This window comes from Micromonospora sonneratiae, assembly GCF_042679305.1.
GTDB classification, from domain to species: Bacteria; Actinomycetota; Actinomycetes; order Mycobacteriales; family Micromonosporaceae; genus Micromonospora_H; species Micromonospora_H sonneratiae.
Genome location: NZ_JBHTMP010000010.1, coordinates 1 through 55364 on the forward strand (window position 1 = coordinate 1; position 55364 = coordinate 55364).

The following is a 55364-nucleotide window of genomic DNA, read 5'->3' on the forward strand; positions in this document are numbered from 1 at the left end:
CGCAAGCGGGCCGCGCCGCCCCGACCCCGGCCTGCTGGCGACCTCCGGCCGGCATCGGCCGGGCCGGCCGGCCACGGGGGCTCCGCCCCGAACCCCGACCCTCCTCAGAGATGCCGCCGCAGATCACCTCGCCGGGCACCACAAGGGCTACCAGCCTCCCCGGACAGGGTCCAGATCGTACGTCCGGTAGGGCGCTCCACCTGGACCCTGTCCGGGGAGGCTGGACGGTCTGGCAACTGCCCGGCGAGGAGATCCGCTCTCATCACATGGCCGCTTACATCCGCCCGACCGGCTAGCGCAAGAACACCACGCTGCATAGATCGGCTATCTGGCCTCGGCTTTGCCAGTCGTTGCGGACCGGGTACGGGATCTTGAGGACACGAGTAGCCCATGGCAGGCTCGTGCCGTATGAACGATGAATTCGCGAAAGCCAACCTGCACGGGAGACTGCGGCGGGACCGCAAGGCGCTGCTCTGGAAACTCGACGGCTTGTCCGAATACGACGCCCGCCGACCTTTGACAGCGACCGGGACCAACCTCCTCGGCCTGGTCAAACACGTGGCCACCGTCGAGGCCCGGTACTTCGGCGAGGTTTTCGACCGCCCTTCCCCGGAACCGCTGCCCCGGTGGCAGGACTCCAACGGCAACGATTTGTGGGCGACCGAGGACGAGACCCGCGATCAGATCATCGCGTTCTACCGGCGCACGTGGGAACACTCGGACGCGACGATCAACGAGCTTCCCCTCGACGCCCCCGGTCACGTGCCGTGGTGGCCGGAGCCTTATCCCAACACGAACCTGTTCGCCATCATGGTCCATGTCCTTGGCGAGTCCATCCGGCATGCCGGGCACGCCGATATCCTGCGCGAGGGCCTCGACGGCCGGACAGGGGTGCGCGCCGAAAACGAGCAGCAGATCGACGAGGAAGCCCGTGCAGCCTACTGCGCGAAGATCGAGCAGGTGGCCAGGTCGGCCGCAACAATCATGGCTTAGGGCCTGTCGCGCGCGGCCGGCAGCAGTCCTCATCTAGTCCTCAAGAGGTCGGACCACCGACGCTGAGAGATGCCGACAGGTATTTCCGCACGTCAGGCCAATCGAGGCCAGGTAGGCACAGGTCACCAACTTGATCTCGTAACGCGTAGGTCGCCGTGCCAACCACGTGCCAGTAGCCGGTACCCCCGGCGGTCGCCAACGGGCACGAACGGTCCCCACATCCTGCGGCTGGCCTGCCCCACCAGGGCCTTGTCGGCCGTGATCTTCGCCCTTCCAAACTGAGGTTCCCGACCAGGCCGGGTGGCCTGTCACTAGCGGTCATACTTACCGGGTGGCGACCACTGACCTGACGTATGGCGGCGTCGTGCCGACGCTGATCGAGGTCGTCCCAGAGTTGCGCGACGCCTTGGACGAGCACATCCGGGACAACGACGAGATCCTCCCGCATGTCTTCTTCGGCTGTGTCATGGTGCCTTTCGTCTTGAACGCGTGGAAGCACGGGAGAGCCGACGCTCTCGCGCGATGCCTCGCGTTCCTGGATGCTGCTATGGCCAGCCCGGACCCCAGCCTGCGGGAACTCGTGGCGGTGTCCTTCGTTGAAGCCGTCGGGCCCTGGGATCCGATGATGGCGGATTTCATCGCGATCTGGCCGCCGGCCCTCGCCGAGGAAGCCGCCGCACAGGTTGGATAGCGGCAGTGCAGCCATTCGTACAGCCAAGCCGGCTGAAGACGTACGGTGAAGATCGACGCTGCCGGACGCGGTGCGCAGGTCAGCGACGGTGGCCGACGCCAGCCGACAGCAGTCTTGATCTTTGCTAGGTAGGGCTGGCAACTCGTCAGGGGGCTAAGTCAGGCCTTTCAGGACAGGGGCGGCCAGCCAGTGCTTAAGCCATCAGTACGGATCTTTCACCTTGACCGCTCACGACGGTTCGCCGGCCGCTAGCCCCGCTTCGAATGCGGCCAGGAAGTCCAGCAACTGACGCCGTGCGGCATCGTCGTGCGTGCGGTGGTTCAGGAATCTCGACGTGACGATGTGCGAGCGGTCCTCGACCACCTCGACCAGTTCGGCGAGTTGAAGCCGCGCCTCGACCGCCGTGCCCGACCCCACCTGACGGCACCATGCCTCGATAAGGGCGGGATCGGTAGAGACGGCGTCGATCCCGCAGCACGCGCGGACACACTCGATCTCGCAGAAGATGATGCACTTGCTCAGCGGCGATGGTATTTCGACCGACACGTCCGCCATTGCCGCTCCCTACCGCTGAGCCCGCCGCAACGGTGACGGGTAGCCGATGCTAGCGCCGTCACCGGACCACACTCCTACGGATGTGATGGCCACCGGGCCGGATTGTCCGGGTACGGCGGACGCGGCCAGTTGCCAACCTGAGTGGTGCTCCCTGCGGTCGTGCCCGAAGGCGGCCAGCCAAAGTGCACCGCTCCTTGGGTGTTGCGCTGCCCGGGCAGGTGCTCAGCGATGTCTCAACCGCTCCGCTGACGCCGAGATCCACGAGCAGACGGAGCCGTCTCGCACCGACACAGTCCGACAGTCGACCCTTATGCTCGGGAATATGGCAATTCAGCGAATGGACCACGTCGGCATCGTCGTCGACGACCTGGCGGCCGCTACCGCGTTCTTTGTCGAACTTGGTATGGAACTGGAGGGTGAGGCACCAGTCGAGGGACGTTGGGTGGACCGTGTCGTCGGGCTCGACGACGTTCGGGTCGACATCGCAATGATGCGGACCCCGGACGGGCACGGGCGGCTTGAGCTGACAAAGTTCCGTACGCCGACGGCGGTCGGCGCTGAGCCGGAGATCGCGCCGGCGAACACGCTGGGCATACGTCGCATCATGTTCGCCGTCGACGACATCGAGGAAGTCCTTACCCGTCTGCGCACCCATGGCGCCGAACTCGTTGGCGAGCTGGCGCAGTACGAGGACCGTTACCGGCTCTGTTACGTCCGCGGCCCCGAGGGCATCATCGTCGCGCTGGCCGAGCAGCTCAGCTGAAGGCTGTCGAAGAGGCCGTTCAGCCAAGGAACCACCGCGGTAGGCCAGGCTCGGCTTTCGATTGCATGACACTCGACGCCAATGACCCCCGACCGGGGCAGCGCACCTCGGCGAAGGCTTATCGGGCAGTCACGTGGGTTCGCTGCCGGCGGAGCGGACTTCGATGGTGTCGTCAGCCAGGTGGTGTAGCCGGCCGGCGGCCATTGGCGGGTGTTCGGGCTTGTCGCCTAGGAGGGCTGCCCACTACGGGAAACGGGCTCGTCCGTGAAGATCCGGCGGCGTAGGGCGAGGCTGACGTAGACCAGGGCGACGAGCACCGGGACTTCGATGAGTGGTCCGACGACGCCAGCGAGGGCCTGTCCGCTGGTCACTCCGAAGGTGCCGATGGCCACGGCAATGGCCAGTTCGAAGTTGTTGCCGGCGGCGGTGAAGGCCAGGGTGGTGGTCCGCTCGTATCCGAGACCGATGACCCTACCCAGGGCGTAGGAGCCGGCCCACATGATGGCGAAGTAGGCCAGCAGCGGTGCCGCGATCAGGACGACGTCCCAGGGGCGACCGCTGATTGCCTTTCCCTGGAGGGCGAACAGGATCACGATCGTGAACAGCAGGCCGTACAGGGCGATGGGGCCGATCCTCGGCAGGAAGTGCTGTTCGTACCAGGCTCGGCCCCTGGAGCGCTCGCCGAGGCGGCGGGTCAGGAAACCGGCGATGAGCGGGATGCCAAGGAAGACGAGTACGTTGCGGGCGATGTCCCACCCGGAGACGTGCAGCGCAGCGCCGGAAAGACCGAGCCAGCCGGGCAGCACGGTGAGGTAGAACCAGCCGAGCAGGCCGAAGGTCAGCACCTGGAACACCGAGTTGAGGGCGACAAGTACGGCTGCCGCTTCCCGATCGCCGCAGGCGAGATCGTTCCAGATGATCACCATGGCGATGCAGCGCGCAAGTCCAACGATGATCAGCCCGGTTCGGTACTCCGCGTGGTCGGCCAGGAAGATCCACGCCAGGGCGAACATCACCGCAGGGCCGATGACCCAGTTCAGGATCAGCGAGGACAGCAGTAGTCGGCGGTCGCGGGTGACCGTGTCGAGCCGGTCGTAGCGGACCTTGGCCAGCACCGGATACATCATCACGAGCAGGCCCAGAGCGATCGGCAGGGAGATTCCGCCGAGCTTCACCGCCTCCAGGGCGCGGTTGAGGCCAGGGATCAGTCGGCCGAGGAGCAGCCCGACAGCCATGGCCAGACCGATCCACAGCGGTAGGAGTCGATCCAGGCGGGACAGCCGGCCGACGACGGCAGGCGCGATGCCACGTTCCACGACGGCCATCGGTTCAGGTCCCCGCCGGTACGGCGATCTCCAGGAGTGAGCCGAGCTGGCGGAACGCCTCCGGCTTGACCTGGTACCAGACCCAGGTGCCCCGACGTTCCGAGTCCACCAGTCCGGCCTCGCGTAGCACCTTCAGGTGGTGGGAGATGGTCGGCCCGGACAGGTCGAATGCCGAGGTCAGGTCGCAGACGCAGATCTCGGGAACCGAGGCGATCATCGACATCAACCGTAGCCGGACCGGGTCGCCGAGCGCCTTGAACATCGGCGCGACCACGGCCGCCTGGTCCGCATCCAGCGGGCGAACTGCCAGCGGTGAGCAGCAAGCCACCGCTTGAAGATCCACCACCGGAAGAGTCTGCTTCGACATGGGTCTACCTTGACAGATGTCGAAACAGGGTGCAACAGTGGCCCTGCTTCGAAAATCATCTAGACAGGGGCGATCGTGATCAGAATCTTCCGTCGCCGTTACGGCCCCGCTGCCCGGAACGTGACCGTGTGCGACTCCTGCGGGCAGGTCTGCACCCAGGCCTGCCGCGCCAACACCCGCTACGAGCACACCCGTACCGCCATGCTGACCAGCTTCTACGTTCGCTGAACCGCGTAACCACAGGAGGAAACCAGATGTCCCGTGTCCAACTCGCCCTACGCGTGTCCGACCTCGAAGGCTCCATCGCCTTCTACTCCAAGCTCTTCGACACCGAGCCGGCCAAACGACGTCCCGGCTACGCCAACTTCGCCATCGAGAATCCGCCCCTGAAGTTGGTTCTACTCGAAGGCGAGCCCAGCCAGCCCACCGTCATGGACCACCTCGGCGTCGAAGTGTTCAGCACGGACGAGGTCGACGCCGCCACCCGGCGACTGACCGACAGCGGCCTGATCACCCTTGAGGAGAACGACACCGAGTGCTGCTACGCCCTCCAGGACAAGGTCTGGGTCCACGGGCCGGGCAACGAACCCTGGGAGGTCTACACCGTCAAGGCCGACTCCCAGCAACTCCAGAAGCCGACCGAAAGTGCCTGCTGCACCTCGACCGACCAGAAGGAACCCGTGACCAGCGAAACCGCATCGAACTGTTGCTGACCGTCGCGGTGCGCGCCTGAGCGCAATCCGGCATCAGGCGCGCACCTGGCTCGTCACGGAAGCTTCACCGGTGTGCTCGGCCGGGCCGCTGCCGATACTTCGTCGCGCTGCTCCCCGTCCCTGGGCGAAGCAGATCGCCGGCGCGCAGCGACAACTATCGCGGCGGTCGTCACGAGGGTGAACACCACCAACCCCGCGTAGGCGATCAGTGTCTGCCGGTCGAGTCCGGTCACCGGCAGGCCTCGCTTCGCCTGCCAGGTGAGCACCGCGAAGACACCGGTGTAGCCGAGGCCGGCGACGCCGACCAGCCGGGCCCGGACCCGCTCGTCGCGGAGCCAACTGTGACTGGCCGCGAGTACGCCCAGGATCGCGGTGACGAGCAGCAACACCTGGATGGCGTGCATGCCGAAGAAGTGCGGTACGCGAAGGTCGCCGCCGGTCGTACTCCAGTTGGTGAGGAACATTCCGTTGCCGTCGGGGTCGCCGATCCCGTGGCCGCCGTTCATGGACACCGGGTGGCCGTTGGCGTCGGTAACCGTGCGGGGGGTTGCGCCTGCGGAGTTGCTGAGCCAGAGCGCCACGACCATGCTGGCGGCGGCAAGTCCGAGTCCGGCGCGTAGGGCGCGGGCCATGGCACGATCGCCGGTGCGTTGGATCAGGACCAGGACCGCGATGATCAGAGTGATCAGCAGGAGCGGCCCGACGCCGATGGAGAACACCGTCCGCACGGTCTGAGCGACCGGCTCGTCGTTGTTGTTGAAATGGCTGAAGGTGCCGTGAGCCGCAGCGTAGGCGACGGCACCGACGTCCAGCAGACCGGCGACGGCGAAGAAGGTGCCGAGCCACCAACCGAAACGTCTGCCCTTGCTCAGCTTGCTGAGCAGCCACGCCAGTGTCAGGCCGTACACGCCCATGGCGAAGCCGAACTTCATCGGCTTAACCCAGACCGATTCGTCCATGAGCAGGCGATCGTCGACGAACAGACCGACGGCGGAGACCAACGTCAGGGTGAACATGAGTGTCGCGTTCGCCACCAACGGGCGATGCCAGCCGCGCAGCGCGCTGAAACATGTTCCAAGGATGGTCAAGGGATGCTCCATACGAGGATCAGCCGGTCGTAGCTATCTGAACGGGCCGGCCTTGGACGTTGCCGATGTGCCCACCAGCCTCAGCGAATTCGTCCCGCCCAACCATCCGACATGCCCCCGCATGCGTGCGGGGGTTAACCCCCCGGCCGGGCCGGAGGTTAACCCCCGGACCTGTGGGGGTTGATTCGTCGGCGAAGGGCTGAGACATCGACGCGGATAGCCATCCGCCGGTCCGAGACGCGGACTACAGGAGGAGCGAAATGCAGGTGACCATTCGTAGGGCGACTACGGACGACGCTGCGGCCCTGGGTGGCCTCCGGTGGCGTCGGCTGACCGAGCGATCCGGCTGTACCGCTGCGGACCGTACCGCATTTCTGGAGCAGTTTTCGGCCTGGCTGACCGACCATCGCTCGACCCATGTGCCCTTCCTTGCTGAGGTGGGCGATGACGTGGTCGGAATGGCTTGGCTGATGGTCGCCGACCGGGTCCCCGCTCCCACCCGGCGACATCGGCGCAGCGGCGACGTCCAGTCGGTGTATGTGGTACCCGAGTTGCGTGACGGTGGAATCGGCGCGGCCCTGCTGGAGGCCGTACTCGCTGAGGCGCGTCAGCTGGGTCTGGAGCATGTGACCGTCCACTCCAGCGAACGAGCAGTGCGCTTCTACCAGCGGGTGGGCTTCCAGCACGACCAGCGCTGGCTCCGCTGGGAACCGGAGTGAAGCTACAGCCGGCGCCGCCGTACGAGATCATGCTTGGCCGGCAGATGACGGTGCGCTGACACGACCGGATCGGCTACCTGTCGGGGGCGAGCCCGCAGACGTGCCGCAGCCCGGGCCGGCCGTCGAGGACGACCTCACCGACCGGCGTGAACCCGGTACGCCGGAGAGCCGCCAACGAGCCGACGTTGTCCAGCGTGGTCGACGCGATCAGGTGCCGCAGCCCGTACTCGTCGCGGGCCAACCCGCAGACGCGGTGGCGTAATGGACATCGAGCCGCTGTAGTTCAGCCACCGTGCCACCCTAGCGACTCCCGTACGGACGGATCGGAGGAGTTGTGTCGTCGTTGTCGGCAGTTGGCGGGGACGGCCCCGATGAGTACGGTGGCCGTCCCCTCTCCGTCACGAGCCGAGGGCTACGAGGTGGCGTCGGCCTACCAGAGTTGGACCGGAGGATTGGGGACCTTGTGCCAGCCGAAGCCCTCCCAGGCGAGGACCTCGTCGAACCAGAACTTCGGGGTTACGGGCAGCGCGAAGGTCCAGTCGACTCCGTACGCCTCCAGCGCCCGGTAGGTGTGGTCGAGGCAGTTGTTGCCGGTCTTGGTCCAGACCCGGTTGTTGAGGACCTTCTCGGTCGCGGCGCGCGGTTTGGCGTTGGTGACGTCGCGACACTTCATGCTTTCGTAACCGCGGTCCTCGAAGAAGATCCGTACCACCTCGTCGACGGTGTAGCTGCGCATGATCCACACGCCGTTGCCAGGCTTGTCGTTGAACGTCCCGTTCGGGTACGTGACGCTGTCGTTGTCGCCGGAGCCGAGCAGCCACAGGCCGGTGGTGGACACCTGGAACGCGAACGCTACGTGGCCGATCGGTTGTGTGTTCCCGGTGGCGTCCAGGCCCGGAAGTGAACCCCAGTGGTTGTAGAACACGCAGGCCTTACCGGTGGCCAGGGCTTCCTCGGCCTGCCACGGCCTGGTCGGTTCGTCCTGCGGTGCTGGACGGCGTAGCGTCACGATTCCACTGTTCTCGCTGTTGTCGGTGGTCCCGTTGGTGGCGTCGGAGGTCGGCTGCTGGTCGCAGGTGTCGACCTGCGTGTTGATTTCGCCCCCGGTGTCCAGCCATACGTCGGCGATCCAGCCGACCTTGTTGCCGTTGCTGTCGGTGACCCTGTCCCAGTACCGGCTGGAACCACCCCAGCCCTCCACCAGACCGGGGCCTTCCGCGTAGCAGGCGACGGTGAGCCTGTCGCCGTACGCGGCGGTGCCGACCGTGTTCCCCTGCGGGCTGTCCCGCAGATTCGCAGTTGGCTGGGCCATGACCGTGCCGGTTACGGACCTCGACTGGTCGGCCGAGGCGGTGTGCATGCCGATGAGCCCCGCGGTGAAGCTCAGCAGGACCGCCGAAAATCCGATCGCCGTGTGTACGAGTCGCCGTCGGTGGGGCCGGGCTGGTTGCAGTTCGGGTGGAGCCTCCATGGAATTCATGGTCACCACGATCGAACCGCTTTCCGGCAACCAACAGACGTTGCAGGCCGCAAGCGCGGCAATCGCCGCAACCACCGGATCCCGCCGGGCAACAACATGGGCGAAACCGCGCAACAACGCCGGCGAACCCGGGCAACAACACGGACGAAACCGCGCAACAACGCCGGTTGAGCAGGGACGACGTACCTGGCGCTGGTGCTCCACAATGGATCCGTTTGGCCGCCGTCGGTATGGTTGCGGCGGCACCTCTCCCCGTTGTCCGGTGTGCTGAATGGAGGTCCTGGTGACATCCGACGAACCCACCCGGCCGCTACCGGACCCTGCTGCGATCACCAGCAAGGAGGAGCTTGCCAGGCAGTTGGCCCTACTGCCCGGATACCAACGGCACAAGGTGTCGTCGCTGGCCCGGTCCTCCGGCTACAGCGAAGGATCGGTACGCAACCTGTTGCAGGGCCGACGGGTTCCCGCCCGTAACTCCATGGCCGTTGTTGCCCGGCTGCTTCGCACCCTGGGCGCCGACGAGGCCACCGCCACCGGATTCCTCGATGCGATCCGCCGCCTCCAGGAGGAGCAGGAAAAGGCGCGGACCGCGCCCGCCCCGAGCACCAATCCCACCGCTGGTACGGCTCCGAGCGAGGGTACGGCTCCCACCGGGGACGGCACCCCTGCGGTCACGTCCACTCCGTCCGAGCCCGTCGTCGGCACGCGAGTGGACGATCCGGTCGAGGCCGCCCGGATCGACCAGCAGTTGCAGCGGATCGAGGATGCCCACGCCGGGGTTGCGGGTCCCAGCCAGCCACCGCCGGTGCCGCCCCGCCGAGCCGGCGGCGACCCCGATCATCTGTATCGTCCCGGCTGGTGGCGCAGCGTACTCGTTGTGGCCGCCGTCCTGGTCATGGTGTCGTGCGGCGGACTGACGGCGTACAAGATGGTCGAGAGCTACAACGACCCGGGTGAGCAGCCATCCGCCACGCTGCCGCGACCCACGACGACCTTCGACGACGCCCCGGCCCTGCCGGAGCCGGCCCCATCATCGTCGGCGTCCCCGAGCGCAGCGTCCGTACCCCCGACGAGCCCGGCGATCCGGACCCCGTCGGCCGGTGGCACGGCCAGGACCGAACCAGGGTCCCGACCGTCACCGACCCGAGCGTCGCAGCCGACGGCCGTGCAGCAACCGCAACCGATCACCTTCCGCATCACCGCCACCGACGGCGTGTTCGAACGTACCGAGCCCCGCACCGAGGCGTCCCGCGGCGCAGCGCACAACTATGGCGCGAGCGTCGGCATTCTGTGCCAGGTGAACAACGGCGGGTGGGACGGCCAGCACTACGCCTCTGACGGCAGTCAGTTCCGTACCTGGGCGAAGCTTTCCAACGGGAACTGGATCTACGACTACTGGCTCGACACCCCGCTCGTTGCTGCGGACGGCTACTCACCCGGCATTCCGCACTGTTGAACCGGAGCTGGTCAGGGACCGGTACTGGCCGACCCGCTGTCGCTTTCCCTGGTCCGTCCTCGGTAGCAGGCGGTACGGGCTGAGGCGACGACCTGCGGTTCTGCAGCCTGTGCCCGTACCACCCGGGCCTCGGCCAGCACACAGCTCTCGGTGCTGCGCAGGACGTTCCCGAACACCGAGGTTCCGGCGTACGGCATGGCGAAGTTGGCCCTGCGTCCGTCCGCCGGCCGGACGACGTCGACGTGCACGACCGTCTCGGCCGGCACCGGGCTGTTCCCGTACGGCGTGAACCTCGGCCAGGCCGCACCACATCGGGGCGAGTAGCGCAGTTCCAACGCTCCTATCGGACGCTGGTCATGGACCATCTCGACATGGTCCAGCGACAGGACATCGGGGAAGGCCGCGCAGCCACTGTCCTTGGGATCGGCTTCGTCCGCCACCACCAGCCCGGTGTCGGCCTCCGGCTGCGGCTCGGGCCCTGGTCCGTCCGCGACGGCAGCCGCGCCCAGCACGATTGCCAACAGTCCGGCCAGACCACCGGCCAGCAGCCAGAACGGTCGCCGGCCCGGGTTGGCGGACGAGGTGGTCGTGGCCGTACCGGTCACGGTGGCAGCTCCGCCCGCCAGGTCCGCTGCCCTGTTTGGCTGGTCCGCCTCGGCCAGGTCCGCTGCCCTGTTTGGCTGGTCCGCCTCGGCCAGGTCCGCTGCCCTGTTTGGCTGGTCCGCCTCGGCCAGGTCCGCTGCCGTGTCCGGCTGCTCCGCCTCGGCCAGGTCCGCTGCCGTGTCCGGCTGCTCCGCCTCGACCAGGTCCGGGGCTACCAGGCGTGAAACGTTCTCCCAACGTTGCCGCCAGTGGAGCGGATCGCCCTCGCAACCTTCCACGTACGCTGCGACGGTCTCCCAGGTCGGCAGCCGTCGACCCCCTGCCGCCTCGGTCAGTACGGTTTTCGACTTTCCGGTCCGATGCGCCAGGGTGGCGTACTTGGGCATGCCGGCTGATTCGCGTAGCGCCCGCAACTCGGCGGCGAAGGCCTGGACCGGGCCAGCCTGAGGATCAATGCGTCGTTCCGGTCGACCCATCGCAAACCAACCCCGCTCCGTTGTCCGCATTGATTGTCCTACCTGGACCAGGGGTGTCGGGACAACTACTGAACGGCTAGACAGGACCTGCCCGGCCGGGCTCCGGATCAGCAACCACGACCAAGAGGAGGCATCAGTGCGAAGGTTCTTCCCTGCCGTCCTGGTGGCGGCCCTGGTGACAGTCGGGGCGCTCGTCGGCGCATCGCCCGCCCAGGCCGCCACCTGTAATGGTGCCAGCTGCTACGGCAAGAACCCGTACACCGAGGGCTGTGCCGGTGACGCGTACACGCCCACGGGGGCGGCCTTCAGCTCAGCGGCCGGCTACGTCGAGTTGCGCTACAGCCCGAGCTGCAACGCCAACTGGGCCAAGGTCAGCAACTCGTACGCCGGGGCCTGGCTCTACGTACAGAACCAGTACGGCCACTCGCAGCAGACGTACGTGCCGAGCGGAGTGACCGGCACCTACACGCTGATGGTCACCGGCGAAACCGGCGCACGGGCCGGCAACTCGCACAGCTATACCGGCTGGTACTAGCCGCATCGGCCCGTCGTGGCACCACCCGTGCCGCGACGGGCCACCCGGCCGGCCCGGAACCCCACCTTGACTTGAACGGCGGTTGAGGTCGGAGAGTTGTGTGGTGTCGATCGGGTTGTTGTTGAGCCGGGTGATTGCCCGTGGGGTGGTACGGGGCGGACCTGACGGTCCAGCCGTACGAGTATTGGCTGCATCGGGCGTCGAACCGGCCCGTACCGTCGGGACCGCAGGGTGACGGCGACCGAGCCGGCAACGCTGGCCCCGGCGGCACCCAGCCTGTTCACCGGACGGTTCCGGGCGTTGACGGTGGGTACGGTCACCCTCGTTTCACTGCTGGCGTTCGAGTCACTGGCGGTCACCACCGCGATGCCGACGGTGGCCCGCTCCCTCGACGGGCTGGCGTTGTACGCCCTCGCCTTCGGTGGACCCTTTGCCTCCGGGGTGGTCGGCATGGTCGTCTCTGGCATCTGGAGCGACGCCCGTGGCCCGGGGACCCCGACGCGGCACGGTGTGCTGTGGTTCGTGGTCGGCCTGCTGATCGCCGGCAGCGCACAGAGCATGGGGTGGGTCGCGGCCGGCCGGATCGTGCAGGGCTTCGGCTCGGGTCTGCTCTCGGTGGCGCTGTACGTCACGGTCGGTCGGGCGTACCCCGAGGACCTGCACCGCCGGATCTTCGCGGCGTTCGCGGCGGCCTGGGTGGTTCCGTCGCTGGTCGGTCCGGCCATCGCCGGTCTGATCGTGCAGTACGTCGGCTGGCGCTGGGTCTTCCTCGCGGTGCCCGTGCTGACGGTGCCGGCGATGCTGCTGATCCAGCCCGGCCTACGGCGGATCGACGCCCCGGTCTCCGGCCCGAGGACGGCACCGGGAACGTTCCGACGCATCGCCTGGGCGTTCGGGGCGGCGGTGAGTGCCGCGCTGTTGCACTACGGGGGGCAGCAGCGTGGCGCTACGGCGGTGGTCCTGCTGGCCGTGGCCGTCGTCGGGCTCGGTCTCTGTGCTCCCCGGCTGTTGCCGGCCGGTTTTCTCCGGCTCCGGCGTGGGCTACCGACGGTGATCGCACTGCGCGGTCTCGCCTCGGCCGCATTCGCCGGAGCAGAGGTGTTCATTCCGTTGTTGCTGTCCCGGGAACGGGGGCTGTCCCCGGCTGCCGCCGGATTCGCCCTTGCCGCAGGGGCGCTGGCCTGGTCCGCAGGGTCGGCGTTGCAGAGTCGGTTGACGCAACCTAGGTTGCGGGCGGCCCTTCCCCGGGTCGGGATGCTCTGTGTCGCCGCCGGGATCGGGTTCGTCGCACTGACCGTGTCGGAGTCGGTTCCCGTACTGATCGGTATCGCCGGCTGGGGCGTCGCGGGGGCGGGGATGGGGATGGTCTATCCGACGCTGTCCGTACTCACCCTCGAACTGTCCGCACCGGGTGAGGAGGGATGTAACAGTTCGGCCCTGCAACTGGGCGACTCGCTTTTCGCCGCCACGGTTCTTGCCTTCGGGGGTGCGATGTTCGCCGCGACGACCGTGCCCGGGGCCGGGACCTACCTCGCCGGGTTCGCGGTCGCCGCCGGGTTGGCACTCCTCGGTGCCGTCATCTCGGGACGGGTCGACCCGCGTTCGACGACCTGACCGTCCCGGCGTACGCCGACGTGACCGTGTCCCGGGCGGTCGGTCTGCTGTCCCGGACCGGTGCCGGCGACCATCAGCCGATCTGCCGCTCGGGCGGCCACGAGGCGTACGCCTGGTCCAGGACGTCGATCAGTCGGTCGTACGACCGGTCGACGTCCTGCGGCAGTCCGAAGCCGCCGGCCATCTCCAGTGAGACGAATCCGTGCAACGCGCTACGCAGGCCGCGGGTGGCGTCCACCAGTTGATCGTCGGAGAGTCCGTAGCCGGCGAGGATGGCGTAGACGACCCGTACGCTCCGTTCACCTGCGGCGACATGGGCCGCGTCGGCGGCGTCGGGGGCGCGCAGCGTGGCCGCGTAGCTGCCCGGGTGTTCCCTGGCGTACGCCCGGTAGGCGTGGGCCAGCGAACACAGTGCGTCCCGGCCGGAGCGGCCCAGGGCGGCCTCGGTCAGCCGGTCCGTCAACTCCGTCAGGGCACGAACGGCGATCTGCCGCTGGAGTGCTTCGAGGCCCCGGATGTGCTTGTAGAGGCTGGGCAGTGCGACACCGAGCTGCTGGGCCACGGCGGCCAGGGTGAGTCGGTCGAGGCCGACCTGGTCGGCGATGCGGGCCGCCTCGGCCACGACCTTCTCCGGGGTCAGTCCGGCCCTAGCCACGGCCGTGCACCCGGTCGAGGAAGCGGACCAGCGCCGGGTTGACGATCTCGGGATATTCGGCCATCGGATAGTGCCCGGAGTTCGGCACCAACAGCAGTTCTCCCTTCAGACGGTCGGCGACGAACCGACCCTCGGCGGTGGCGTCCGGGAAGTCCGGGTCCTTTTCGCCCATCACCACGAGGGTAGGCGTGTCCACCTGACCCAGACGTTCCTCGGCCGGCCGGTGGCTGGTCCGGGTGGTCCGTACGAAGGATCGCCAGTGATCGCCTCGGCGCAGGCTCTGCTGGATGCGGGCCAGGTGTTCGGTCAGGTCCGCCGGGGGGCGACCGGGGTAGAGCGTGCGGTAGTAGGCCCGCCATGCGGCAGGTCCCCATGGCTTGGTCAACAGCAGTCTGAGCAGGAACGGCATGAGCGGATTGCCCTGTGGATCGCGGACGAACGGCCCCAGGAGCGCGAGGCCGGTGACCTTTGTCGGTTCCTCGGCGGCGGCCCAGACCGACGCACCGGCTCCCATGGAGGAGCCGACGATGGTTGCCGGCTGGCCCAGGTGGTCGATCAACGCCAGCACGTCGGTGCCGGCGGCGACATCGTCGTAGCTGGTGAAGCCGTCATCGCTGTCGCCGTGTCCGCGCAGGTCCATGACGGCGACCCGGTAGCCGGCGTCGACCAGGGCGGGCACGGTGAACCGGTAGGCCGAGCGCAGTTCACCCATGCCGGGCAGGGCCACGACGAGCGGTCCGTCGCCCCGCACCTCGTAGGCGATCCGACCCGTACCACGTTCCAAGTAGCTAACGTTCATAGCTTAAAAGCTAATGGCATTAGCTTTGCTCGTCAAGTCCAACACGTACGGGCGATCCCGGCCTGGCCGAGAGATTTTCTGATCCCCATGCGCCCTAAAGTTGCCGGTATGTTCGAAGTCTTTTTCGTGTTGGTTCTGTACGTTTTCGGATTCATTCTCCTTTACGGGGTGGTCCGCCTGGCCGTGAAGCACGGCATCGAGGACGCCACCCATGCGCGTCATCGGACGGTCACACCGGAAGAGGTGTTCTTCCCCGGGGGCTGAGCTGCCCGCCGAGGTGGGGTGGTCGGGATGGTCGGTGCTGCCGGTGCGAGGATCACCGTTGTGATGGGATCCCTGCGGACCGAGCCCGCCCGTACCCGCCCCGAGCTGCTGGCACCTTCGGTGGCTGCCGCCGTCGAAGGATGGCCGGCCGATGCTGCGGTGGCTGTCGATTCGGTGCTGGTTGCTGCCATCGACGCGGACCTCGCCGACACGGCCGCCTTCTGCGCGGCGTACGACGTGGGGCTCGACGCCTCGGCCAACTGCGTCGTGGTGGCCGGTAAGCGGGAGGGGGAGATCCGTTACGCGGCCTGCGTCATCCTGGCCACCACCAGAGCGGACGTCAACGGCGTGGTACGGCGACAGCTCAACGTACGCAAGGCGAGCTTTGCGCCGATGGCGGAGGCAGTGGAGCTGACCGGAATGGAGTACGGCGGGATCACGCCGATCGGGCTACCGGAACAGTGGCCGATTCTGGTCGACCCACGGGTGGTCGCCACGCCGTACGTGATCATTGGATCCGGGTTGCGGCGTAGCAAGATCGCGTTGCCCGGCCCGGCGCTGGCCGCGCTGCCGGGTGCTCAGGTCATCGAGGGCCTGGCCAGACCGGTCGACTGAAGGTCCAGGGACCGGTCCGGCCAGACGGCTGTCGATGTTGTTGCACGTGAAACCAGGTCGGCTGGGTGTCTGGAGCCAGGTCGGCTAGCTGCCCGACTGCTCGCGGGCGGCCACCTCGGTGAGGGCGGAACGCAGCACGTCCGGCTCCTGGGCGCCGGTGACGGCGTACTTTCCGGCCAGGACGAAGGTCGGCACGCTGGTCACGCCCAGCGCCCGCGCGTCGGCCAACCCGGCCCGTACCTCGGACTCGCCAGCCGTGGAGTCGAGGAACTGCCGTACCTCGGTCTCGTCGAGGCCGACCCCGGCGCCGACGGCGGCGAGCGCGTCCCGCGACCCGATGTCGACGCCGTCGGTGAAGTAGGCGCGGTAGAGCGCCTCGACGGTCCCGGCCGCGTGGCCGCGCGAGTCGGCGAACCGCACCAGCCGGTGGGCGTCGAAGGTGTTCGCCGTGACCGCCCGGTCGAACCGCAGTTCCAGGCCATCCCGGGCGGCGACGGCGGTGGTGTGCGCAAGCATCTGCTCGGCCTTCTCCGCCCCGCCGAACTTCTCGGCGAGCGACTCGACCAGCGGTCGCGGCTCGGGGACGGGTGACGGGTCGAGCTGGAACGGCCGGAACTGAACCGTCACGTCCCCTTCGAAGGACTCAAGGGCGCGCTCCAGGCGGTGCTTTCCGATGTAGCACCACGGGCAGACCACGTCGGCGTAGATCTCAATCTCCATGACCGGAGACAACATCGCAGGTCAGCTGATCTGTTCCCGGACCTGCCTCTTGAGGCGGGCGAGGATCGCCGTGCCCCCGCGTACCCGCAGTGGGCTGATCGCCTCCGCGAGCCCCATCCGCTGATAAAGATCATCCGGTACGGCCAGCACCTCGTCAGCGCTGGCGCCCGCCAGCCCTTCGGCGAGGATGCCGGCGAAGGCGCGGGTCGTCGGTGCCTCGGGTGGGCAGTCGAACCAGGTGGTGACCGTACGGTCGGCGGCCACCTCGGCGCGCAGGAAGAACACGGTCTGGCACTCCGGCACCTGTTCCATCCCGGTCCGGTCGGCCAGCGCAGCCGGCAGCGGCGGGACACTGTCGGCGAACTCCAACAGCATCTCCAGCACCACGTCCCGAGGTGCGGACGCGAACTCCTCGACTATCCCGGCGAGCTTCGGCGGCATGGATTGAGACGGCGTCGACCCAGGTGACATGGCCCCAGGCTACCGGCGCCCCGTTGCCGCATCCTCCCGGTGAGTGGCATCGGCACGGGCGTCCAAGGAACGACGAGTCGATCCCGACCGACCCTGACGCCACCCAGGGACATCGTCTTCCTGACGCGCGGGCGGGACCCGGGCGGACGGTATCGTGTGCGATTGCCGCATACGCGAGAGGTGAACAGGTGAAGGCCACTGAGCTGTCGATTTCCGGCGCATGGGAGTTTCTTCCGCAGCAGTTTCCCGACGACCGTGGCAATTTCGTCGTGTGGTACGACGCCAACGCGTTCGCCGATGCCCTCGGCTTCGAACTCACCGTCGCCCAGACCAACCACAGCGTCTCGCGGCGGGGGGTCGTCCGGGGCGTGCACTGGGCCGACGTGCCGATCGGGCAGGCGAAGTACGTCTACTGCCCGCAGGGCGCACTGCTGGACATCATCGTCGACCTGCGGGTCGGGTCACCGACCTTCGGGCAGCACGAGGTCGTACGCCTGGACACGATCGACTTCCGGGCGGTCTACCTGTCGGAGGGCCTCGGGCACGCGTTCGTCGCGCTGGAGGACGACACGGTGCTGAGCTACCTCTGCTCGGCCCGGTACGCGCCGGCCCGTGAGCGGATCGTGAACGTACGCGACGAAGAGTTGGCGCTGCCGCTGCCCACCGATGTCACGCCGATCCTCTCCGAGCGGGATGCCAACGGGCCGGGTCTGGCCGAACTCCGGGACGCCGGACTGCTGCCGTCGTACGACGAATGCCAGCGGTTCTACCAGTCCCTGCGGACGCAGGCGTAGACCTGCTACCGGAAGTGGTGGGGTCGTCCGGTCACCCTGCGGCGTCTGGGCAGGCCCACCGCACCGGCACCGGCCAGCAGCCCGAGGGCCAGTGACCCGATCATCCGTACCCCGGTGGTGTGTAGCAGGAACGCGCCCGGCAGTCGCGACGCGACCATCGTGCCAGCGATGGTGACACTGGCCGCGACCGTCCAGAACAGCGCCGGCTGGCTCGGGGCCTCGGGGGGAGCACCGTGCCATGTCCGCAGGAGCCCGCGACGCCCGATGTGTACGGCCAGCGCCAGCGCCGCCAGCGCACCGAGCACGGTCGAAGCCGCGTCGAATACGGGCATGCGCTCGGTCAGCCGGTCCCACACCTGGTGGGTTGCGGCGGCCAGCACGGCTGAGGCGGCACTGACCACGATCGCCGGGCGGGAGCGGCCCAGTACGCCGTAGTCGCGTAGGGCCAGCGAAGCGGGCCAGGGCGGCAGGTGCACGGCGATGGTCGGGGCGGCCCAGCGGATGAGCACCCCACACAGCAGGGCGACCGGCAGGCAGAACAGGATCAGCCCGGCTGGTTGGTGCGACAGGGGGAACACCGGTAGGCCGGAGCCGTCGAGGGCGTACGCCAGATCGGGTGCCGCCGCGCCGACGACGAGGGCGACCCCATCGAACCAACGTGGCCGCCAGAGCTTGAGCGGCAGCGGCAGCGCCGCGTGTGAGGGGAAGGTCAGCGGCATCGCCGTAGGTTAACGCCGATGATTCCGCTGGTGCCGCATCCGAAACCAGAGATCATCGATGTCGTGGCCCCGGGGGTCGAGTGGAATGTCGGTGCCGCCACTCGTTGGCAGCCCTGGGAGGACCGGAGCAAACTGGCTGGCACACTCCGACAGGAGGACGGTGGCGATCGGCAGGGAGGTACGGGTGCGCTGGCGCAGCTATGTGGCGGTCGGGGACAGCTTCACGGAGGGCATGAACGACGCGTATCCGGACGGCACCTATCGCGGCTGGGCGGATCTGGTCGCGGCCCGGCTGGCTGTCGAGGCAGGCCCGGAGTTCGGCTACGCGAACCTGGCGATCCGGGGGCGGCTCTTCCCCAACGTGGTGGCCGAGCAGGTGCCCGCCGCGCTGGCGATGCGCCCTGACCTGATCAGCTTTGCCGCCGGCGGCAACGACGTACTGCGCCGCAACTTCGACGCGCATGCCCTGGTCGAACGCTTCGACGAGGTGATCGGCCAACTGCGCGGTACCGGAGCCGACGTACTGATCTTCCGGTTCGCCGACGTGATGGCGCGCCTGCCCGGTCAGCGACTCGTGGCACCCCGGGTGTCGATACTCAACCAGGCACTGGGCGAGACGGCCGAACGGCATGGCGCGATCCTGGTCGACCTGTATGCCGACGACACGTTCCTGAACCCGGTGCTGTGGAGTGAAGATCGGCTCCACCTGTCGGCCGCCGGGCACCGGCGGGTTGCCGCCCGGGTGCTGAGCGCCCTCGGACTGCCCCCGGACGAGCAGTGGTTGGTCGTACCGCCACAGCCGGCACCGACGCCGTGGCTGGCGGCGCGCGGTGCCGACCTGCGTTGGGCCGGTCAGCACCTGGCGCCGTGGATCAAGCGCCGGTTGACCGGGCGCTCGTCCGGCGACACGGTCACCGCCAAACGCCCGGTGCTGGCGCCGTTCACGGACTGAGCCGGGCACGGCGGCGTACCGTGGGGTGATGGCAGTGCCCAGCGACCCCGCCCCCGCCCTTCAGGCGTACGCAGACCCGCAGCGGCTGGTCACCACCGAATGGTTGGCCGCCAATCTGCACACGGACGGTCTGGTCGTGGTCGAGTCCGATGAGGACGTGCTGCTCTACGACACCGGCCACATCCCCGGCGCGGTCAAGGTCGACTGGCATCTGGAACTCAACGACCAGGTGACCCGGGACTATCTCGACCCGGCGGGCTTCGCCGAGTTGTGTTCCGCCAAGGGCATCAGCCGGGACGACACCGTCGTCTTCTACGGCGACAACTTCAACTGGTGGGCGGCGTACGCGCTCTGGGTCTTCTCGCTGTTCGGCCACGCGGACCTGCGGCTACTCGACGGCGGCCGGCAGAAGTGGATCGCCGAGGGCCGTGAACTGACCCGGGAGCGGACCAGCCGGCCCCGGGCCGACTACCCGGTCCCCGAGCGCAACGATGCACCGCTGCGCGCCTTCCGGGACCAGGTGATGGCCCACATCGCGGCGGCCCGACCCCTGGTCGACGTACGCTCGCCCGCCGAGTACACCGGCGACATGCTGCACATGCCGGACTACCCGCAGGAGGGGGCACTGCGTGGTGGGCACGTCCCGGGTGCGGTGAACATGCCGTGGAAGTCGGCCGCCAACCCCGATGGCACGTTCAAGCCGGTCGACGAACTGCGGGCGATCTACGCCGACCAGTTGGGCCTGGCACCCACGGACGACGTCATCGCCTACTGCCGGATCGGTGAGCGGTCCAGCCACACCTGGTTCGTGCTCCGGCACCTGCTCGGCTACCCGCAGGTACGCAACTACGACGGTTCATGGACCGAGTGGGGCAACCTGGTCCGGGCCCCGGTGGTCCGGGGCGACCGGCCCGGCGGCCTGCCCCGACCCTGACGTCGGTTCCATAGTGGCTGGCCTCTGCCATATTGGCCAGATGCAGCCCCAGCCCCAACGCCCCCCGCGGATCTTCTACTGCACCGACATCCTCTCCGGTCGGGCTTCGCTCGACGGTTATCCGTTCCGCTACGTGCTTCTCCGGCCGCCGGTCTCCTCCGTGTTCATGGCCGGGCCGATCAGTGGCGATGCCCAGGTGACGGTCGACCAGATGCTGTCCGCCGTCGAGCTGCTGGAGACCCGGGGCTGGGAGCTGGTGAACTTCGAGCAGGGCGGTCTGCTGGCCTTCCTGCGGCGCGCCCGACCGCACTGATCGGTAGCCTGCGGAGATGGGGCAGGTGTGGCGGGACTGGGGTGGCGTGGTCGTGGTGTCGCTGGCCGGCCTGCCGGTGGCTGCCCTGATCGCCCTTCTGCTGGCCCGGCTGCGCCGGCGCAACGGGTTGCCCAACCGTGAGGCGTGGTGGCACAGCGTCGCCGAGGTGGGCATGGTGGTCGGCACGCTGCCCTGGGTGTGGATGATCCTCACCCCGCTGGCCGCACCCCGACAGGTGCATCTGATCCCGCTGCGGGACCTGTTCCTCCAGGTGACCACCACCTCGCCCACGTTCGTGACGGTGCAGGTCGGCGGCAACCTGTTGGTCTTCGCCGCGCTGGGCTTCTTCGGGCCGATCCGGTTCGCCGCCCTGGCCGGGGTGTGGCGACTCCTCGCCCTCGGCGCTGCCGGGTCGGCCCTGGTCGAGACCCTCCAGTTCGTGCTCGACATCGGACGTGTCTCCTCTGTGGACGACGTGCTGATCAACGCGGTCGGCGCGGCGCTCGCCGGTCTCGTGTCCCGGCCGTGGTGGGCATCCCGCGAGCCGGTTGCGGCGGACCGTCGGCCCACGCCCATCGAAGCGGGCTACCCAGGCTGATCGGGCAATTAGCTTGTAGGTGTTGAAGCCGACGAGTCGACCCGGCCCGGCTCCCCACCCCGGCTGAGCGTCCGCCACGCCACTGTGGTGGCGAGGGCCAGAATGACCGCCGCCGCGTAGACGACCACCGGCAGCCCGTACGCCTCGGCGACGAAGCCGCCCAGCGCGGCACCGATCGGGGCGGTCAGCATTCCGGCCATCCGCTGGGCGCTGCCCACCCGCCCGAGCAGTTCGGCCGGTACGTTGCGTTGCCCGTACGCGGCCCACAACGCGTTCCACACGGCCGTACCGGCGGAGAAGACGGCCAGCGTCAGCGCCCCCGGGACCGGGTGTCGGGACAGTGCGAGTCCGGCCAGCGCCACGGTCTGACCCAGCAGCACCCAACGCAGTCCGGAAAGAGCGCCGAACCGTCGTGCCAGGCGGCCCGCCCCGAGTGCGCCGATCAGCGCACCGACGACGGCTACCGCCATGAAGGCGCCGTACCCGGCTTCGCTGACCTTCAGCACGTCGAGCGCGTACAGCACGAGGGTGGCGATCATTGCGCTGATGGCGAGGTTGGTGACAGCGGCCAGGACGGTGATCCGACAGAGCGTGCCGTCCCGGCGGATCCACCGCAGCCCGTCGCCGGCCTCCCGCCACAGGCTCCGCCCACGGGGTACGGAACCTGCCCCGGCCCCGTTCCGTCGAGCCCCGTTCTGTCGAGCCCCGGTCGGCCGGGTCGGGCGCAGGGTCAGCGCGAGCAGTGCGGCGACCGCGAACGACATCGCGTCGACCGCGAAGGGCAGCGCCGCTGCGATCGCGAAGAGCACGCCGGCGGCAGGAGCACCGACGAATCCGCTGGCCAGGGCCGTACCGGCCTGTAGCCGCCCGTTCGCGGTGGCCAGTCGGTCAGCGGGCACCAGCCCGGGCAGGATCGCGAACGCGGAGGCGTCGAAGAGGGTACCGAGGGTGGCCAGCAGGAACGCGCATCCGGCGAGTACGGCGATGCTGGTCCGACCGGTGGCCACCAGCACCGCGAACGCGCCGACCAGGACCGCCCGCAGACCATCCACCACCGCCATCGTGCGGCGTCGGTCCCAACGGTCGGCGTACACCCCGCCGATCAGGCCGAACAGCAACGGGGGCAGTTGACCGGCGACGACCACCACGGCGATCGTCCGGGGATCACGGGTGAGTGACGCCGTCAGCAGCGCAAGCGCCGGAGTGCGTACGGCGTCACCGAGGCGGGAGAGGACCGCAGCCGACCAGAGCCGCCAGTACCCGCCACCGAGCCGCCGGTACGCACCACCGAGCCGCCGGTACGCACCTTTCGTCGGGTCCGACGTGTCGCCGGTCGCGTCGACCGCTGCCGCCGTATCTGTCATGGCTGATTGCCCCCTGTTGCCGACCCGTGGGTGACTTGCCTCGGCAGGTGACCCTTGGGGATGGAGTAGGTCGAGGGTCAAGCAGCAGCGCATTGCCAGTTGTCGGACTTGCGATCTTGCGCGGAATCAGGGCGGCGGACTGTCAGCGATCACCGGTACGGTAGGCGCCGGCATCGGACCGGAAGAAGTACCGGCGTCGGACCGGAGAAACCGGCATCGGACCGGGAGAGAAGATAGAACGTGGACCACACCTTTCAGGTCGACCTGCGTGGCGTTGTCGACCTGCTGAGCCATCACCTGTACGGAAGCCCCCGGGTCTACCTTCGCGAACTGCTACAGAATGCGGTCGACGCGATCACCGCCCGCCGGGCCACCGATCCCAAGGCCCCGGCGGTGGTGCGGATCCAGCCACCCTCGCTCACCGGCGACGGCACCCTACGCGTACACGACACCGGTATCGGGCTCACCGAGGCCCAGGTGCACGAGCTGCTGGCCACGATCGGTCGTAGCTCCAAACGCGACGAGCTGGGGTTCGCGCGGCACGAGTTCCTCGGTCAGTTCGGTATCGGGCTGCTTTCCTGTTTCCTGGTCGCCGACGAGATCCGGGTACAGACCCGGCATGCCGACGAACCGACCGTGTTGTGGACCGGTTACTCCGACGGCCGTTACGGCATCGAGTTGGCACCGGCCGGCAGCCAGCGGGCGGAGCCGGGCACGACGGTGACCCTCGTACCGCGTCGGGACGCCGACCAATGGTTCGCGACGCCGACCGTGGTCGAGCTGGCCCGGCTGTTCGGGTCGCTGCTGCCGGTCTCGGTCCACGTCGGTGACACCGAGACGACGACCGGACCACCGCCGTGGGCAGCGCCCGCCGGGACCTCCGCCGCCGAGACGCGCGGCGCCCTCTTCCAGTACGCCCGGGAGACGCTCGGCTTCACCCCGTTCGACGTGGTGCCCCTGTCGGTGCCGGAGGCCGGACTCACCGGCGCGGCGTTCGTGCTGCCGGTTCCGGTCAACCCGGCGGCCCGTACCGGGCACCGGGTCTACCTCAAGCACATGCTGCTCACCGAGGGGGCCGAAGGACTACTGCCGGACTGGGCGTTCTTCGCCCAGTGCGTGGTCGACGCCAGCGAGCTGCGCCCGACCGCCAGTCGCGAGGCGCTGTACGAGGACAGCCTCCTGGAGAGCACCCGGGAGGCGCTCGGCGAGCAACTGCGGGGTTGGCTGGTCCGGCTGGCCAGCCAGGATCCGTACCGGCTCGGCGAGTTCCTCCAGGTGCACCACCTCGGCGTGAAGGCGCTGGCGCTGCACGACGACGAGATGCTCCGGTTGGTCGAGCAGTGGTGGCCGATGGAGACCAACACCGGGCAGATGACCCTCGCGGAGTTCCGGGAGCGGCACGGCGTCGTCCGTTACGCGGCGACGATCGACGAGTTCCGGCAGTTGGCAGCGGTGGCAGCCGCCCAGGATCTGGCCGTGGTCAACGGTGGCTACACGTACGACACCGAGATCATCGAGCGGCTGCCGGGGGTGGACCGGTCGGCGCTCATCGAGCGGCTCGAACCGACCGATCTGACCACCCGGTTCGACAGTCTCGACCCGGCAGTCGACCTGGCTCTGCGGCCGTTCGTCAAGACCGCCCAGCGGACCCTGGACCGGCTCGGCTGCGAGGTGGTGGTACGGGCGTACGACCCGCCGTCGCTCTCCGCGCTCTACCTGGTCAGCCGGTCGGCGGCCTTCCACGACCAGCTCCAGTCGACCCGGGACCAGGCGGACGAGGTGTGGGCCGGGGTGCTCGACGCATTGGCCAACTCCGGTCCGCCGGAGCGTCCGCAGCTGGTGCTCAACCACCGCAACCCGCTGGTCCGACGGATCACCACGCTGGGCGACCCGGAGCTGGTCGGGCTCGCCGTGGAGGCCCTGTACGGCCAGGCGCTGCTGCTCGGCTACCACCCGATCCGTCCGGCGGACGCCGCGCTGCTGAACAGTTCGTTCCTCGGCCTGCTGGGCCGGGCCGTCCCGGGACAGGAGTGATCCGATGACCACCAACAGTGAGGAGCTGTGGCGGCGGTTCAGCCAGGCCGCGAACATGCCGTACGGTGCCGGGCAGATCGCCGCGGTCGAACAGCTGATCCGGCAGGCGGACGCCGCCGGTGACGCCCATCTGGCCTTCGCCACCCGGATGCTCGGCACGAACGCGTACGTCTACGGCGGTGAGCCGGTCAAGTCGTTCGTCACCTTCTCGTGGTGCCTCGCCGACTTCGACCGCAGCCCGCAACCGCATCACCAGCGGTACGCGCACAACCTGCTCTGGCACTTCAAGTACATGGTCAACGCGCTGCTCAACTTCCCCGAGGTGCCGCTGGACCGGACGTACGCCGTGCTCGACGACATGGAGCGCCGGTACCGGGAGGGCGGGCACAGTCTGCAGGCGGTCTACAAGTACCGGCACCGGGTGGCCCGGCATCTGGGCGACGACGAGCAGGCCGAGGAGTGGTACCGGAAGTGGACCACCACGCCCCGTGACGACCTGTCCGACTGCGCCGGTTGCGACCCGTCCGCCCAGGCTCAGTATCTGGCGGCGAACGGACGGGACGAGGAGGCGGTCGCGCTGGCCGAACCGGTGCTGGCCGGTCGACTCTCCTGCACCGAGCAACCGCAGGGCATCCTCGTTTCGCTGCTGATGCCGTATCTGCGGACCGGTCGGCGGGACGCGGCCCGAGACGCGCACCAGCGGGCGTACCGGGCGGTCCGGGGCAACCTGGCCGACCTGTGGGACATCGGGGACCATGTCCAGTTCTGTGGGCTCACCGGAAACGAGGCGCGCGGCCTGGAGATCGTCGAGCGGCATCTGGACTGGCTGGACCGGGCACCCTCGCCGGCTGCGGCGATGGCCTTCGCCTCCGGGGCGGCGCTGGTGCTCCGGAGGCTCGACGAGGCCGGCCACGGTGAGCTGACCGTCCACCGGCGGGCACACGCCGATCGGGCGGCCGGTGACGTCTCCGTCGCGGCCCTGGCTGCCGAGTTGGCCGGCACGGCCATCGACATCGCCGCCCGGTTCGACGCCCGCAACGGCACGTCCGCCCAGTCGGATCAGGTTCGTCAGCGGATGTCGGTGGAGCCGATCGGCGAGCACCTGCCGCTGTCGGCCACCGCCCGCCGCCGGCCCGCCGCAACCGCGCCCGCCGAGGGTACGGCGTCGACGGCCGATCCGGCGGCGTCCGTCGAGGTCGTTCCGCCCTTCCCCGTACGGCCGGCGGAGCCGGTCGACGTGCCGGTCGGGGCCACCCCGGACCAGGTGCTGGCAGTGGCCGAGCAGCGGTGGCGGGCCGAGCGGGTCGAGGAAGTGGTGGCGGTGCTGCGAGTCTTCGACGAGCGGTTCGGTCAGCAGGAACTCGAGCCCCGGCTGGTTGCCTGGCGGGCCGAGTTCGGTGGGGTCGAGTGCGGCATCGCCGACGACCTGCCGGGTGCGATCGAGGCGAACCGGCTGGCGATCAGCTGCTACCAGTCGTTGCCGGATCCGGTCCGCGAGCACATCGTCACCGGCCGGCTCGGCGTGCTGCTCTGTCGGACCGGCGAGGCCGACGAGGGCGTACCACTGGTGGAGGCGGCAGCGGCCTATCTCGGCGAGTACGGCGATCCGGCCGAGCGGGCCAGTGCGTACGACCGGCTGGCGGTCGCCCTGCTGATGACGGAGCGGTGGGCGGAGGCGTTCGCCGCCGTCGAAGCGGCTGCCGGTGCCTCGGTCGGTGCCGACGATCCCTACCTCGACGCCCGGATCACCCTGCGGCGGGCAATCTCCCTCCAGGCGTTGGACCAGACCGAGGAGGCGGCCGAGTTCGCGATCCGGGCCCGCGACCAGTACCACGAGCTGGGCCTGCCTGAGCAGTACGCGGGGGCGTGCATCTGCTACGCGCAGTGCCTGGACGAACCGGCTGCCGCCGTAGCGGCGCTCACCGATGCGCTGCGGGTGCCGGCGGGTGACGCCGTGCTACCGGCCCGGACCGGTCGGGCCCGGGCACTGCTGGCCGCGGATCGTGCGTTGGAAGCCGTCGACGATTTCGTCGAGGCGGTGGCGATCTGTGCCGAGCAGGGCATCGCCGAAGGTGCGGCGTACCTGCGTTGGGAACTGGCCAACGCCTACCGGCAGGCCGGGCGGCCGTCGGACGCGGCGGAGGCTGCGGAGGAAGCCGTTGCCGAGCTGGACAAACTGGGGCATCAGGGTGATGCTGACCGGTGTCGGCACCTGCTGGCCAACATCTACATCGCGCTCGGTGAGGACGAGTTGGCGCTGACCCTGCTGGACCAGCTTGCCGACAATCTCGATGGACCAGACAACCTGGGCCCCCGGGCTCAGATGCTGGAGGAGGCCGGCGACCTGCTCTACCGCAAGGATCGCGACAATCTGGCTGCTCAGCGGTTTGCCGCAGCGGCCGGGGCCTACCAGCTCGCCGGGTTCGCCCTCGACGAGCTGCGGGCCCGTCGTCGCGAGGTGGACGCGCTGAACTGGGCCGGTGAGGCGGATGCGGCGCTGGCTGCGGTCGAACGCGCCCAGCGGGCGGCGGCGACGCTGCCGGACGACCTGGCCGGTGAACCGGCAGCGGTATGGGAACGCGGAATGCTGGCCGCCACCGTGGCCCGGCTGCTGCTCGGACTCGACCGTTCCGAGGACGCGATGGGTCAGCTGGCCGGCGTGCCGGAGCAGCTCCGGGAGATCGAGGCGTTCGGGGAGGCGGCACAGGTCGAGTTGCTGACGGGCGAGGCACTGCTGCGACTGGACCGGCTGCCCGAGGCCGAACAGCTGCTGCGGCGCACGCTCGGCGGGCTGCCGACCGGTTCGGGGACCGTACGGCAGGCGGCGTGGTTGTTGTCACAGGCGCTCTCCGGGCTCGGGCGAACCGACGAGGCACAGGCGTTGCGCGAGGAGCACGACCTGGATATGGACGATTGACGAGCGGAAAGGCGTAAACCGGCCGGCGTCGGCCGATCGATGGCTGACTAGGCTGGCCGGGTGACGGTGGAACAGCAGGTGACAGGAGCGGTGGCTGAGGCGGTTCCCGCTGCCCCGCGGCGGCGGTCACGCCGCGACGAGATTCTGGAGATCGCGGTCGGTCTGTTCGCCGCGCGCGGTTATCACGGCGTCTCGATGGACGACATCGGTGCGGCGGCCGGGGTCACCGGCCCCGCCCTCTACCACCACTTCGCCGGTAAGGAGGCGATGCTGGTCGCCGCCCTCATTCCGGTGAGTGAGGAACTGCTGGCCGGGGGACGCAGCCGCGTGGCGGAGCGCCCCTCGGACCCGCGTGGAGCGTTGGAGTCGTTGATCGACTTCCACGTCGAGTTCGCGTTGGCCAACCCGGCGGTCATCGCGCTGCATCTCAACGAGCTCGACCGGCTCCCCGAGGAACCCCGTCGGCAGATCCGTCGGCTGCAACGGCTCTACGTCGAGGAGTGGGTGTCCACGCTGACCGCCCTGCACGCCGGACTGTCGGCTGCCGAGGCGCGGGTGCTGGCCCACTCCGCCTTCGGTCTGATGAACTCCACCCCGTTCCTCGGTGGCGAGGTCGACCGGCAGCGGCGGGCCGCCCTGCTGCGGGCCGCGACCCTGGCCGCCCTGCTGGCGAATCCGGACTCGTGATCGCGCCGCATCCGTGATGTTCTAGTGCGCGACAAGACATCCGGACACCCCGGGAGAGGTAGACATGATCGAGTCGTTGCTCATCGCGAATCGGGGCGAGATCGCCCGTCGGATCATCCGTACCGCCCGACGACTGGGGGTACGGGCGGTGGCGGTCTACTCGGAAGCGGACGAGGCGCTGCCCTTCGTCAAGGAGGCGGACGAGGCGATCTGCGTAGGCCCGGCCAACCCGGCGCAGAGCTACCGCAACACGGAGGCGATCCTCGCCGCGGCCAAGACCGCCGGTGTCCAGGCGATCCACCCCGGTTACGGCTTCCTGTCGGAGAACGCCGACTTCGCCCGTACGGTCGAGAGTAGTGGCCTGATCTGGGTCGGACCCGGAGCGGATGCGATCACCGCGATGGGCGACAAGATCAACGCCCGTAACCTGATGGCGGCGGCCGGGGTGCCGGTGGCCCCCGGTACGACGGACCCGGCCGCCGACGTCGACGCGGCGGTGGCGGCAGCGGCCAGCATCGGCTATCCGGTGATGGTCAAGGCCGCCGCGGGTGGTGGCGGGATGGGCATGGGCGTGGCGGCCGACGAGACCGCACTGCGCACCGAGTACGACAAGGTCCGCGCCTTCGCCGAGCGGATGTTCGGCGACGGCTCGGTGCTGATCGAACGCTACTTTCCCCGGGTACGCCACGTCGAGGTGCAGATCCTCGGCCTGGCCGACGGTCGGGTGATCGCCCTCGGTGAGCGGGAGTGCTCGGTGCAGCGGCGCAACCAGAAGCTGGTGGAGGAGTCGCCCTCCCCGGCGGTCTCCCCGGAGCTGCGGGATCGGCTGCTGGCTGCGGCGGTACGTGCCGGTGAGGCGGTCGGCTACCGCAACGCCGGTACGGTCGAATGTCTGCTGGTCCCGCGTCAGCGGGACTTCGAGGGTGATGGTCCCGGGACCGAAGAGTTCTTCTTCCTGGAGATGAACACCCGGCTCCAGGTCGAGCACCCGGTGACCGAACTGGTCTACGGCGTCGACCTGGTCGAGGAGCAGCTGCGGGTGGCGGCCGGTCTGGCCCCCAACTTCGATCCGGACGCGTTGACGGCGCATGGGCACGCGATCGAGTTGCGGATCAATGCCGAGGATCCGAAGCGGTTCCTGCCCGGCCCCGGGGCGGTCCGGTCCTGGGTGGAGCCCTCCGGCGAGGGCGTACGCGTCGACTCCGGCTACGCACCGGACACGACGGTGACCCCGTTCTACGACTCGCTGATGGCCAAGCTGATCGTGCACGGTGCCGACCGGGCGGAGGCCATCTCCCGGGCCCGGGCTGCGGTGGCCGGGTTCGAGGTCGTCGGCCCGAAGTGCAACCTGCTGTTCTTCGCCGAACTGCTGGACAACGCCGAGTTCCTCAGCGGCGACTACGACACCGGCATCGTGGGCCGGATGCGCTGACCGCGCCGGCCACCCCTGGTCGGGACCGGTCGGGTGACGCCGAAGCGTGTCACCCGGCCGGGTCGTACCCGGCAACCGGTCGACGTAGCAGTGCGAAGAACCTACGCAGATCTGCGATGAACAGGTCGGGTTCCTCCATGGCGGCGAAGTGCCCGCCGCGATCGAACTCCGACCAGTGCACGATGTTGTTGTCGCGTTCGGCGAGCCGCCTCACCGGTGCGGCCACGTCGCCAGCGAAGACGGCGACGCCGGTGGGCACCGTCGACGAGGGCGGGTGCGGCGTACCGGTCGGGTGGGCCGCCTCGTAGTAGACGTTGGCCGAGGAGCCGCCGGCGGCCATGAGCCAGTAGAGCATCACGTTCGTCAGGAGCAGGTCCCGGGGAATCGCGTCCTCCGGTGCGTCGGTCGAGTCGGTCCACTCCTTGAACTTCTCGATGATCCAGGCGAGCTGACCGACCGGTGAGTCGGTCAGGGCATAGGCCAGGGTCTGGGGCCGGGTCGACTGGATCCTGGCGTAGCCGGACATCTCCGGCTCGGCGCGGGTCAGTCGATCCAGCCGGGCCCGGTCCGCGTCGGTGAGGGCGGCGGCCTCGGCCGGGTCACCGGAGGGCAGGGTGAGCAGGGTGTTGAGGTGGATACCGGTGACGTGGCCGGCGTCGAGGACGGCGAGTTCCCGGGTGATCGCATGTCCCCAGTCGCCGCCCTGCGCGCCGTAGCGGTGGTAGCCGAGACGTCGCATGAGTTCGGCCCAGGCCCGGGCGATGCGTGGGACGTCCCAGCCCGGCTCGCGGATCGGTCCGGAGAGTCCGAACCCGGGTATGGAGGGTAGGACCAGGTGGAACGCGTCGGTCGGGTCGCCGCCGTACCGGCGTGGATCGGTGAGCGGTTCGATGATGTCGAGGAACTCCACGATCGAGCCCGGCCAGCCGTGCGTGACGATCAACGGCAGTGCGTCGGGTTCGGGGGACCGTACGTGGACGAAGTGGATTTCGACCCCGTCGATCGTGGTGGTGAACTGTGGGATCTGGTTGAGGCGTGCCTCGTGGGTGCGCCAGTCGTATTCGCTGCGCCAGTAGTCGACCAGTTCCTTGAGGTAGGACAGTGGCACCCCGCGCCGCCATGGGACGTCCGGCACCTCACCGGGCCATCTGGTGCTGTCGAGCCGTCGGTGCAGGTCGACCAGGTCGGCGTCGGGGATGTCGAGCCGGAACGGGCGGATCGTGGGGTCGGTGCGGGTGTCCATCAGGCCTGCTCCTGGAGCCATCGGTTGTGGGTTTCCCAGGCGGACTGCTTGCTGGTGGCGAGAGCTGCGCCGATCTGCGTCCAGGAGGCGCCGGCCGCCCGGGCGGTGCGGACCCCCAGTTGTCGGCCGTAGCTCGCCTTTCGCATGATCACTTCTCCGAGGGCGAGGAGTTCCAGCGCTTCACTCCGGCTCAGCGGTCGGGCCTCCGTCTCGCTGTCCGATGCCTCGTCGTCGGTAGGGGGTGCCAGCGCGTCCCGCATGCGGAGTTCGTCGTAGCGGGCGACGGCGGTGAGGAGGGTGAACCGCCGTTCCAACTCGTCGGGGGTCGTCACGCCGTCCAGCCTTGCGTCAGATCACCTTGACGTCAAGTTGATCTGACGACAGTGCGTTGACCTGACGACAGTGCGTTGACCTGACGGCGGCGCGCTGACCTGACGGCGGCGCGCTGACCTGGCGGCGGTGACGGTTGCTGATGACAGCGCCTGCGGTAGTGATGCTTCGCATCGGTACTGGCCGACAGGCCCTTTGCTCTGCTTCCCTATAGGAGACGCCCGATGTCCGATTATCGGACAGTTGCTGTTTCCAGCCGGAAGCAGCGCAAAGGAAGGCAGATCCCTGCCGCCCGGTCCGACTGGACCGGGCCCGAAAGGACCACGCCGGACAACGGCGATCCGAGGTACGTGAGCCGAGGCGACGGTGGACACGATCGACCGGTCGATCTCACAGCGAGGTGAGGACATGACGAAACTGCCGGACTCCGTCTCGATCCGCGAGGTCGGTCCGCGTGACGGCCTACAGAACGAGGCCCCGATCCCGACCGACGCAAAGGTGCGGCTGATCGACGCGCTGTCGGCCACCGGCGTACGGCGGATCGAGGCGGTCTCGTTCGTGCATCCGAAGGCGATCCCACAGATGGCCGACGCCGACGAGGTCTGGGCGCGGGCACAGCGCAACGAGAACGTCCGCTACTCGGCGCTGGTGCCGAACACGCGCGGGGCACAGCGGGCCCTGGCGGCCGGGTTCACCGAGATCGAGGTGGTGGTCTCGGCCAGCAACACGCACAACCAGCGCAACGTGAACCGGTCCACCGCCGAGTCGCTGGACGACATCGCCGGGCTGATCGCGCTGCTGCACGGGTCTGGGGCCATCGCCGAGGTGATCATCTCGACCAGCTTCGGCTGCCCGTACGAGGGGGACATCGACCCGAACCGGGTGGCGCAGATGGTCGACCGGGTGGTCGCCGACGGCGCGGACCGGGTCGCGTTCGGCGACACCACCGGCATGGCGACCCCACGCCGGGTCCGGGAGTTGCTGACCGCAGTCCGTGACCGCCAACCGGAGATCCCGCTGCTGCTGCACTTCCACAACACCCGGGGTACGGCGTTGGCCAACATCCTGACCGCGCTGGAGTTCGGCATCACCGAGTACGACGCCAGCGTCGGCGGCCTCGGTGGCTGCCCGTACGCGCCCGGGGCCAGCGGCAACGTGGCCACCGAGGAGGTGGTGCACATGCTGCACGACATGGGCATCGACACCGGGATCGACCTGGATGCGCTGCTGGTGGCGGCGGCACTGGCCGAGAAACTGGTCGGCCGGCAGTTGCCCTCCGGAGTGCTCCGTGCCGGACCCCGCGTCTAGGGAAGGACATTCCTGCTTTCGGATCAGTCGAGAGGTGGACACGACAACGGCCGGCATCGGTGCCCGGCAACCGCCGCCGGGCGCTGGGAGCCCACCGGTCGGCGGCGGTGATGGTAAGGATGATCGCCCGGTCTCCCTCGGTCACATCGTGCGGCGGCGTAGGAGTCGGGTTGGGTGGCCGGAGTCGTTCCCGTGCGATAGCCTAACGATCGTTTAGGCTGGGATGGTAGGTCGGGATGGCCGACGTCGGTGCGGGCTAGGGGGTCGGTGTGACACTCGACGGTGCGGCGCCGGAGCGGGACAGCATGGTGGAGCTGGAACAGCTACGCAAGCGGGTCCGGGCCGGTGGGGCGGACAGGTACCACGCGGCCAACGCCGCCAAGGGCAAACTCTTCGCCCGGGAACGGGTTGCTCTCCTCGTCGACGAGGGCTCCTTCGTCGAGGACGGGCTGTACGCGAACGCGCTGGCCGACGGGCTCCCCGCCGACGGTGTGATCACCGGTACGGCCACCATCGACGGTCGACAGGTCTGCCTGATGGCCAACGACTCCACCGTCAAGGCCGGCAGTTGGGGTGCCCGTACCGTCGAGAAGATCATCCGGATCATCGAGCGGGCGTACTCGGCCGGGCAACCGATGGTCTACCTGGTCGACTCGGCCGGTGCCCGGATCACCGACCAGGTCGACCTCTTCCCGGGCCGGCGGGGTGCCGGGAAGATCTTCTGGAACCAGGTGCGCGCCTCCGGCTCGATCCCGCAGGTCTGCGCACTCTTCGGCCCGAGCGCGGCCGGTGGGGCGTACATCCCCGCGTTCTGTGACGTGGTGGCCATGGTGGACGGCAACGCCAGCATGTACCTCGGCTCCGACCGCATGGTCGAGATGGTGACCGGCGAGAAGACCACGCTGGAGGCGATGGGCGGCGCACGGGTGCACTGTGCCGAGTCGGGCGTCGGGCACTTTCTGTGCAAGACCGAGGCTGAGGCACTGGACGTGGTCCGGCGCTACCTGTCCTATCTGCCGGCCAACTGGACCCAGTCGCCGCCGTCCGTACCGGCGGTCGAGGCCTCGTCGAAGGTGGACCTCGCCGCCCTGGTGCCGGTCAGCGAGCGCCAGGCGTTCGACATGCGGCGATACGTCAAGGGTCTGCTCGACGAGGGGTCCTTCCTGGAGATCCAGGCGCTCTGGGCGAAGGAGCTCACCGTCGGGTTCGGCCGGCTGAACGGCGAGGTCGTCGGCGTGGTCGCCAACAACTCGATGTTCAAGGGCGGGGTGCTCTTCGTCGACTCGGCCGACAAGGCGACCCGGTTCGTGCAGCTCTGCGACGCGTTCAACGTGCCGCTGCTCTTCCTGTCGGACGTACCCGGGTTCATGGTCGGTACGGCGGTGGAGAAGCAGGGCATCATCCGGCACGGCGCCAAGATGATCACGGCGATCTCCGAGGCCACCGTACCCAAGATCTGCGTGGTGGTGCGCAAGGCGTACGGTGCGGGCCTCTACGCGATGGCTGGCCCCGGGTTCGAGCCGGACGCGACGATCGCCCTGCCCACCGCGAAGATCGCGGTGATGGGGGCGGAGGCCGCGGTCAACGCGGTCTACGCCAACAAGATCGCCGCGATCGCCGACCCCGACGAGCGTGCCGCCTTCGTCGCCACCCGCCGCGAGGAGTACGAGCGCGACATCGACATCGTGCGCCTGGCCAGCGAGTTGGTGATCGACGCGATCGTCGAGCCGCACGAACTGCGAGCCGAACTCGTCCGTCGGTTCACCGCCGCCCGGGGCAAGGACCGGCACTTCTCGCGTCGCCGGCACGGAGTCACACCGGTCTAGGACCGTCCTGGCCAACCCTCGGCCCGACCAGCGGACCACCCCGAACTGTCCCCGTCCTCGGCGTCACGAGTGCCGACGGCGGATCTACGGCTAGGAGACAGAACATGGACTTCCGGCTCAACGAAGAGCACGAGGCACTGCGGCAGAGTGTTCGGGAATTCGCCCGCGAGGTGGTCGCGCCGGTCATCGCGGAGCACTACGAACGGCACACCTTCCCGTACGACGTGGTCCGTCAGATGGGCAAGATGGGACTCTTCGGGCTGCCCTTCTCCGAGGAGCACGGCGGGATGGGTGGCGACTACTTCGCGCTCTGCCTGGCGCTGGAGGAGTTGGCCCGGGTCGACTCCAGCGTGGCGATCACCCTGGAAGCGGCTGTCTCGCTCGGCATCATGCCGATCTACCGGTTCGGTACGCCGACACAGCGGGAGCAGTGGCTGCCGAAGCTGATCAGCGGCGAGGCCCTGGCCGGGTTCGGGCTGACCGAGCCGGGCACCGGGTCGGATGCCGGCGGCACCCAGACCCGCGCCGTCCTGGACGGTGACCACTGGGTGATCAACGGCTCGAAGGCGTTCATCACCAACTCGGGCACCGACATCACGTCGCTGGTCACGGTCACCGCCGTCACCGGCACCCGGCCGGACGGAGGCAAGGAGATCTCCACGATCATCGTGCCGTCCGGTACCCCCGGGTTCACCGTCGCACCCGGCTACTCCAAGGTGGGTTGGTGCGCGTCGGACACCCATGAGCTGACCTTCGACGACTGCCGGGTGCCGGCGGAGAACCTGCTCGGCGAGCGCGGTCGGGGCTTCGCCCAGTTCCTGCGAATCCTCGACGAGGGTCGGATCGCCATCGCCGCGTTGGCGGTCGGGCTAGCCCAGGGCTGCGTCGACGAGTCGATCCGCTACGCCAAGGAGCGGCAGGCCTTCGGGCAGCCGATCGGCAGGTACCAGGCCATCCAGTTCAAGGTCGCAGACATGGAGCTGAAGGCACACACGGCCCGGCTGGCCTACTACGACGCGGCGGCCCGGATGCTGGCCGGTGAGGACTTCAAGCGGCAGGCCGCCATCGCGAAGCTGCACGCCAGCACCGTCGCGGTGGACAACGCGCGGGAGGCGACCCAGATCCATGGCGGGTACGGCTTCATGAACGAGTTCGCCGTGGCCCGGTTCTGGCGCGACTCCAAGATTCTGGAGATCGGCGAGGGTACGTCCGAGGTGCAGCGGATGATCATCGCTCGCGACCTCGGTCTCTGAGGTCGCCGGAGGTTTCCGACGCAGCGGCGGTGGATGACGGCCGCTGGAAACGGCTCGCGTGCGTCCGCCCGGGCGAGCATGATCCGGTATGTGTCCGCAACCGTCACCCTCGCCGAGAAGCCCACCCTGACCGGGAAACTGGTCCTGCTGCGCCCGGTGGGCGTGGCCGACCTGCCCGGGCTGACCGAGCTGGTCACCGATCCCGAGGTGCGCCGTCTGACCGGCTCGCACGCGTCGTTCGACGTGAAGGCGTTGGAGTGGTGGTACGCCACCAGGGCGGAGCATGACGACCGGCTCGACCTCGCGATCGTCGAACGGGCGACCGGTGAGTACGTCGGCGAGGTGGTCCTCAACGAGCTGGACCGGAACAACCTGTCATGTTCGTTCCGGATCGCGTTGATCGGTGCCCGAGCCTTCGGTCGAGGGCTGGGCACCGAGGCGACCCGCCTGATCCTGGGCCACGCGTTCGAGACCGTGGGACTCAACCGGGTCACCCTGGAGGTCTACGACTTCAACCCACGCGCCCGACACGTCTATGAGAAGGCCGGCTTCGTCCACGAGGGGACGCAGCGGCAGGCGTTGCGCTGGGAGGACGCCTGGGTCGACGCGCACAGCATGGCGGTCCTGGCCGACGAGTGGGTCGAGCACCGGGGTCATCCGGCCGTACGCGGTTGAGCCGTTACGGTTGCGATAAGTAGGTGCATACCGGACGACGGGTTGTCGTTCGGAAAATCCATGCCGTTCCTGGCGTGCAACTTCTCCAGTGCTGAAGCCCGCTGGGCTGCTTCCTGCTTTCGCGCCATGTAGACGCTGCCGGCGAGTCCCTTGTCCAGCTGTCCGTCGTGGGAGCGGCGGAGCCGCCGCGCCTGGTCGTTGTTCAGGAACGACCGATGGTCCTTGAAGTGCAGAGCCAGCCACAACTCGAAGCATGGGTTCGAGACTGCAAGCTTTATGTCGTTTTCCCGGGCAAGGGTGAGGGCCTCTTGTAGCCCAGGATGGTTCTTCGGCCACTCTACGTCGAACACGCACCAGAATTCGTCGACCTCACCTTCCTCCCGCAATGCTCTTTCGCGGGCATCGATTGCCATCCGTACGAGCGCGAGAGGTAGCGAACCTTTGTTGCGGGTCTCGACTCTGATGTCAACCGCAGCCACGTCCCGAACCTCGGGATCTCTCTTCAGCGCCTCAAGATATTCGGGCTCGGTGCGTTGGCCTTCACAGAATACCGTCAGCGTCTTACGGGGTTCGCGGAACGCGACTCTGCGTTTGAGAGGCTTCGGATGCTGTCGACGTTCTCGCCCCATCATTCGGTGCCTGGTGATAGTCCGAGTGCGCGCCGCAACAGATGTTGGTCCAAATCGGGCACCGCGCCGAACCGTCCCTGGAGATAGGCCTTTTCAAGATTCAACGAGCGGCGTACCTTGTCGCCGCCGTATTCGGCGAGTGCAGTCAGGGTCGTAGTGCCATCCGCACCCTTCTCGGTCAACCAGACTTCATCTCGGTTCAGGTGATTCAGGAGACTGGTGTCGTGACTGGTGAAGATGAGTTGGGCGCCGTACGGATTGGTGTTGGGGTCCTGAAACAGTTCCAGTAGTTTCGCCGACAGTCGTGGGTGGAGGCTGGAGTCGATCTCGTCGAACAGAAGGGTCTGCCCGGAGCGCAGTGCGTACAGTGTTGGCCCGATGAGCCGGAACCAGGTTCGTGTGCCCTCGGACTCGTCAGCCATGTCGAACGAGATTTGCTGGTCGGCTACCCGATGCATCAAGCGAATCCGTCGACGTGTCCGCGTGTCGTCGCCCTCGTACAGCCGTTCCTTGACGATATGCACATCATCGATTCCGAGATCTGCAAATCTCAGTAGGCTCAGGGCTGAGGCGGGGTTGTAAAGCGGTTCGGTTTCGGCGGATTCGAACAACGTCAACTGGTTGCCGTTTCCGCCCTGAAGGAATATCCGCTCGGTTGTAGGTGATCCAGTCTTGGCGGGTGGGTAGTAGTCGTACCGCGACCTGCGAGGCCGATTTCCGAGCGTTCCGATGTCAGCCAGCTTCCGGCCGAAGGGGCGGATGTCGGGTACGTCAAACCTCATAGCGGCTGAAAGTGCAAGTGTCGTAGGGGTCAGGAGTTCGCGGATCGCTGAGAGGCTACCCAGTTCGCGCCTGAAGCGGATTTTTTCGCCTTCCCGCTCGAACAGGGACCTGGGACGGCGCTCGGGATAGCTGTGGAGGCTCTCAAAGAGCACCTTTTCATCGTCAAGTTCGACGCGGTATGTGTGTCGTACGCGCTCGACCATCATTTCGACTTCAAAGGTGGATGGTGTTTCTGGGCCGCTGTCGAACTTGAATGGCTCCCGTGGGATGATCTCGTCCCAGGCAAGCAGGGACGTTGCCGCCGCTGTCGATAGCCATGCCAGTGCATCTACCACGTTCGACTTGCCGGAAGCGTTGGGGCCGTAGACCCCGGCGACTGTCAGGACCCGCTCGTTGAGTAGGTCGAAAGATCGAGCTGCCGGTCTGTCTTCGTCCACGGCGATCATGGACAACTCCACCGGCTCATTGATCGAGCGGTGGTTCGAGACCTCGAACCGCAACAGCATTGCCCCGTCCCCTTGTGCTAGACGTACATGCCGACGCGACTCTACGTTAGAACTCGACGAAAATCAGCCCGTAGCTGCGGCTCGCCGGCATTCGACTCGGCTGGCGTCTCTGTCGGTGATGGTTGTGGTCGCCCCTTCCAAGTCGACTATCTGACCGATAGGTGACTGACCCGGCCCCCGGAGAGTGCTTGCATCTGCGGCACAGGCAACGCGCGACCCGGGCGGCGGAGGTTTCGGACATGTTCGCTGATCTCGGACGGGCGATGTTCCGCTGGCGCTGGCCCGTACTGGTTGGTTGGCTCGGGCTGACCATCGTCGGAGCAGTCTTCGGGGGCCAGGTCTTCGACCGGATGGCACAGCCGGAGAACCTGCGGGTGGATGCCGAGTCCCGGCTGGCCGAGCAGCGGGTCGACCAGCTCCTGCCCGAGGGACCGACCCTGGTCGCCGTCGTACGGGACCGGGATCCGTACGACCCACCGCTGGTGGAGAGTGTCAACCGGGTGACCGCCGAACTGCGGGCCGTTCCCGGCGTGGCCGATGTCGAGGACCTCTACAACTCGCCGGGTGGGCGGATCGGTGCCGACAACCGCAGCACCCTGGTTCTGGTCGAACTCGCCGACGGCCTGCCCGACGCCGAGCGGAAACGGGTCGAGGACCGGGTCACCGGGTTGCTGCGTCGCATCGACGCCCCGCAGGTGCTGGTCGGCGGGAAGACGCTGGCCGAGCGGGCGTTCGCGGACCAGGCGATCAAGGATGCGGCGATCGGTGAGACGGTTGCCCTGGTCGTACTCGCGGTAGCCCTGGTGGTCGTTCTCGGCGGGGTGGCGGCCGGAGCCATCCCACTGGTGGCGGCGCTCGGCGCGGTGGCGGGCACCCTGCTCGGACTGCTCGGCCTGACCGTCGTCACCGAGGTCAGCGAGTTCACGGTCAACGTGGTCACCCTGCTCGGCATCGGGCTTGCGGTGGACTACGCCCTGCTGATGATCATCCGGTTCCGGGAGGAGCACACCGCCGACCCGGATGCCGGACCGGCGGAACTGCTGGCCCGCACCACGGGCACCGCCGGTCGCGCCGTACTGGTGTCCGGGGCGGCGGTCGCCGCCGCGATGGCCGGGCTGTACGTCTTCGCCGAGCCGCTGCTGGCGACGATGGCGCTGGGCGGTGCGCTGGTGGTCGTGCTGGCCACCGCCGCCGGCCTGACCGCCGTACCGGCCCTGATCTCGGTTCTCCACCGTCGGGTCCAGGGACCCGGTCCGGATCGACAGATCACCCGGGCGGTACGCGTCGGAGGTGGCCTGCTCGGTCGACTTGCCGGGTACGCCCAGCGGCGGCCCGCCCCGGTGGCGATCGCCGTCTCCGTCGGCCTGTTGATGCTGGCGGGACCGTTCATCTTCGGGGTCAACCTCGGTGACTCGGACGCCCGGGCGCTGCCCAGGTCGATGGAGGCCCGTCAGGTGTACGAGGTCATGCTGCGGGACTTCCAGGCCGGACGCGCCGAACCGGTTGTCGTGGTGGTGGAGGCCGACCCCGCCTCGCCTGCCGTACGCGACCTGTTGAACCAGCTCAACCGGCTACCGCAGGTGATCCGGATGCAGCCACGGCCGGACGTACCGGGGGCGGCCCTGGTGATCGACCTGACGCCGAAAGGGGTGACCGGCGGTCCCGAGTCACGGGACCTGGTACGCGAGGTACGGCAGTTGGAGACGCCGTTCCGACTGCTGGTCGGCGGGCCGGCGGCGGAACTGGTGGACTACCGGTCCTCGGTGGCGGGCCGGCTGCCACTGGCGGTGCTGGTGCTGCTGTTGACCACCGGAGTGCTGTTCTTCGTGCTGACCGGCTCGGTCCTGATTCCGGTCAAGGCCCTGCTGATGAACGCCCTGACCCTGCTGGCCACCCTCGGTGTGCTCGTCGTCGTGTTCCAGTGGGGGGTCGGCGCAGCGCTGCTCGGTGTCGAGTCCTGGGGGGCGATCGACCTCACCACCCCGATCCTGCTCTTCGTTTTTGTGTTCGGGCTTTCGATGGACTACGAGGTGTTCCTCCTCGCCCGGATTCGGGAGGAGTGGGACCGGTATCCGGGTCTGCGTACCCCCGCCGGTCGGGCCCAGGCCAGCGCCCGGGCGGTACTGGCCGGCATTACGCGTACCGGGCCGGTCGTCACGGCGGCAGCCGGCTGCATCGTCATCGTCTTCCTGGGCTTCCTGCTCGGTGACCTGACCGCGGTGAAGGAGATCGGCTTCGGGATGGCGGTTGCCGTGATCCTCGACGTGACGGTGGTTCGTGGGCTTCTGCTGCCGGCGGTGATGAGCCTCCTCGGCGAGTGGAACTGGTGGGCCCCGGTACCGCTGCGTCGGTTGTCCGACCGGCTGTCGCCGACCCACCGTACGCGGACCGCCGTTTCCCCACCGGTGGCGACCCCGGCCGGGGTCGACCACTGAGCCGTCTGCGGCCGGATCGATGACCGTACGCTGTTACCCGTTAGCCGCTTTCGATGGAAGTTTCTGTCGGGTATCTGTGTCACCGCACGTCAGTACCGCGACGGATGCCTGCCCAGGATCATCTCGGCTGCGTACTCTTCCTGCCCATGACTCCGGATCATGGGTCTACGGGTGGATCCGCGTCCAGCTTTCCTGAGCTGCTACGCGGGCTACGCCGGGCCGCCGGGCTGACCCAGGCCGATCTCGCTGCTCGGGCTGCGGTGGGCGTACGTACCGTACGTGATCTTGAGCGGGGAAGGTCCTCGCGGCCACAGCGTACGACGGTCGAGCTGCTGGCCGCCGCGCTCGGCCTCGCCGGCCCGAGCCGGATGGAGTTCGTCGCCTCCGCTCGGGGTGCCCGGACCGCCGAGCCGGCGCGGTCCGACGAGGACAGTACGGTGACGGCACCGGCTGGACGGTTGCCGGTGGCCCTCGGGTTGCCACCCCCCGGAATCCTGGTCGGCCGGGACCTGGACGTCGTGAAGGTGTCCGGGATGCTGGCACAGGCGGATTCGGCTGGCCCGGCGCTGGTCAGTCTGGTCGGCCTGGCCGGGGTCGGTAAGACAGCGTTGGCCCTGGCCGTGGCCCAGGAAACCGGCGCGTGGCATCCCGCCGGCGTCGCCGGGATCGTGGTCACCGAGATCTCCACCGCCAGCGACGTGCTGTCGGCGGTGGCCACCGTGTTCGGCGTGGCCCGGGCGTCCGACCTGGCTGACCGACTGGCCGGCGGCCCGGCTCTGCTGCTGGTGGACGCCATCGAACGTGCTCCCGGGGCGGTGGTCGAGGCGCTGCACCGGCTCGTCGTCATGGCGCCGACGTTGCGCGTACTGGTGACCGGTCGGCATCCGGTCGGCCTGCGCGGGGAGTGGGTCTGGCCGGTCACGCCGTTGGAACTGCCCCCGCCCGACGCGCCAGCGGATCTGCGAGTGTTGTCCGGCTACCCGGCGGTGGCACTCTTCCTGGCCCGTCTTCGGCAGGTACGGCGCGACCCGCCGCGAGCCGACGAAATCGATGCACTCGTCGGACTCGTACGTCGGCTCGGTGGCTTGCCGCTGGCGATCGAGCTGGCTGCGGCGCGCGGTCGGATCCTGGATCTCAAACAGATCCTCGACCGGTACGGAGACCGCCTGTTGGAGCTGGCCCGCAGCTCACCGACCTGGCTGGCGGAAGCGGGTACGACACAGGCGGCGACCGGTAGGGCGGCATTGACCACCCTCCGTGATTCGGTGGCGGCCAGCTACGGCCTGATCAGCCCGGCGGACCAGGCTGCGCTGCGCCGACTGTCGGCCTTCCGTAACCGGTGGTCGGTGGAACTGGCCGAGGCGGTACTCGCTGACCTACCGGGGGCCGTCGACCGACCGAGGGCCGTCGACCGACCGGGTGCCGTCGACCAACCGGGTGCGGTTGGCCGACCGGGTGCAGTCGACCGACCGGTGGGCGCTGATCCGGTGCCCATGCTCGAGCGACTGATGGAGTTGGGCCTGCTCAGTGCACGCGGGACCGGATCGGTCCGGTTCCGGCTGCTCGACGTGGTACGGGACTTCGCCGAGCAGCGGGCGGCGGTCGACGCCGAGTTGCCTGCGATTCGCCGCCGACATGCGATGATCTTCGCGCGGCTGGCGGCTGCGGTCGCCCCGAAACTGACCGGCGCAAGCCTCACCACGGCGGTGCATCAGCTCGACGAGGTGGCCAGTGACCTCTGGGCGGCACTGGCGTACGCGGCCAACGACGATCCACACACCGCGTTGCGGCTGGCCGCGAGCCTGCCTCGATGGTGGCGCTTCCGTGGGCGGGATGTGGCTGGCCGGCAGTGGTTACATCGGTTGCTGGCCGATCCGCGTACGGCTGATGCGGATCCGGGCACGCGGGCCTGGGCACAGGTGGGGTTGGCCCAACTGGCTGCGGAGCACGATGCCGGCCCGCAGGAGTTGCCGGCTGTGCGGGCCGCACTGGCACAGTTCCAGCGGTCGGGTGACGTGGGTGGCGAACTGGCTGCCCGCAACATGTTGTCCCGACTGCTCATCGTCACCGGCGAACACGACGAGGCGCGTGAGCACAGCCTGGCCGTACTCGCCGTGGCTGGTCGTACCGGTCTGGTGCGGGACGTGGCCGTGGCCCAGAACAATCTGACCTGGCACGAGATCCGGGTCGGTGACCTGCGGGCCGCCCGTCGTCGGCTGGCCGCCGTGGACCGGTTGAGCGTCCAGTGTGGTGAGGACCGACTGCGGGTGTTGGCCCGGGCGAACCTTGCCGAGGTCGCCCGCCTCGATGGGCGGTACGCCGACGCGGTCGACCTGGGCCGGCGGGTGATCGCCACGTTGACTGACCTGGGGGATCCCGGGCACCGACGGCGGGTGCTCGGTACGGTCGGCCTGGCGCTGGCCCAGGATGGCCGACTGGACGAGGCCGGCGCGGTGCTCGACGAGCTTCGTGCGTGGGTGGCGGGTGGTGGTGACCGGTCCGATGCGGATCCCACCTGTGCACGGGCAGCGACCGGGCGTGGCACGTCACCGCCGTTCGGCGAATCGCCCGGTCCGGTGGCGGCTCGCCGGGAGGATGGGGTCTGCGCGCTGATCGAGGCGACCCTGGCGGTGTGGCGGGGAAACCGGGAGTACGCCGCCGAATGGTTCGGTGCAGCGGCGCAGGCCTACACCGGTTGCGGCGACCTCAGGGACGTGGCCGAGGCGCTGGTCGGGCTGGTGGCAAACACCGATGATCCGGCCGTACGGGCGGCGGAGCGGAGCCGGCTCGAGCAGGTCTGCCGGGATGGCGGGATCAGCCTGCTGCCGAGGGAGTGGGAACTGATCGGTCCGGCCGGTTCGGATGGGTCTGCGGTCGGACTGGAGCGGCGCGAGCAGAACCGCCCCCCGACAATGCCCTCTGCACAGTTCCGCTCGCGCCACACCCCGGGTTCGCCCCCCGTGCGGTGAACCCTAGCCGCCGACTGGGGGCCGTTTGTCCGATAAATCCGATGAGTGATGCGGGCTGCGTGACTTCTGCCGGTTTTTCTGCCGGTTCTTGAGGCGACCCCGGGTTGGCGGCCAGTAGGGACTACTTCTGTGGGCCCGGCTTCGGCACGTCCACGCCGGCCGCCCCGGCCGTGGCTTCCGGGTGCACCGCGTCACGTACGGTGCGCAGCGCTCCGAGCAGATTGTCCAACGCGGCGGGCTCCAGCAGGCCGGTGAACCAGCGCTCGATGATCTCCAAGTGGCCGGGCAGGGTTTCGGTGAGACGGTCCAGGCCAGCCTGGGTGATTACCGCGTGCATGCTGCGACGGTCGGACGGGCAGGCCCGACGGCGGATGAGCGAGTTGCGCTCCAGGCGGTCCACGACCCGGGTCACACCGCTGGTCGACAGTGAGGTCTGGGCGGCCAGGTCGGTCATCCGCAACTGGTGGCTGGGCGACCGGGCGAGACGGGTCAGGACCTCGAACTCCACCGGCGACAGCCCGTGTTCTTCGTACTGCTCGGCAAACCGGGCGGACAGTCCGGCGTACGTCTCGACGAGCAGGCCAATGGCGGTGATGCGGGGGTCGTCGAGCAGGTCTTGGTTCACCAGGCCATCGTAGCAGTGCTTGACAGGGGGAATATTGCAGTCGCTATAGTTGCTGGCGTAGTCGTTGGCAATCTCAACTATTGTTCCGTGGAGGAATCATCATGACGACCAGCGCCGGCGAGACCACCCGTAGCTGGAGCGGGCTCACCATCCCGACGGCCGGTACGTACCTGCTCGACCAGGCACACAAGCGCGTCGGCTTCGTGGCCCGACACATGATGGTCAGCAAGGTGCGCGGCGAGTTCACCGAAGCGACCGCCACGGTCACCGTCGCCGAGGACCCGTTGCAGTCGTCGGTCACCGCGACGATCCAGGCGGGCAGCATCGCCAGCGGTCAGGAGGACCGTGACAACCACCTGTGCAGCGGTGACTTCCTGAACGTGGAGGAGTTCCCGACGCTGGAATTCCGCAGCACCGGGGTCAAGTCGCACAGCGGTAACGAGTTCGTGCTCTCCGGTGACCTGACCATCAAGGGGGTCACCCGGTCCGTGGACCTTGAGGTCGAGTTCGAGGGTGCCGGACGTAGCCCGTTCGGCCAGGACATCTTCGGGTTCACCGCATCGACCGAAATCGACCGCGAGGACTTCGGATTGACCTGGAACGTCGCGCTGGAGACCGGCGGCGTCCTGGTCGGCAAGAAGATCAAGATTGAGATCGAGGGCGAGGCCATCCGCCAGGCGTGAGCCAGGGCGGCGCATCGCAACGACAACCAGAGCAACGCGTAGGCGGCCGGGGACCCCACCCCCGGTCGCCTACGCGTTTTCCGTTGCTCGGTGGCGTGATGTGGCGGAGTGCGTTGCGTCACAAGGCGATTGCGATAGGTGGTCGTGACGTCGCATTACGTGCGTCTACAGTGAACCCGTCGCAGTCGACCGGTCACCCGGAGCCGACACCTGTCCGCTTTGTCCCTGGCCGTAGGTCTTCAGCGCTTCTACCGTGTTAGTTCCATCGCGTCGCTGACCGGGTACGACCCGTCCAGCCGTGATCGACGGTGCGCTGTGTCGGGGAGGCCACATGGGTAGGGACGTCTCGCAGAGCACCTTTTCGCGGGAGGACCGCGCGCGTTACCGGCAGAAGGTGCGCCGTTGCCTGGATGTCTTCGCGTTGATGCTCGACGACTTCGGGTTCGACGCCGACCGACCGACCACCGGGCTGGAGATCGAGCTCAACCTGGTCGACTCGTCGGCCGAGCCGGCGATGCGTAACGTGGAACTCCTCGACGAGATCGCCGACCCGTTGTTCCAGACCGAACTGGGGCAGTTCAACCTCGAACTCAACGCCCGGCCGCGCCTGATCGAGGGAGCGGGGTTCGCCGACTACGAACAGGACCTGCTGGCCAGTCTCAGCCGGGCCGAGGAACGCACGATGAAGTCCGACGTGGGAATCTTCCTGATCGGCATCCTGCCCACCCTCACCCAGCAGCACCTGGTGTTCGACAACCTGTCCGTCGACAAGCGCTACCGGGTGCTGAACGAGCAGATCGTGGCCGCCCGGGGCGAGGACCTCGAGGTGGACATCCAGGGGGTCGAGCGGTTGCAGGCCCACACCGACTCGATCGCTCCGGAGGCGGCCTGCACGAGCGTCCAGTTCCACCTACAGGTCGCTCCGGACACCTTCGCCAACTACTGGAACGCCTCCCAGGCCATTGCCGGGATCCAGGTGGCGGTCGGGGCGAACTCGCCGTACCTCTACGGTCGGCACCTGTGGGCCGAGACCCGGGTCGCCCTCTTCGAGCAGGCGACCGACACGCGGCCGGAAGAACTGAAGGCGCAGGGCGTACGACCACGGGTCTGGTTCGGCGAACGATGGATCACGTCGATCTTCGACCTGTTCGAGGAGAACGTACGTTACTTCCCTCCCCTGCTGCCCATCTGCGAGGACGAGGACCCGGTCGAGGTGCTACACAACGGTGGGGTGCCCCAGCTCGGGGAACTGCGCCTGCACAACGGCACTGTCTACCGCTGGAACCGCCCGGTCTACGACATCATGCACGGGCGTCCGCACCTACGGGTCGAGAACCGGGTGCTGCCGGCCGGACCGACCGTGGTCGACATGCTGGCCAACGCGGCGTTCTACTTCGGATTGGCGCGCGAGCTGTCCGAGGCTGACCGTCCGATCTGGAGCCAGATGACGTTCAGTACGGCGGAGGAGAACTTCCACGCCGCCGCACGTCGCGGTATCGGTGCCACCGTCTACTGGCCACGGCTCGGTGACATCCGCGTTGCCGACCTGGTCCTCGACGTGCTTCTGCCCCGGGCGGCAGCGGGTCTGGACCGGTTCGGTGTCGACCCCGTCCACCGGGACCGGCTGCTCGGCATCATCGAGGGCCGGTGCCGTACCGGGCGTAACGGTGCGGTGTGGCAGACCGAGTCGGTGTTCGCTGCCGAGCAGCACCGGAAGCTCGACCGTACGGCGGCACTGCACCACATGCTGCGGCGCTACGGCGAGTTGCAGCGTACGAACGAACCGGTGCACACCTGGCCCGTCGAATGATCCACCGGGCCCGGCCCGCTCAGTCGTCGCTGTCGCCCGCTCAGTCGTCCGTGTCGTCCTCGATGTGGATGCCCAGCGCCCCGGCCAGCGTGTACGACAGCGCGATCAGATCCTGACGGGCCACCACCGCTCCCGCCATGCTGGTCACCCCGCCGATCCCGGCCAACGAGCAACTGGCGAACCTCGTCCCGGTCAGGGTGGCCTGGGAGAACTGTGCACCCGACAGGTCACAGTCGGTGAACCGTACGCCGGTCAGGTCGGCGTTCTGGAAGTCGGCGCGGGTCAGGTTGCACCCGTCGAAGACCACGTTCTGGAACTTGGTGAACCGGAACGACGACAGGTCGAGCCGACAGCCGGAGAGGGTCACGTCACGGATCGAACCGTTGATCCAGTGCAGGCCGGTCATCCGTACCGTGGAGATCCTGACCCGCAGCATCGACGACTTCTCCAGCCGCAGGTTTGCGAGGTTCGTGCTCTCGAACAGACAGTCACTGAATCGGGCGTGGTCGAGTTGCGTGCCGCTGAGGTCGGTTCCCCTGAACCGGCACTGTTCGAACTCCACCGAGTCCGCAGACCGCCCGGACAGGTCGAGATCGAAGAATCCCAGCCGCCGGAACGTCGCCTCGTTGTCCAGATCATGATCCTCGACGGTGGCCAGGTCCAGTGAGGCTGGCGGCTTCGGCTCCACCGGTGCCCGCCAAACGGAGCCACCCGAACCACGTCCCGATGACCGTGTCGACATTGCCGCACCCTACCGAACCGCCCTGACCAGTGGTTCAGCAGTCAGAGCCGGGCACCGGACAGCGCGGTCGCCAACCGGGTCCGTACGACGCCGCCGGGCGGGGCCGGGTGGGTCGGCGGTACGCCGGTGGACAACCGGGGATCCCGGCCCGGTGCGGCCGGCCGGTACCGCGTAGCGTTCATCCACCGGCAGAGCGTCGCGCCACACGGCATTCCCAGGAATGCGGGAGGCGGTACGCGTTTCCGCGCAGACGCGACCGGTCGGGATCCTGGTCCGGCTGAGATCCTGAAGCAGTAGGCGGTCCGGTCGGCGGAATCGAGGCGGTGGTCGTGATGACCGACGGTAGCGGCAACTGGAACAGGTCGTCGGGCGGTAACGCCGCAGAGTCGTCCCGGCTGATGCTGGTGAGCGGTTCCGCCCTGGCACTGGTCGTGTTTGCCACCGTCGGTGCGGTGGGCGGCTGGCTGTTGGCCAGATCCGAGAACGAGTCCCGCTCGCCATCGGCCTACGGTTCCCAGTCCCCGTCCGCGGCTCCGGCGCCGACCAGGACGTCCGCCACGACCCGACAGCCGAACCGCCCACCGACCACCCCGCCGTCGACCGCTGCGGGTGGCGTTCTGCTGCCCAACCTGGTCGGAATGGACTTCCGGCAGGCCCGCGAGGAGGTACGAAAGCGCGGCCTCGGCGCGCAGTTGTACTTCGACGGAGTGGGGGACAACCTCGGGGTATCGAGGACCGTTCCCCCGGCAGACACGCCCGTCAGACCCGGACACACTGTGAAGATCTACGTCATCGGCTCGGCGCCCGAGATTCCCGTACCGAATCTGGTCGGGTTGGACTGTGAGGACGCGAAGAGCCGGTTAGTCGATGCCGGCTTCTACCCGGATTACCCGACTGGAAAGATCGGCCAGGTCACCCGGCAGGACCCGGAACCATCGGAGACGAAGCGGTGGAACGACAAGGTGAAGATCTACTGCGGTAGCCAGCCGTCGTACGGTCCCGGATCACCCGCTGCCTAGATCCCGCAATCGGCGCGACACGGGATAAATAGCACGATTGCCGCTGCCGACCACCCATGCGGTGGGAGAGTACGTGGTATGGCCGACGACCGTCAGCAGCCACGGGACGATCCCGCTGACGGTCGTGGTGGCCCGGAGCCGGACGACGCGCTGGAGCGTACCGGGGAATTCGACCGGATAGCCGACGACGACGCTGCGGAAGCCGACGAGGACACCGAGGTCACCCGGCCCGTCCGGGACGGCGGCGCAACGCCACGACCCACCCGACCGGTGGTGTGGACCGGTCGGGCGGAGGTGCCGCTGCCGGGTGCCCGAGGCGTACGCGACGGAGGCTCCACGGAGTGGGACGAGGACGTCGAGTACGACAACAGCCGGTGGTGGATGCCGATTCTGGTCGGACTGGTGGCGTTGCTCCTGCTGGCGGTGCTGGGATTCGGGATCTGGCTGATCGTCGGGGCGGGTGAACGCGAACCGGGTCCGGGACCGTTGCCCTCGCCCACCCCTTCGCCGTCCGTCACCCGCCCGAGTCCGACGACGTCCCCGAGCGGAAGCCCCGGCACCACCTCGCCGGTGGCGAGTGTGCCGATGCCGCCGCTCGTCGGACTCTCCGAGTCGACCGCGCGGGCCATTCTCGACCAGTACGGAATGACGTACCGGGTGCGTTCCCGGGTCGCCCCCGGCTGGCAGCCGGGCATCGTCATCGACACCGATCCCCGGGCCGGTGTGCTGCTGGTGCCGGGGCAGGAGGTCACCCTCGTGGTGACCGAGGCACCGCCGACGGCAACCGCCACGGTCACGCCATCGCCCGGACCGACCGCCACCCGTACCAGGTGACCATCCCTGCCAGCGGACGGTTGATGGTCCAGGCAACCGCGCTGGTGAGCCGATGTGGGGTCAGATGCCCGATCGGCCACTGCCGACTGCGGCAGCACCGGCGGTCGTCCGGCCGGTGGTGGCGCCGATCGGTCGGGGGCTCGGCCGGGTGGTCACCGGCTGCGGCCGGGTGCTCACCGGCGGCCGGGCGACCGTACGGCCCCGAGACGGGACAGTCGTCGCATTGCTCACCTTGCCCAGCCCGTCGAGACGTACGAAGATCGACCGCCGGTCGACCGCGTCGCCGGCCGCGTTGAGCTGGTATCCGTCGAGCCAGATCCAGCCCCGATAGGTGGGCCAGTCATGTGCCCGGATCACCCGGAAGAGGATCGGCTCGGCGAACTGGGCGCTGGCCGTACGGGTTACACGTAACACATCACCGGAGCGGGGAGACACATCGACTCCTGTCAGAAGTGGCCGGCGGAAACCGGCGGGAGTTGGTTGTAAGGGAACAACGACCAGCGGTCGGCACACGGTTATGTGAAATCCGGCCGTTGATGTGGGGATGTTGGCCGGTCGGCAGACCTCGACCAGGAATTGGACGTGGATTCGCCGACCCGGCCAACATCCGTCGACTCCGGGACCGCTCCCGCCGCCGCAGCTTCGTGGCTTACAGCGACGGGGTCTGTTACCCCGGAGCGGGTCCGCCGCCGATTGTGGATCGGGTGGGCTTGATCCGGTCGATCCGGTGCAAAGCGAGATCACTCCTTCGGTCGACCGGGGGGACACTGTGTGACCCAGGCCATACGCACAGAGTGCAGCACGGGCTTGATCAATGCAAGTTGCAAGTTTTGTCGAGTGTGGAGGACCGGTGTGCGCTTGAAGTCCGGCTTGTGCACGCGGCAAACTGGACGCCGCTCCCGCCGCCGCGGCCGGTCGGGATCGGCTGATTCTTTCCGCCGCGAAAGTGATCGCCCGCCGTTCTGACGGTCGCGCCCTCGGCGGGCGGCTAACTTGTGCGCGATCGACCGGAGGTGACCCGGTGTCCGAGCGCCGGAGCCCGACCATTCGCCGCCGCCGGCTGGGAGCCGAACTTCGGCGGCTGCGCGATGAGGCCGATGTGACGATCGATGTGGTCGCGGAGCGACTGGGTTGCTCCGCCTCCAAGATCTCACGTATCGAGACCGGACACACCTCGGCCACACCCCGCGACGTCCGGGACATGCTGAGCATCTACGGCATCGTCGGCGAGCAGAGCGACGAGCTGGTGCAGATCGCCCGCGAAGCACGGCAGAAGGGCTGGTGGCACCCGTACAGCACCGTGCTGACCGGGTCATACGTCGGATTGGAGGCCGCAGCCTCCTCGCTGCGGGCGTACGAGCCACAGGTGGTGCCGGGCCTGATGCAGACCGAGGACTACGCGAAGGCGATGATCCGGGCCGCCCGCCCGGACATCACCGCCAAAGAAGTTGAGCAACGAGTCCGTGTCCGTCTGGGACGTCAGTCGTTATTGAGCCAAGACGATCCGATCGACCTGTGGGCGGTGCTTGATGAGGCGGTGCTGAGCCGGCCGGTGGGCGGCGACGCGGTCATGCGTGCTCAGTTGGAGGCGCTGGTCGAAGTAGCCGAACTGCCGAACGTGACGATCCAGGTACTTCCCTTCGAGGCTGGAGCGCACGCCGGGATGGACGGTACGTTCTCGATCCTCGATTTTCCGGAACCGGGTGATCCGGAAGTGGTGTATGCCGAGAACGCAACAGGTGGTCTCTTCCTTGAGAAGCCTGAGGACCTCCAGAAGTACATATTTATCTTCGACTACATCAGAGCGGCGGCAATACGCCCGGAGGAGTCCGTTGCTCTGATCGCAAGTTTGGCAAAGGAGCCGTTGTGGAAACGGAGACAAAAGGGTTTCGCGTGGACCTGAACCAGGCAGCCTGGTTCAAGAGTTCACGGAGTGGGCCCAACTGCGACAACTGCGTCGAGGTCGCCTTTATCTCCGGGGCGATTGCGGTCCGCGATTCGAAGAACCCGACTGGACCGGCCCTGGTGTTCACACCGGGCGAGTGGGACGCCTTCGTCGGCGGCGCCAAGGACGGCGAGTTCGACCTGGACTGACGGGCTCCCGCTGAAGGTCTCTGAATGAAGATGTGGTCGCCTATCCGGCTCCTGCGGAGTGGGCGGCCACATTTTTTCGTACCTTTGGCCGGTCCCGCGCCGCCCCGGGCCGCAGGTGTCCCGCGCTGAGCGCCGGCTCAGACCCGGACGCGGACCGTCCGCTGACGTGTTGTTCCGTCATGTCGTTGCCCCCTCCCGTTCCCGTCGTTGTAAGAGGCGGACGGCGGCGGCCGGCAACGCACCGCCGTACGGGTTCGCAACCGAGCGAGGTAGGCGAGACGGATGACGATGGAGCCGGAAAACCTGGGTAATGGTTCGGGAAAGCCGGAACGGTTCGGCGGCAAGTACCGTGGGGCCCGACGTAACAGCCCGCTGCTGGACGGTACGCCGCCCAACGACGACCTCGACCAGTGTGATGTCGTCACACCTGGTCTCGAACTGGTGGAGCCACAGAGCCCGCCGACCCCGCTTCAGCCACCGACACTGCCGTCGCTCGATCTGAGCGGTCTGACCGAGCCGGTGTTTCCGTCGAGCGGTTGGCCGGATGCTTCGATGGAGTCGTTGGCCGACCATCCGCTGCTGCGTGGTCTGTTGCTCGAGTTGCCCCCCAAGGGCACCCTGCCCTCCCCGGTCTGGCTCGACCGGTGGTTCGAGGCTGCCCGGTCGATCCTGGAACTGCTATACGTGCAGGACCCGGGCCGCCCGAGGTGAGCCGGGACGGGCGGTCACTGCCAGTTCCACCAGCCGACTGTGGCGCAGGGCATGCCGTACGCCGATGGCGACGACCGCCAGCACCACGCCGGTCAGCGCCAGTCCCAGCATGTCCGGTGCGGTGAGCGGGACGAGGCCGACGGCGGTCACCGCCGTGGCCAGGGCGGCCAACCCGGTCAGCTGTACCGGGAACGCGACCAGCGGATGAGCAGCACCGGCCAGTAGGGCCGGTGCCGCCGGCGTCTCCGGAGCCGAGGCGAACGTGCCGGTGCCGGTCCACAGGTGACGGATCCGACGTACGGTGACCGCCGCCACGACCACGGCCGGTGCGGCGGGTAGGGCGAGGCTGGTGAACCCCTGACCCGGCCCGGCGGGACCCGGGGACGACAGGGCGTCCAGTATCGGCACGGCCAGGGCCACCAGGCCGGCGATGGCCAACACGCCGAGCCATCCGGTACGGCGACGCAACGCCCGCGCCGTGCGTACCTCCGGCAGCCGCTCGGCGACGATCCCGGCGGCCAGCCAGATGGCGGTCGCCGGGAGCAGGAAGGCGAGGTCGGGTTCCATACGACCAGGGTCGTCGGATTCCGGTACGAAGGGATCCGGGCTCAGCCCGGTACGTTCCCGCAGAACGATCCCCTAGGGGGCACCGCTCGGTGATATAGCAGTCTCGACATATGTCCTTCACCCATGTCTATGAGTAGCCTCGCCTTGATCGGTCGATGAGTACCTCTTGTTTTCGCTAGCAAGTGGACGGACGTACCGATCAGAGGGGAGAGAGGGAGATGCATCTCCCAGGAAGGCTGGCGCTTGTCGGGGTTGCTGCCCTGACAGTTCTGTCGATGGCCACCCCGGCCGTCGCCGCGCCGCCACAGGGTGTGATTCGCAATGCCGGTGGTGTCGGTGCTGTCGCTGACAGCTACATCGTGGTGTTCAAGGACAGTTCGGTAAACCGGAGCCGGGTCCGTGCCACCGCTGGTGGCCTGATTCTTCGGTACGGTGGCCGCGTCGCCCGCACCTACACCGCCGCGCTTCGCGGCTTCGAAATCAAGGTGAACGCGAGAATAGCTGCCCGGATCGCGGCGCACCCGTCCGTCGCGTACGTCGAGCAGAACCGCACCGTTCGGCTCTCCGGCACCCAGACCAGCCCCCCGTCCTGGGGTCTGGACCGGACCGACCAGCGCAACCTGCCGCTGAACAGCTCATACACGTACCCGAACACGGCCAGCAACGTGCACGCGTACATCATCGACAGCGGTGTGCGGTACAGCCACACCGACTTCGGTGGTCGCGCCGTCAGCGGCTTCGACGCGATCGACGGCGGTAGCGCCGACGACTGCAACGGTCACGGCACACACGTGGCCGGAACGGTCGGCGGTGCCCTGCACGGCGTGGCCAAGGGCGTACGGATCGTCGGTGTACGGGTGCTCGACTGCCAGGGGGATGGCACCTACGCGCAGGTCATCGCCGGTGTCGACTGGGTGACCGCGAACGCGGTCAAGCCAGCCGTGGCGAACATGAGCCTCGGTGGCCCCGCCAACAGCGCACTGGACGCTGCGGTAACCAACTCGATCAACTCGGGTATCACCTATGGCTTGTCCGCCGGCAACGACTACGGCGCCAACGCCTGTGGCGCCTCGCCGGCCCGGACCCCGGCAGCGATCACCGTCGGGTCGACCACCAGCACCGATGTCCGGTCGGACTTCTCGAACATCGGATCCTGCCTGGACATCTTCGCGCCGGGTACGTGGATCACCTCGACGTGGTCGACCAGTGACACCGCGACCAACATCATCAGCGGTACGTCGATGGCCACTCCGCACGTGGTGGGCGCCGCTGCCATGGTGCTCAGCGCCAACCCGACGTGGACGCCGCAGCAGATACGCGACTACCTGGTGAACAACGCCACCAACAATGTCATCGCCGATCCGGGAACTGGCTCGCCGAACAAACTGCTCTACGTGGTCAACGGCCCCCCGCCACCGGCCAACGACTTCTCCGTCTCGGTCTCGCCGACCTCCGGGGTGACGGTGCCGGGCGGATCGGTCGCGGTGACCGTGGGTACCCAGACCACCAACGGCTCGGCCCAGTCGGTGAACCTGTCGGCCAGCGGCCTGCCGGCCGGTACCACCGCGACGTTCAGCCCAGCCACCGTCAACTCGGGTGCCTCGTCCGCGTTGACCATCGCCACCACGGCGGCCACCCCGACGGGAACCTATTCCGTCACCATCACCGGCACCGGCACGTCGGTCACCCGGACGGCGACCTTCTCGCTGACCGTGACCACTCCAACCGGCTGCTCCAGCAGCAACGACACGGACCTGGCGATCCCCGACGGCGGTAGCGCGGTCACGAGCACGATCGGCATCAGTGGCTGCGACCGTAGCGCCTCGGCCACCTCGAAGGTGGCGGTCCACATCGTTCACCCCTACCGTGGTGACCTGGTCGTCGACCTGCTGGCTCCGGACGGTACGTCGTACCGGTTGAAGAACGCCGCCGTCTTCGACGGTGCGAACGACGTGAACACCACGTACTCCGTCAACCTCTCCACCGAGGCGGGTAACGGTGCCTGGCGACTTCAGGTCCGCGACGCCCGTGGTGGAGACACCGGTTACCTCAACAGGTGGACGCTGACCCTGTAGTCAGTTTCCAACCCGCGCAACTGCCCGGCGGTCCCACCCCCAAGGGACCGTCGGGCAGTTGCAGGTGGACGCCAGTCGCCATCGGGCTCCACAGCGTACGGTGGCTGGCCGTCACGTACCGACCCCTAGTCGCGTACCCCCGCCAGCCGGGCCGCCGAGGTGCGCATGGCGAGTGCGGCGGGTACCAGACTCGCCACCAGCGTGACCGCGAGACAGGCCGCCACGATCAGTCCGATCGGTGCCCAGGGCACCACGAGCTGCGGCTGCGACACGAAATCGGCCAGTCCGGCCCGCAGCCCGGCCGACATCCCCGCCGCCACCGCCCCCGCCAGCACCGTTCCGACCAGGCCGACCAGCAACGCCTCCAGACCGATCATCCGGAGCACCTGGCCCGGGGTGGCACCGGTCAACCGCAGCGTCGCCAGGTCCCGGCTCCGGTCGGCGGTGGCCATCACCAGGGTGTTGGCGATCGCGATGCCGGTGTAGAGCAACGCCATCCCGAGTACGGCGATCAGCGCGAGTCGGTTGGTCCGCTCCTGTTCGGCGATCCCGGCGGAGAGGTACTCGCGCACTCCGACGACCCGGCCACCGCCACCGCCCG

The 55364-nt window shown here is 68.4% G+C and carries 57 protein-coding genes (1 of these 57 running past the window's edge); 34 read left to right on the forward strand and 23 right to left on the reverse strand.

Annotated features, from left to right (window positions below):
• The first annotated feature begins 408 nt into the window (after positions 1-408).
• Entirely contained in the window at positions 409-993 is a 585-nt protein-coding gene (locus ACFQ4H_RS08575; RefSeq protein WP_377569026.1) for a DinB family protein, read from the forward strand.
• 331 nt (positions 994-1324) lie between these two features.
• Positions 1325-1684, forward strand: coding sequence for a DUF7674 family protein (locus ACFQ4H_RS08580; RefSeq protein ID WP_377569029.1), 360 nt, complete (start codon positions 1325-1327; stop codon positions 1682-1684).
• A 228-nt stretch (positions 1685-1912) separates the two neighbouring features.
• Here ACFQ4H_RS08580 and ACFQ4H_RS08585 read toward each other — a convergent pair whose 3' ends face one another.
• Positions 1913-2239: a DUF6331 family protein gene (locus ACFQ4H_RS08585; RefSeq protein WP_377569031.1), complete on the reverse strand. Its 327-nt coding sequence runs from the start codon at positions 2237-2239 to the stop codon at positions 1913-1915.
• Between the two features lie 322 nt (positions 2240-2561).
• Here ACFQ4H_RS08585 and ACFQ4H_RS08590 point away from each other — a divergent pair, with 322 nt between their 5' ends.
• Positions 2562-3002: a VOC family protein gene (locus ACFQ4H_RS08590; protein ID WP_377569033.1), complete on the forward strand. Its 441-nt coding sequence runs from the start codon at positions 2562-2564 to the stop codon at positions 3000-3002.
• Positions 3003-3229: 227 nt separating this feature from the next.
• Here the strand turns inward: ACFQ4H_RS08590 and arsB are convergent, their stop codons facing one another.
• Positions 3230-4327, reverse strand: coding sequence for an ACR3 family arsenite efflux transporter (arsB, locus tag ACFQ4H_RS08595; RefSeq protein ID WP_377569035.1), 1098 nt, complete (start codon positions 4325-4327; stop codon positions 3230-3232).
• Positions 4328-4331: 4 nt separating this feature from the next.
• Positions 4332-4694, reverse strand: a complete 363-nt coding sequence (locus ACFQ4H_RS08600) for an ArsR/SmtB family transcription factor (RefSeq protein ID WP_377569037.1) — start codon at positions 4692-4694, stop codon at positions 4332-4334.
• A 75-nt stretch (positions 4695-4769) separates the two neighbouring features.
• Here ACFQ4H_RS08600 and ACFQ4H_RS08605 point away from each other — a divergent pair, with 75 nt between their 5' ends.
• Positions 4770-4922, forward strand: a complete 153-nt coding sequence (locus tag ACFQ4H_RS08605) for a hypothetical protein (RefSeq protein ID WP_377569039.1) — start codon at positions 4770-4772, stop codon at positions 4920-4922.
• A gap of 26 nt (positions 4923-4948) precedes the next feature.
• Positions 4949-5407 (forward strand): ArsI/CadI family heavy metal resistance metalloenzyme, encoded by a 459-nt coding sequence (locus ACFQ4H_RS08610; RefSeq protein WP_377569041.1) that lies wholly within the window; start codon positions 4949-4951, stop codon positions 5405-5407.
• Between the two features lie 53 nt (positions 5408-5460).
• Here ACFQ4H_RS08610 and ACFQ4H_RS08615 read toward each other — a convergent pair whose 3' ends face one another.
• Positions 5461-6423: a hypothetical protein gene (locus ACFQ4H_RS08615; protein ID WP_377569270.1), complete on the reverse strand. Its 963-nt coding sequence runs from the start codon at positions 6421-6423 to the stop codon at positions 5461-5463.
• 338 nt (positions 6424-6761) lie between these two features.
• Between ACFQ4H_RS08615 and ACFQ4H_RS08620 the strand changes: the two genes are divergently transcribed.
• On the forward strand, positions 6762-7214 hold the full coding sequence (locus ACFQ4H_RS08620) for a GNAT family N-acetyltransferase (protein WP_377569043.1): 453 nt from the start codon (positions 6762-6764) through the stop codon (positions 7212-7214).
• A 73-nt stretch (positions 7215-7287) separates the two neighbouring features.
• On the opposite strand, the gene ACFQ4H_RS08625 is transcribed toward ACFQ4H_RS08620, so the two are convergent.
• On the reverse strand, positions 7288-7455 hold the full coding sequence (locus ACFQ4H_RS08625; protein ID WP_377569044.1) for a GNAT family N-acetyltransferase: 168 nt from the start codon (positions 7453-7455) through the stop codon (positions 7288-7290).
• Between the two features lie 189 nt (positions 7456-7644).
• Positions 7645-8694 carry a hypothetical protein gene (locus ACFQ4H_RS08630; protein ID WP_377569046.1) on the reverse strand — a complete coding sequence of 350 codons (1050 nt, stop codon included), beginning with the start codon at positions 8692-8694 and terminating at the stop codon, positions 7645-7647.
• 283 nt (positions 8695-8977) lie between these two features.
• Between ACFQ4H_RS08630 and ACFQ4H_RS08635 the strand changes: the two genes are divergently transcribed.
• Positions 8978-10150 carry a helix-turn-helix domain-containing protein gene (locus ACFQ4H_RS08635; RefSeq protein ID WP_377569048.1) on the forward strand — a complete coding sequence of 391 codons (1173 nt, stop codon included), beginning with the start codon at positions 8978-8980 and terminating at the stop codon, positions 10148-10150.
• A gap of 11 nt (positions 10151-10161) precedes the next feature.
• On the opposite strand, the gene ACFQ4H_RS08640 is transcribed toward ACFQ4H_RS08635, so the two are convergent.
• Positions 10162-11259, reverse strand: coding sequence for a helix-turn-helix domain-containing protein (locus tag ACFQ4H_RS08640; protein ID WP_377569049.1), 1098 nt, complete (start codon positions 11257-11259; stop codon positions 10162-10164).
• 106 nt (positions 11260-11365) lie between these two features.
• On the opposite strand from ACFQ4H_RS08640, the gene ACFQ4H_RS08645 reads away from it, so the two are divergent.
• Both ACFQ4H_RS08645 and ACFQ4H_RS08650 read left to right on the forward strand, forming a co-directional pair.
• Positions 11366-11764: a DUF2690 domain-containing protein gene (locus ACFQ4H_RS08645; protein WP_377569051.1), complete on the forward strand. Its 399-nt coding sequence runs from the start codon at positions 11366-11368 to the stop codon at positions 11762-11764.
• Between the two features lie 231 nt (positions 11765-11995).
• The gene (locus tag ACFQ4H_RS08650) at positions 11996-13378 is read left to right on the forward strand and encodes an MFS transporter (RefSeq protein WP_377569053.1); all 1383 of its coding nucleotides are present in this window, start codon (positions 11996-11998) and stop codon (positions 13376-13378) included.
• A gap of 73 nt (positions 13379-13451) precedes the next feature.
• Here the strand turns inward: ACFQ4H_RS08650 and ACFQ4H_RS08655 are convergent, their stop codons facing one another.
• Together ACFQ4H_RS08655 and ACFQ4H_RS08660 are read right to left on the reverse strand one after the other, a co-directional pair.
• Positions 13452-14033: a TetR/AcrR family transcriptional regulator gene (locus tag ACFQ4H_RS08655; RefSeq protein WP_377569054.1), complete on the reverse strand. Its 582-nt coding sequence runs from the start codon at positions 14031-14033 to the stop codon at positions 13452-13454.
• Positions 14026-14832: an alpha/beta fold hydrolase gene (locus ACFQ4H_RS08660; protein WP_377569056.1), complete on the reverse strand. Its 807-nt coding sequence runs from the start codon at positions 14830-14832 to the stop codon at positions 14026-14028. The genes ACFQ4H_RS08655 and ACFQ4H_RS08660 overlap by 8 nt, the downstream gene beginning before the upstream one ends.
• A 108-nt stretch (positions 14833-14940) precedes the next feature.
• Here ACFQ4H_RS08660 and ACFQ4H_RS08665 point away from each other — a divergent pair, with 108 nt between their 5' ends.
• Both ACFQ4H_RS08665 and ACFQ4H_RS08670 read left to right on the forward strand, forming a co-directional pair.
• Positions 14941-15096, forward strand: coding sequence for a hypothetical protein (locus ACFQ4H_RS08665; protein WP_377569058.1), 156 nt, complete (start codon positions 14941-14943; stop codon positions 15094-15096).
• 63 nt (positions 15097-15159) lie between these two features.
• Positions 15160-15711 (forward strand): YbaK/EbsC family protein, encoded by a 552-nt coding sequence (locus ACFQ4H_RS08670; protein WP_377569059.1) that lies wholly within the window; start codon positions 15160-15162, stop codon positions 15709-15711.
• An 84-nt stretch (positions 15712-15795) separates the two neighbouring features.
• Here ACFQ4H_RS08670 and ACFQ4H_RS08675 read toward each other — a convergent pair whose 3' ends face one another.
• Positions 15796-16431, reverse strand: a complete 636-nt coding sequence (locus ACFQ4H_RS08675) for a DsbA family oxidoreductase (RefSeq protein ID WP_377569061.1) — start codon at positions 16429-16431, stop codon at positions 15796-15798.
• 21 nt (positions 16432-16452) lie between these two features.
• On the reverse strand, positions 16453-16872 hold the full coding sequence (locus tag ACFQ4H_RS08680; protein ID WP_377569063.1) for a SufE family protein: 420 nt from the start codon (positions 16870-16872) through the stop codon (positions 16453-16455).
• Between the two features lie 218 nt (positions 16873-17090).
• Here ACFQ4H_RS08680 and ACFQ4H_RS08685 point away from each other — a divergent pair, with 218 nt between their 5' ends.
• On the forward strand, positions 17091-17696 hold the full coding sequence (locus ACFQ4H_RS08685) for a dTDP-4-dehydrorhamnose 3,5-epimerase family protein (protein WP_377569064.1): 606 nt from the start codon (positions 17091-17093) through the stop codon (positions 17694-17696).
• A 5-nt stretch (positions 17697-17701) separates the two neighbouring features.
• Here ACFQ4H_RS08685 and ACFQ4H_RS08690 read toward each other — a convergent pair whose 3' ends face one another.
• Entirely contained in the window at positions 17702-18415 is a 714-nt protein-coding gene (locus ACFQ4H_RS08690; protein ID WP_377569066.1) for a DUF4184 family protein, read from the reverse strand.
• Positions 18416-18599: 184 nt separating this feature from the next.
• Here ACFQ4H_RS08690 and ACFQ4H_RS08695 point away from each other — a divergent pair, with 184 nt between their 5' ends.
• Genes ACFQ4H_RS08695 through ACFQ4H_RS08710 form a run of 4 tightly spaced genes read left to right on the forward strand, consistent with a single transcriptional unit; the run spans position 18600 to position 21212 of the window.
• Positions 18600-19367 (forward strand): SGNH/GDSL hydrolase family protein, encoded by a 768-nt coding sequence (locus tag ACFQ4H_RS08695; protein WP_377569272.1) that lies wholly within the window; start codon positions 18600-18602, stop codon positions 19365-19367.
• Between the two features lie 28 nt (positions 19368-19395).
• The gene (locus tag ACFQ4H_RS08700) at positions 19396-20301 is read left to right on the forward strand and encodes a sulfurtransferase (protein WP_377569068.1); all 906 of its coding nucleotides are present in this window, start codon (positions 19396-19398) and stop codon (positions 20299-20301) included.
• A gap of 40 nt (positions 20302-20341) precedes the next feature.
• The gene (locus ACFQ4H_RS08705) at positions 20342-20614 is read left to right on the forward strand and encodes a hypothetical protein (protein WP_377569070.1); all 273 of its coding nucleotides are present in this window, start codon (positions 20342-20344) and stop codon (positions 20612-20614) included.
• Between the two features lie 16 nt (positions 20615-20630).
• Positions 20631-21212 (forward strand): VanZ family protein, encoded by a 582-nt coding sequence (locus tag ACFQ4H_RS08710; protein WP_377569071.1) that lies wholly within the window; start codon positions 20631-20633, stop codon positions 21210-21212.
• Positions 21213-21220: 8 nt separating this feature from the next.
• Here ACFQ4H_RS08710 and ACFQ4H_RS08715 read toward each other — a convergent pair whose 3' ends face one another.
• Positions 21221-22576, reverse strand: coding sequence for an MFS transporter (locus ACFQ4H_RS08715; protein ID WP_377569072.1), 1356 nt, complete (start codon positions 22574-22576; stop codon positions 21221-21223).
• A 240-nt stretch (positions 22577-22816) separates the two neighbouring features.
• Here ACFQ4H_RS08715 and ACFQ4H_RS08720 point away from each other — a divergent pair, with 240 nt between their 5' ends.
• From ACFQ4H_RS08720 to ACFQ4H_RS08735, 4 genes are all read left to right on the forward strand, one after another.
• A complete protein-coding gene (locus ACFQ4H_RS08720) occupies positions 22817-24610 on the forward strand; it encodes an HSP90 family protein (RefSeq protein ID WP_377569073.1) in 1794 nt (597 codons plus the stop codon).
• Positions 24611-24614: 4 nt separating this feature from the next.
• Positions 24615-27527: a hypothetical protein gene (locus ACFQ4H_RS08725; protein WP_377569074.1), complete on the forward strand. Its 2913-nt coding sequence runs from the start codon at positions 24615-24617 to the stop codon at positions 27525-27527.
• Between the two features lie 60 nt (positions 27528-27587).
• Positions 27588-28214, forward strand: a complete 627-nt coding sequence (locus ACFQ4H_RS08730) for a TetR/AcrR family transcriptional regulator (RefSeq protein WP_377569075.1) — start codon at positions 27588-27590, stop codon at positions 28212-28214.
• Positions 28215-28278: 64 nt separating this feature from the next.
• Positions 28279-29646 carry an acetyl-CoA carboxylase biotin carboxylase subunit gene (locus ACFQ4H_RS08735; RefSeq protein WP_377569076.1) on the forward strand — a complete coding sequence of 456 codons (1368 nt, stop codon included), beginning with the start codon at positions 28279-28281 and terminating at the stop codon, positions 29644-29646.
• Between the two features lie 49 nt (positions 29647-29695).
• Here the strand turns inward: ACFQ4H_RS08735 and ACFQ4H_RS08740 are convergent, their stop codons facing one another.
• Together ACFQ4H_RS08740 and ACFQ4H_RS08745 are read right to left on the reverse strand one after the other, a co-directional pair.
• Positions 29696-30865, reverse strand: coding sequence for an epoxide hydrolase family protein (locus ACFQ4H_RS08740; protein ID WP_377569273.1), 1170 nt, complete (start codon positions 30863-30865; stop codon positions 29696-29698).
• A 23-nt stretch (positions 30866-30888) separates the two neighbouring features.
• Positions 30889-31221 carry a hypothetical protein gene (locus ACFQ4H_RS08745; RefSeq protein WP_377569077.1) on the reverse strand — a complete coding sequence of 111 codons (333 nt, stop codon included), beginning with the start codon at positions 31219-31221 and terminating at the stop codon, positions 30889-30891.
• A gap of 406 nt (positions 31222-31627) precedes the next feature.
• Between ACFQ4H_RS08745 and ACFQ4H_RS08750 the strand changes: the two genes are divergently transcribed.
• The 4 genes from ACFQ4H_RS08750 (at position 31628) to ACFQ4H_RS08765 (ending at position 36281) form a co-directional block, all read left to right on the forward strand.
• The gene (locus ACFQ4H_RS08750; RefSeq protein ID WP_377569078.1) at positions 31628-32527 is read left to right on the forward strand and encodes a hydroxymethylglutaryl-CoA lyase; all 900 of its coding nucleotides are present in this window, start codon (positions 31628-31630) and stop codon (positions 32525-32527) included.
• A 269-nt stretch (positions 32528-32796) separates the two neighbouring features.
• Complete coding sequence (locus ACFQ4H_RS08755) at positions 32797-34353, forward strand: acyl-CoA carboxylase subunit beta (protein WP_377569079.1); 1557 nt, start codon at positions 32797-32799, stop codon at positions 34351-34353.
• A gap of 104 nt (positions 34354-34457) precedes the next feature.
• Positions 34458-35606, forward strand: a complete 1149-nt coding sequence (locus ACFQ4H_RS08760; protein ID WP_377569080.1) for an acyl-CoA dehydrogenase family protein — start codon at positions 34458-34460, stop codon at positions 35604-35606.
• Positions 35607-35696: 90 nt separating this feature from the next.
• Positions 35697-36281 (forward strand): GNAT family N-acetyltransferase, encoded by a 585-nt coding sequence (locus ACFQ4H_RS08765; RefSeq protein ID WP_377569081.1) that lies wholly within the window; start codon positions 35697-35699, stop codon positions 36279-36281.
• On the opposite strand, the gene ACFQ4H_RS08770 is transcribed toward ACFQ4H_RS08765, so the two are convergent.
• Both ACFQ4H_RS08770 and ACFQ4H_RS08775 read right to left on the reverse strand, forming a co-directional pair.
• On the reverse strand, positions 36260-36913 hold the full coding sequence (locus ACFQ4H_RS08770) for an RloB family protein (protein ID WP_377569082.1): 654 nt from the start codon (positions 36911-36913) through the stop codon (positions 36260-36262). The two genes, ACFQ4H_RS08765 and ACFQ4H_RS08770, sit on opposite strands and share 22 nt — an antisense overlap.
• Complete coding sequence (locus tag ACFQ4H_RS08775; protein ID WP_377569083.1) at positions 36910-38199, reverse strand: AAA family ATPase; 1290 nt, start codon at positions 38197-38199, stop codon at positions 36910-36912. The genes ACFQ4H_RS08770 and ACFQ4H_RS08775 overlap by 4 nt, the downstream gene beginning before the upstream one ends.
• Positions 38200-38438: 239 nt before the next feature.
• Here ACFQ4H_RS08775 and ACFQ4H_RS08780 point away from each other — a divergent pair, with 239 nt between their 5' ends.
• Positions 38439-40634, forward strand: coding sequence for an MMPL family transporter (locus tag ACFQ4H_RS08780; RefSeq protein ID WP_377569084.1), 2196 nt, complete (start codon positions 38439-38441; stop codon positions 40632-40634).
• 146 nt (positions 40635-40780) lie between these two features.
• On the forward strand, positions 40781-43603 hold the full coding sequence (locus tag ACFQ4H_RS08785; RefSeq protein WP_377569085.1) for an ATP-binding protein: 2823 nt from the start codon (positions 40781-40783) through the stop codon (positions 43601-43603).
• A gap of 121 nt (positions 43604-43724) precedes the next feature.
• On the opposite strand, the gene ACFQ4H_RS08790 is transcribed toward ACFQ4H_RS08785, so the two are convergent.
• The gene (locus tag ACFQ4H_RS08790) at positions 43725-44228 is read right to left on the reverse strand and encodes a MarR family winged helix-turn-helix transcriptional regulator (protein WP_377569087.1); all 504 of its coding nucleotides are present in this window, start codon (positions 44226-44228) and stop codon (positions 43725-43727) included.
• A gap of 101 nt (positions 44229-44329) precedes the next feature.
• On the opposite strand from ACFQ4H_RS08790, the gene ACFQ4H_RS08795 reads away from it, so the two are divergent.
• Complete coding sequence (locus ACFQ4H_RS08795) at positions 44330-44911, forward strand: YceI family protein (protein WP_377569089.1); 582 nt, start codon at positions 44330-44332, stop codon at positions 44909-44911.
• 331 nt (positions 44912-45242) lie between these two features.
• The gene (locus ACFQ4H_RS08800; RefSeq protein WP_377569090.1) at positions 45243-46721 is read left to right on the forward strand and encodes a glutamate--cysteine ligase; all 1479 of its coding nucleotides are present in this window, start codon (positions 45243-45245) and stop codon (positions 46719-46721) included.
• 40 nt (positions 46722-46761) lie between these two features.
• Here the strand turns inward: ACFQ4H_RS08800 and ACFQ4H_RS08805 are convergent, their stop codons facing one another.
• Positions 46762-47463 (reverse strand): pentapeptide repeat-containing protein, encoded by a 702-nt coding sequence (locus ACFQ4H_RS08805; protein WP_377569091.1) that lies wholly within the window; start codon positions 47461-47463, stop codon positions 46762-46764.
• 41 nt (positions 47464-47504) lie between these two features.
• A complete protein-coding gene (locus ACFQ4H_RS08810; RefSeq protein ID WP_377569092.1) occupies positions 47505-47645 on the reverse strand; it encodes a hypothetical protein in 141 nt (46 codons plus the stop codon).
• A gap of 150 nt (positions 47646-47795) precedes the next feature.
• On the opposite strand from ACFQ4H_RS08810, the gene ACFQ4H_RS08815 reads away from it, so the two are divergent.
• Both ACFQ4H_RS08815 and ACFQ4H_RS08820 read left to right on the forward strand, forming a co-directional pair.
• Complete coding sequence (locus ACFQ4H_RS08815; RefSeq protein ID WP_377569094.1) at positions 47796-48482, forward strand: PASTA domain-containing protein; 687 nt, start codon at positions 47796-47798, stop codon at positions 48480-48482.
• A gap of 78 nt (positions 48483-48560) precedes the next feature.
• Entirely contained in the window at positions 48561-49316 is a 756-nt protein-coding gene (locus ACFQ4H_RS08820) for a PASTA domain-containing protein (protein ID WP_377569095.1), read from the forward strand.
• A 60-nt stretch (positions 49317-49376) separates the two neighbouring features.
• On the opposite strand, the gene ACFQ4H_RS08825 is transcribed toward ACFQ4H_RS08820, so the two are convergent.
• Positions 49377-49751, reverse strand: coding sequence for a hypothetical protein (locus ACFQ4H_RS08825; protein WP_377569096.1), 375 nt, complete (start codon positions 49749-49751; stop codon positions 49377-49379).
• Positions 49752-50337: 586 nt separating this feature from the next.
• Between ACFQ4H_RS08825 and ACFQ4H_RS08830 the strand changes: the two genes are divergently transcribed.
• The 3 genes from ACFQ4H_RS08830 (at position 50338) to ACFQ4H_RS08840 (ending at position 52121) form a co-directional block, all read left to right on the forward strand.
• The gene (locus ACFQ4H_RS08830; protein ID WP_377569098.1) at positions 50338-51219 is read left to right on the forward strand and encodes a helix-turn-helix domain-containing protein; all 882 of its coding nucleotides are present in this window, start codon (positions 50338-50340) and stop codon (positions 51217-51219) included.
• A complete protein-coding gene (locus ACFQ4H_RS08835; protein WP_377569099.1) occupies positions 51183-51410 on the forward strand; it encodes a DUF397 domain-containing protein in 228 nt (75 codons plus the stop codon). Before ACFQ4H_RS08830 ends, ACFQ4H_RS08835 begins: the two co-directional genes overlap by 37 nt.
• Positions 51411-51692: 282 nt before the next feature.
• Positions 51693-52121, forward strand: coding sequence for a hypothetical protein (locus ACFQ4H_RS08840; RefSeq protein ID WP_377569101.1), 429 nt, complete (start codon positions 51693-51695; stop codon positions 52119-52121).
• On the opposite strand, the gene ACFQ4H_RS08845 is transcribed toward ACFQ4H_RS08840, so the two are convergent.
• Positions 52089-52688 carry a hypothetical protein gene (locus ACFQ4H_RS08845; protein ID WP_377569103.1) on the reverse strand — a complete coding sequence of 200 codons (600 nt, stop codon included), beginning with the start codon at positions 52686-52688 and terminating at the stop codon, positions 52089-52091. The two genes, ACFQ4H_RS08840 and ACFQ4H_RS08845, sit on opposite strands and share 33 nt — an antisense overlap.
• 218 nt (positions 52689-52906) lie before the next feature.
• Here ACFQ4H_RS08845 and ACFQ4H_RS08850 point away from each other — a divergent pair, with 218 nt between their 5' ends.
• Positions 52907-54763 carry a S8 family peptidase gene (locus ACFQ4H_RS08850; RefSeq protein ID WP_377569104.1) on the forward strand — a complete coding sequence of 619 codons (1857 nt, stop codon included), beginning with the start codon at positions 52907-52909 and terminating at the stop codon, positions 54761-54763.
• Positions 54764-54888: 125 nt separating this feature from the next.
• On the opposite strand, the gene ACFQ4H_RS08855 is transcribed toward ACFQ4H_RS08850, so the two are convergent.
• Positions 54889-55364: the 3' portion of an FtsX-like permease family protein gene (locus ACFQ4H_RS08855; RefSeq protein ID WP_377569106.1), read on the reverse strand. It continues 1993 nt past the right edge of the window; 476 of the gene's 2469 nt are visible here — the last part of the coding sequence; the start codon falls outside the window, past its right edge; its stop codon occupies positions 54889-54891.

Coding starts and splice junctions, on each gene's coding strand:
- ACFQ4H_RS08585 (WP_377569031.1), bottom strand. CDS start 2,239: ATGGCGGACGTGTCGGTCGAAATACCATCGCCGCTGAGCAAGTGCATC.
- ACFQ4H_RS08600 (WP_377569037.1), bottom strand. CDS start 4,694: ATGTCGAAGCAGACTCTTCCGGTGGTGGATCTTCAAGCGGTGGCTTGC.
- ACFQ4H_RS08800 (WP_377569090.1), top strand. CDS start 45,243: ATGGGTAGGGACGTCTCGCAGAGCACCTTTTCGCGGGAGGACCGCGCG.
- ACFQ4H_RS08590 (WP_377569033.1), top strand. CDS start 2,562: ATGGCAATTCAGCGAATGGACCACGTCGGCATCGTCGTCGACGACCTG.
- ACFQ4H_RS08845 (WP_377569103.1), bottom strand. CDS start 52,688: ATGGAACCCGACCTCGCCTTCCTGCTCCCGGCGACCGCCATCTGGCTG.
- ACFQ4H_RS08780 (WP_377569084.1), top strand. CDS start 38,439: ATGTTCGCTGATCTCGGACGGGCGATGTTCCGCTGGCGCTGGCCCGTA.
- ACFQ4H_RS08735 (WP_377569076.1), top strand. CDS start 28,279: ATGATCGAGTCGTTGCTCATCGCGAATCGGGGCGAGATCGCCCGTCGG.
- ACFQ4H_RS08640 (WP_377569049.1), bottom strand. CDS start 11,259: ATGCGGACAACGGAGCGGGGTTGGTTTGCGATGGGTCGACCGGAACGA.
- ACFQ4H_RS08725 (WP_377569074.1), top strand. CDS start 24,615: ATGACCACCAACAGTGAGGAGCTGTGGCGGCGGTTCAGCCAGGCCGCG.
- ACFQ4H_RS08710 (WP_377569071.1), top strand. CDS start 20,631: ATGGGGCAGGTGTGGCGGGACTGGGGTGGCGTGGTCGTGGTGTCGCTG.
- ACFQ4H_RS08820 (WP_377569095.1), top strand. CDS start 48,561: ATGGCCGACGACCGTCAGCAGCCACGGGACGATCCCGCTGACGGTCGT.
- ACFQ4H_RS08670 (WP_377569059.1), top strand. CDS start 15,160: ATGGGATCCCTGCGGACCGAGCCCGCCCGTACCCGCCCCGAGCTGCTG.
- ACFQ4H_RS08775 (WP_377569083.1), bottom strand. CDS start 38,199: ATGCTGTTGCGGTTCGAGGTCTCGAACCACCGCTCGATCAATGAGCCG.
- ACFQ4H_RS08770 (WP_377569082.1), bottom strand. CDS start 36,913: ATGATGGGGCGAGAACGTCGACAGCATCCGAAGCCTCTCAAACGCAGA.
- ACFQ4H_RS08815 (WP_377569094.1), top strand. CDS start 47,796: ATGACCGACGGTAGCGGCAACTGGAACAGGTCGTCGGGCGGTAACGCC.
- ACFQ4H_RS08575 (WP_377569026.1), top strand. CDS start 409: ATGAACGATGAATTCGCGAAAGCCAACCTGCACGGGAGACTGCGGCGG.
- ACFQ4H_RS08665 (WP_377569058.1), top strand. CDS start 14,941: ATGTTCGAAGTCTTTTTCGTGTTGGTTCTGTACGTTTTCGGATTCATT.
- arsB (WP_377569035.1), bottom strand. CDS start 4,327: ATGGCCGTCGTGGAACGTGGCATCGCGCCTGCCGTCGTCGGCCGGCTG.
- ACFQ4H_RS08700 (WP_377569068.1), top strand. CDS start 19,396: ATGGCAGTGCCCAGCGACCCCGCCCCCGCCCTTCAGGCGTACGCAGAC.
- ACFQ4H_RS08805 (WP_377569091.1), bottom strand. CDS start 47,463: ATGTCGACACGGTCATCGGGACGTGGTTCGGGTGGCTCCGTTTGGCGG.
- ACFQ4H_RS08690 (WP_377569066.1), bottom strand. CDS start 18,415: ATGCCGCTGACCTTCCCCTCACACGCGGCGCTGCCGCTGCCGCTCAAG.
- ACFQ4H_RS08675 (WP_377569061.1), bottom strand. CDS start 16,431: ATGGAGATTGAGATCTACGCCGACGTGGTCTGCCCGTGGTGCTACATC.
- ACFQ4H_RS08610 (WP_377569041.1), top strand. CDS start 4,949: ATGTCCCGTGTCCAACTCGCCCTACGCGTGTCCGACCTCGAAGGCTCC.
- ACFQ4H_RS08810 (WP_377569092.1), bottom strand. CDS start 47,645: ATGAACGCTACGCGGTACCGGCCGGCCGCACCGGGCCGGGATCCCCGG.
- ACFQ4H_RS08750 (WP_377569078.1), top strand. CDS start 31,628: ATGACGAAACTGCCGGACTCCGTCTCGATCCGCGAGGTCGGTCCGCGT.
- ACFQ4H_RS08680 (WP_377569063.1), bottom strand. CDS start 16,872: ATGCCGCCGAAGCTCGCCGGGATAGTCGAGGAGTTCGCGTCCGCACCT.
- ACFQ4H_RS08785 (WP_377569085.1), top strand. CDS start 40,781: ATGACTCCGGATCATGGGTCTACGGGTGGATCCGCGTCCAGCTTTCCT.
- ACFQ4H_RS08795 (WP_377569089.1), top strand. CDS start 44,330: ATGACGACCAGCGCCGGCGAGACCACCCGTAGCTGGAGCGGGCTCACC.
- ACFQ4H_RS08630 (WP_377569046.1), bottom strand. CDS start 8,694: ATGAATTCCATGGAGGCTCCACCCGAACTGCAACCAGCCCGGCCCCAC.
- ACFQ4H_RS08660 (WP_377569056.1), bottom strand. CDS start 14,832: ATGAACGTTAGCTACTTGGAACGTGGTACGGGTCGGATCGCCTACGAG.
- ACFQ4H_RS08850 (WP_377569104.1), top strand. CDS start 52,907: ATGCATCTCCCAGGAAGGCTGGCGCTTGTCGGGGTTGCTGCCCTGACA.
- ACFQ4H_RS08715 (WP_377569072.1), bottom strand. CDS start 22,576: ATGACAGATACGGCGGCAGCGGTCGACGCGACCGGCGACACGTCGGAC.
- ACFQ4H_RS08705 (WP_377569070.1), top strand. CDS start 20,342: ATGCAGCCCCAGCCCCAACGCCCCCCGCGGATCTTCTACTGCACCGAC.
- ACFQ4H_RS08840 (WP_377569101.1), top strand. CDS start 51,693: ATGACGATGGAGCCGGAAAACCTGGGTAATGGTTCGGGAAAGCCGGAA.
- ACFQ4H_RS08615 (WP_377569270.1), bottom strand. CDS start 6,423: ATGTTCACCCTGACGTTGGTCTCCGCCGTCGGTCTGTTCGTCGACGAT.
- ACFQ4H_RS08760 (WP_377569080.1), top strand. CDS start 34,458: ATGGACTTCCGGCTCAACGAAGAGCACGAGGCACTGCGGCAGAGTGTT.